The organism is Streptomyces sp. NPDC050549 (genome assembly GCF_040655035.1).
Taxonomy (GTDB): domain Bacteria; phylum Actinomycetota; class Actinomycetes; order Streptomycetales; family Streptomycetaceae; genus Streptomyces.
In genome coordinates this window covers 57224-110530 of record NZ_JBFAJD010000033.1, presented here as the reverse complement: position 1 = coordinate 110530, position 53307 = coordinate 57224, and the positions used below count along the sequence as shown (strand labels likewise).

Below are 53307 nucleotides of genomic sequence, written 5' to 3'. Positions count from 1 at the left end.
TTTCCCTTTCCGGCGACTCCGACTCTATCAGATCCTTTCGGGCCTGACTCCCAGTCAGAAGGGGCTGCCATCCCGGCCGCTGGGCCGTTCCGACGAGTGAGACTTTAGCGGATTCCTGAGTCCCGAGCGAATCGGGGGGTGCGTCCTTTCGAACGCGGATTCCTCATTTCGCAAATACGCATGGCAATACACGCGACGACGGATCGTCGATTGTTTGTAGGTACTTGCGGAATGGTTGTCCGGGGACCGACCGGAGTCGGCGCTCACGTCGGACAACTCGGAGAACACTACGTAGGCGGTCGGGGCGTGTCAACTCCGCTCCGGAGAGCCTCGTAGAGGCGTACGCTGTGTGACGTGACTACACATACGTGCACCCAGCAGTGGTGGGCCGCCTGACGGCGGCCGTACACACGTATGTACTCAACGGCCGCCGCCTCGGCGGCCGTTCTTGTTTCTCCCTCCAGGGGGTCGGCCGGCCGGCGCGGCGGTCTCGACCAGGAGGTGGAGAGATGACACGGGTCTTCAGTGGGGTCAAGCCGACCGGGCACCTGACGCTGGGGAACTACCTGGGCGCCGTGCGGCGCTGGGTCGACGTGGATCAGCGGCAGGGCGACGCCCTGTTCTGCGTGGTCGATCTGCACGCGCTGACCGTGGACCACGATCCGGCGCGGGTCCGGAGGCTGACGCGGCAGGCGGCGACGCTGTTGCTGGCGGCGGGGCTGGATCCCGGGCTGTGCACCGTGTTCGTACAGAGTCATGTGGACGAGCACACGCGGCTGTCGTACGTCATGGAGTGTGTGGCCACCGACGGTGAGATGCGGCGGATGATCCAGTACAGGGAGAAGGCCGCGCGTGAGCGGGAGCGGGGCGGGAGTGTGCGGCTGTCGTTGTTGACGTATCCCGTTCTGATGGCGGCGGACATCCTGGCGTACGGGACGGACGAGGTGCCGGTCGGGGACGACCAGACGCAGCATGTGGAGCTGGCCCGGGATCTGGCGGTCAGGTTCAACCAGCGGTACGGCCATACGTTCGTGGTGCCCCGGGCGACTCGGCCGGGGGTGGCGGCGCGGGTGATGAACCTGCAGGAGCCGACTTCGAAGATGGGGAAGTCGGACGACTCCGGGCCGGGGATCGTCTATCTGCTGGACGAGCCGGACGTCGTACGGAAGAAGGTCATGCGGGCCGTGACCGACAGCGGGGCGGGGGTCGTCTACGACCGGGAGGAGCGGCCCGGGGTCGCCAATCTGCTGGAGATCCTGGCCGCTTGCGAAGGTGGGAACCCCGAGGACTTGAGCGGTGTATATGAGTCGTACGGAGCGTTGAAGAAGGACACCGCGGAGGCTGTGGTCGAGCTGCTCAGGCCTGTGCAGGAGCGGCACAAGGCATTGTGCGCGGATCCCGCTTATGTGGAAGGGGTGTTGCGGGATGGGGCGGAGAAGGCGAGAAAGATGGCGAAGCCGATGGTCGATACCGCGTATCGGGCCATCGGGCTTCTGCCTGCGTAGCTAGCCGGACAGGCGGCTAGCCGATCGACAGGCTTGCCGCCTGTCGATCGGCTAGCTGTTTCCTGAGGCCAGTTCGCGGCTGCGGTCGCGGGCTGCCTCCAGGGCGGCGATGAGTGCGGCGCGTACGCCGTGGTTCTCCAGTTCGCGGATGGCGTTGATCGTCGTGCCTGCGGGCGAGGTGACGTTCTCGCGGAGCTTGACCGGGTGTTCGCCGCTGTCGCGGAGCATGACGGCGGCGCCGATCGCGGACTGGACGATGAGGTCATGAGCCTTGTCGCGGGGCAGGCCGAGCAGGATGCCGGCGTCCGTCATGGCTTCGACCAGGTAGAAGAAGTACGCCGGGCCGGAGCCGGAGAGGGCGGTGCAGGCGTCCTGCTGGGACTCGGGGACGCGGAGCGTCTTGCCCACGGCGCCGAAGATCTCCTCGGCGTGCGCGAGATGGGCTTCGGTGGCGTGGCTGCCGGCGGAGATGACGGACATCGCCTCGTCGACGAGGGCGGGGGTGTTCGTCATGACACGGACGACCGGGGTGCCCGCGGCCAGGCGCTCCTCGAAGAAGGAGGTGGGGATGCCAGCCGCGCCGCTGATGACCAGGCGGTCGGCGGGGAGGTGCGGGGCGAGTTCGTCGAGGAGGGTGCCCATGTCCTGCGGCTTGACCGTGAGGATCAGGGTGTCGGCGCTCTTCGCGGCCTCGGGGTTGGTGACCGGGGTGACTCCGTGGCGGGTGCGGAGTTCCTCGGCGCGCTCGGGGCGGCGGGCGGTGACCAGGAGGTCGGCCGGGGCCCAGCCCGCTCGGATCATTCCGCTGAGCAGGGCTTCGCCGATCTTGCCGGTGCCGAGGACTGCGACTTTCTGGGTCATGGGGTCATCCTCGCACCGGCGGTGGGGAGGGAGTGGGGGCTGTCCGGCTGGCGGAACAGCACCTGTCTGCGGAGTGTGGCTCTATGCCGTACGCCTCCGCAGTGTGGCCGCGCCAAGGCACAGGACGAACAGGGCGCAGCCGGCCACGATCAGGACGTCCCTGACGAAGGTCGCGGTCATGTCCGTGTGCTTGAGGACCTCGTTCATGCCGTCGACGGCGTACGACATGGGGAGGACGTCGGAGATGGTCTCCAGGACGGGGTGCATCTCGGAGCGCGGGGTGAAGAGGCCGCAGAGGAGGAGTTGGGGGAAGATCACCGCCGGCATGAACTGGACGGCCTGGAACTCCGAGGCGGCGAAGGCCGAGACGAAGAGGCCGAGCGCGGTGCCGAGGAGGGCGTCGAGGAGGGCCACCAGGAGCAGGAGCCAGGGGCTGCCTGTGACGTCGAGGCCCAGGAACCAGACGGCGAGGCCGGTGGCCAGGGCGGACTGGATGATCGCGAGGAAGCCGAAGGCCAGGGCGTAGCCGGCGATCAGGTCGCCCTTGCCCAGAGGCATCGCGAGGAGGCGTTCGAGGGTGCCGGAGGTGCGTTCGCGCAGGGTGGCGATCGACGTGACCAGGAACATCGTGATGAGCGGGAAGATGCCGAGGAGTGAGGCGCCGATGTTGTCGAAGGTGCGCGGGCTGCCGTCGAAGACGTAGCGCAGCAGGACGAGCATCAGGCACGGGATGAGCATCAGCAGCACGATCGTGCGGGGGTCGTGGCGGAGCTGGCGCAGGACGCGAGCCGCGGTGGCGGTGGTGCGGGAGACGCTGAGAGCGGTGGCGCGCGCGGTGGTTGTCGTAGCGGCTGTGGTGGTTGGCGTGCTCATCGGGTCGTCTCCTTCTGGCCGCCGGCGGCCACGGCCTCGTCGACCAGGTGCAGGAAGGCGGCTTCGACCGTGTCGGAGCCGGTGCGGGTGCGGAGGGCGTCGGGGGTGTCGTCCGCGAGGACCTCGCCCTCGCGCATCAGGAGGAGGCGGTGGCAGCGCTCGGCCTCGTCCATGACGTGGGAGGAGATGAGGAGGGTGGCGCCGCGGGAGGCGGCGATGTCGTGGAAGAGGGCCCACAGGTCGCGGCGGAGGACGGGGTCCAGGCCGACGGTGGGTTCGTCGAGGACGAGGAGTTCGGGGGTGCCGAGGAGCGCGACCGCCAAGGAGACGCGGCTGCTCTGGCCGCCGGAGAGGTTGCCGGCGAGGGCGTCGGTGTGGCTGGTGAGGTCGACGTCGGTGAGAACGCGGTCGACTTCGTGGCGGCGAGTGGCGGCGGAGCGGCCGGGGTCGAGGATCGCGGCGAAGTAGTCAAGGTTCTGACGGACCGTCAAGTCGTTGTAGACGGAGGCGGCTTGGGTGACGTAGCCGATGCGGGTGCGGAGGGTGGGGTGGCCTGCGGGGCGGCCGAGGACGTTCAGGGTGCCGGCGACCTTGGCCTGGGTGCCGACGATCGAGCGCATGAGGGTCGACTTGCCACAGCCGGAGGGGCCGAGCAGGCCGGTGATCTGGCCGCGCGGGACGGTGAAGTCGATGCCTCGCAGGACGGTCCGGGGACCCCGGACGACGGTGAGGGCTTCGGCCTGGACGGCGGGGGCGGGGGCCTCGCCGGGTGGATCGGCAATATAATTCATCATGTGATGAATAATGCTCTCGCGGGGCGGAGTCGTCAAGGCGGTTCGGCGGTGCCGTCGCATGGGTGCGCGGGACGGCGCAGGCGCGCGGCGGCGTGATCGGAGTGGGGGGATCCGGTCTGGGCGCCTCCGCGTTCACGGGGTGGTCACATGAATCCGGTGCGCGATCAACTCCCGTTCCCGACAATGGATTTCAGTTCGCCGTGCCCTCCCCCGGTACGGCGCCCACGCATCTCCCATCCGGCTTTGTCCTGTCTTCGGAGGTGCCGTTGTCATGCGTGGTACGGGTGTCATGGGTGTCATGCGCTGTGGTGTGAGCAGGGCAGATCTGTTCGCTTCGCTGGTCGTCTTTCTCGTCGCGCTCCCGCTGTGCGTGGGCGTGGCGATCGCCTCCGGGGTGCCGGCCGAACTGGGGCTGGTCACCGGGATCGTCGGCGGGCTGGTGGTCGGGGCGCTACCAGGCAGCAGCCTTCAGGTGAGCGGTCCGGCCGCAGGGCTGACCGTACTCGTCTACGAGGCCGTGCGGGCCTACGGGATCGAGGCGCTCGGGGTGCTCGTGTTCGCGGCCGGGTTGGTGCAGTTGGGGCTCGGGGTGCTGCGGCTCGGGCGGTGGTTCCGGGCTGTGTCTGCGGCCGTGGTGCAGGGCATGCTCGCCGGGATCGGGCTCGTGCTGATCGCCGGGCAGGTGTACGCGCTCGGCGATGTGGCCGCGCCGGCGGACGGTCTCGGGAAGCTCGCGGGGCTGGTGTGGCTGCCGGGGCTGGTGGATCCGGTGGCGTTGTCAGTGGGCGGTGCCACCATTGCCGTACTGGTGCTCTGGCCCCGGTGGCGGCGCGGGGCTCGGCTGGTGCCGGCGCCGTTGGTGGCGGTGGGGCTGGCCGCGGCGGTGACCGGGGTGTTCGACCTGGCGGTGCGGCGGGTTGAGGTGCGGGGGCTGGTCGGTGCCGTGCGGGTGCCGGAGTGGGGGGATTTCGGGCGGCTTACGGAAGTGGGGGTGATCGGGACGGTCGTCGCGTTCGCGTTGATCGCGTCGGCGGAGTCGTTGTTCAGCGCAGCGGCGGTGGACCGGCTGCACCGGGGTCCGCGGACGGATTACGACCGGGAGTTGATCGCGCAGGGCGCGGGGAACGCGGTGTGCGGGGTGCTCGGGGCGTTGCCGATGACCGCGGTGATCGTGCGGAGCGCGGCGAATGTGCAGGCGGGGGCCAGGACCAAGGCGTCGCGGGTGCTGCACGGCGGGTGGCTGTTGCTGTTCACGGCGCTGCTGCCCGGAGTGCTGGGCCTGGTGCCGGTGGCGGCGCTGGCGGGGCTGCTCGTGCACGCCGGCTGCAAGCTCGTACCGGTGCGGCAGGTGCGGGGGCTGTGGGCCGGACATCGCGGTGAGGTGGTCGTGCTCGGGGTGACCGCGGTGGCGATCGTGGTGGGGAATCTGTTCGAGGGGGTGTTGGTCGGCCTGGCGTTGGCGGTGGCGAAGACGGCGTGGGACATCAGCCATGTCCACGTGGAGACGGAGGACCTCGGCGCCGCGGGAATCGTCGTACGAGTGCTGGGGCATGCGACGTTTCTGCGCCTGCCGAAGCTGCTGGACGCGTTGGAGGCGTTGCCGCACGACCGCGAAGTGCGCCTGGAGCTGGGCGGGTTGCGGCACATGGACCACGCGTGCGCGGCGGCCCTGGAGGGATGGGCCACCGCGCGGGAAGGGACGGCCGACAGCCCTGCCGCCGAGGTGGTCACGGGGTCATGACGCGAGGGCTACGACGAGTTCCACGACGTAGGTCTCCTCCACGGTGCCGTCCGGAAACGCGGTGAGCAGGTGGTTTCGCTCCTCGGTGAGGAAGGCGTTGGTGCCTTCCTCACCCTGGACCAGGAAGACCGAGTGGCTGCTGATGTTGGCCAGGTGGGTGTCGACCGGGACGCGGCGGCTCCATCGGACCCTTCGGTGGGCGAAGTCGAGCCTGCCGGTGGGGTCGGCGAGCGCGGTGTGCAGGCCGCTGCCGTTCTGCTTCACGACGCGGTCGATGCCGAAGTGGATCCGGATGCGTTCCGACTGCGCGGCGATCCACGGGACGTCGACGGCGCTGGTGTTCCACCACAGGGCGAGCGCACCGCCCGGGCGCAGTACGCGCAGGGCCTCCGGGACCGACTTGGCGGTGTCGGTCCAGTGCCAGGCCTGGGCGTAGGTGAGGAAGTCGACGGAGTCGTCGGTCAGGGGAATCGCGTCGCCGGTGCCCCGGACGAGCGGGACCTCGGGGAGGGCACGGCGGAACTGGGCTGCCATGCCGGCGCCGGGTTCGATCGCGATCACGTCGGCGCCACGGGCGTGCAGGAGGGCGGTCGCGATACCGGTACCGGCTCCCACGTCCGCGACGCGGGCGCCGGCGAGGGGATGGCCGGCCAGTTCCTCGATGGCGTCGAAGAGGGCGGGTGGGTAGGAGGGGCGATTCTCGGCGTACTGGGCCGCGGCGGTGTTGAAGGAGTGGGCTCGGGCAGTGTGCGAGGGCGGCTTCGACGAAGTGGTCATACGGCCATGGTTACCGGGATGGGTGCAGGGTGCAGGTGAATTTTGGGGAGAAGGGGGGCGGTGCGGTGCGGGGAGGGGCGGTGCGGGGAGGGGCGGTGCGGGGAGGGGCGGTACGGGAGCGCAGAGGGGCGAGGCGGGGGCGCGGCTCGGTCGGCCGGGGTGTGGGCCCTGCGCGGGCCGGTCTGCCGGGGTGCGGGCCCTGCGCGGTCGGGATACAGGCCCTGCGCAGCCGAGGGGGCGGGCGTGACCGGCCCGGAAGCGAAGCCGTAGGGCACAAGCTGCGAGTCGCAGACCGCAGGCCGGAAACCACAGGCCGGAAGGCGGAAGCTGCGAGCCGCAGGCGGCGTGACGCAAGCCGCGAGCCGCTGTCCGCCCCCAGCCCCAGACCGGAAACCGGAAGCCACGGGCCGGAATCCACAGGCCGCAGGCCGGAAGCCGCGTGACGCGAGCCGCGAGTCGCAGGCCTCAGGGCCTCAGGGCCTCAGGGCCTCAGGGCCTCAGGGCCTCAGGACCGTAGACCGGAAACCACAGGCCACAAGCTGCGAGCCCCTGTCCGCAACCCCCAGCCGCGAGCCGTAGGCCGCGAGCCGCCCCGAACGCGTGCCCGTCCCGGTCAGGACCGGCGGCGCTTCTTCGAAGGGTTGCCGGTGCGGCGAGTTGTGCGCTTCTCGTGCTGGGCCACGGCCGTCTCGTACTCCTCGCGGTGGAGTTTCTCGCCGGGGGCCTCGGTGAGGGAGCGGAAGAAGTAGGCGAGGAGAGAGCCGACGAAGCCGATGCCCAGGAGACCGCGGAGGGAGGCCTGGCGTTCGGGGTCGGGGCGCTTTTTGAAGCTCTCCCAGGTGTGGCCGAAGGCAAGGGCGCTGCAGACCGCGAACATCACGATGACGAGGAGGGTGACAAAGCTGCCGACGTCCGCGATCTGGAGGCCCTGGTAGGCGAAGCGGAGGACCAGGCAGGAGACGACGGCGACGGCGATGGAGCCGGCGGCCGCGGCGACGCGGCGGGGGGTGTAGCCGTTGTCGTGGTTCACCCAGGTGGTGCCGAAGAAGCGGAGGGGCTCGGGGCGGGGACCCGTGCCCGTACCTGCGTCTGCGCCTGGGGAGCCCGCGGGGGTGTCCTGGGTGCCGGTCTCGTCGTTCACGGGACGATTATGGCTCCGAGGGTGGGCGCGGGCTCCCGTTGGGGGCTCAGGAGCAGCGGGAGGCTATGTAGCCGTCGCTGCCCGTGTTCACGTACGTGTCCGAGATGAACTCGCCGTTGCTGATGTTGTCCCAGATGTTCGAGGTGCCGTAGGTGCCCGTGACCGTCGTCCCAGGCGTCTGGCAGTAGATCGGCACCTTGGAACCCCCGGGCAGGGTGCCGACGATGCTGTAGTTCGTGCCGGGGCCGCTGCGAATGTTGACGGTGACATTGGCCGTCGTGTAGGTCTGCACCGCGCTGGCGGTGACCGGTGAACCCATCACGAGAAGAAGGGCTCCGGCCGTGCCCGCGAGGAGGACGGATGCGCGTCTTCGGAAGGTCACGAGTATCCCCTGGTTTGTGGTGGAGTCAGGAGCAGCGCGGGCGGACGTAGCCGTCGCTGCCGGTGTTCACATAGGCGTCGGAGATGTACTCGCCGTCGTCGATGTTGTCCCAGATGTTCGTCGTGCCGTAGTAGCCCGTCACCGTGGTGCCCGGCGTCTGGCAGTAGATCGGGACCTGGGAGCCCTCGGCGAGAACGCGGACGATGGTGTAACCGGTGCCCGGTCCGCTGCGGACGTTGACGCGGGTGTTGGGCGCGATCGAGTAGTAGTGCAGAGCCGCTGCCGTCGCGGTGACCTCGGCCTCGCCGCCCGGGACTTCTGGTGCGCGGTCAACAGACATGAAAAACCTCCCCCGTTGGACCCCATGACTGCCATGGGGCCCCGATGATTCCCCTGAAACACGCCATGAAACACATGTGCGCAACTCGCACTCGGAAGCCAGCAAGCCGTCTCTGTCCCGTACGGGTCATCGACTAGGCTCCGTGCGTCGCGCGCGCGAACGATCAGCACGGGGGTGGTTCCATGGCGCCACAGCACGACACCGGAGCGGGCGCGGAAGCGGAACTTCCCGAGTACGCCGGTCACTACCGCCTGGAGTCATGCCTGGGCTCCGGCGGCATGGGCGTGGTGCATCTCGCTCAGAGCACCTCCGGGATGAAGGTCGCCGTGAAGGTCGTCCACGCGGAGTTCGCGCAGGATCCCGAGTTCAGGGGGCGGTTCCGGCAGGAGGTGGCGGCGGCTCGACGGGTGAGCGGGGCCTTCACCGCGCCGGTGGTGGATGCCGACCCGGAAGCCGAACGGCCTTGGATGGCAACGTCGTTCATCCCCGGGCCGACCCTGTCCGAACACGTGAAGCGGAATGGCCCGATGATGCCCGGCGAGTTGCGCCGGCTGATGGCTGGACTGGCCGAGGCGCTTCGCGACATCCATCGGGTCGGCGTCGTGCACCGGGACCTGAAACCCAGCAACGTGCTGCTCGCCGAGGACGGGCCGAAGGTCATCGACTTCGGTATTTCTCGGCCAAAGGACAGCGAACTGCGCACCGAGACCGGAAAGTTGATCGGGACGCCGCCCTTCATGGCACCGGAGCAGTTCCGGCGACCCCGGGAGGTCGGGCCTGCTGCCGACATCTTCGCGCTCGGGTCCGTACTGGTGCACGCGGCGACGGGGCGCGGCCCTTTCGACTCCGACAGTCCGTACGTCGTCGCCTACCAAGTCGTCCATGACGAGCCGGACTTGACGGGACTGCCGGAGAACCTCGCGCCGCTGGTGCTGCGTTGCCTGGCCAAGGAGCCCGAAGACCGGCCCACGCCCGACGAGTTGATGCGTGAACTGCGGTCGGTGTCGGCCTCGTACGACACGCAGGCCTACATACCGGCACAGCGGGCCGGTACCACGCCGGTGCCGGAGCCCCGTACGAAAGAGCCCGAGCAGTCCGGACTGCGGCGCGGGCGGCGCCTCGGCAAGCGGATGGCTCTCGGTGCGGGCGCACTCGGCCTGGCCGCGATCGGCACACTGACCGCGCTCCAGTTGTCGGACGACAGCACCTCGGCAACGAAGAGTTCCACCCCCAGCACCACGCCCAGCGCCGCGTTCGGCGGGTGGAAGACGAGACCGGTCTCCAAGAAGAGCACCCCCCAATGCTCTTACGGGGCGGGGAAGTTGCTGTGCGCGCAGCCCGGGGTGGTGTTCGCCCTGGACCCGTCCGACGGCAGCCTGTTGTGGCGGCACGCCGTCGCCACGACGCAGCGGAGCGGGCCGCCTGTGCTGTCAGGTGGCCTCGTGCAGCCCTCGTTGGACAACGGCCGACGGCTGGAGGCGCTCGATCCCGCCTCGGGCAGAGTGCGTTGGCAGCGGACCGTCCCCTCGTACACGGGACTGGCGGACGTCGGCGGCATGCTCCTGCTCACCCATGCGGACGGGACGGTCACGGGCGTGGACGCTGCTACGGGCGCCACGAGGTGGAGACACACGATCGCGGGCCAACAGCAGCCGTACTTCGCCTCGTTCACCGGGGACGCGTCGGCGTACGCGACGAACACGTCGCACGACGGTACGCACACGCGCGTGACGGCGATAGACCCGGACACGGGTGCGGTGCGCTGGGAAGTGCGGCTGAACGGGACGTTGAAGCCCGTCGGCGCGGTCGGCGGATCCGTGTACCTCCTCTCCGTCGACACGGTCTACGGGGCCGCGAAGGCCGTGGTCCGCTACACCCCGGACACCGGCGCCTCCCAGCGCGTGACACTGCCCGTGGCGCTCGACCAGGGCCACGGGACCGTGCACGGGAACGTCGTATACGTCATGGGGGCGGGCGGATCGCTGGTGGCCGTGGACATGGACGCGCGGAAGCAGGTGTGGAGCCTGGAGACGGCCCTGCTGCGGGGTTCCGCGCCGGTCGCGGACGGACATCAGGTGTATGTCACCGCCGCAGACGGGCGCTTGCTCGCCGTGGATGCCCGCGCGGGGCGGCTCGTCGGGCAGACACCCGCGCGCCTCGACTCCAACTCGGACCGGATCAGCGCGGCGCTCCCCGAACCCGTCGTAGCAGACAACCGTGTCTACGCCGCCGCCCCCGACGGCACGGTCTTCGCGGTCAACTCCCGTACACCCGGGGCCTGGTAGCCGTAGCGATGCCAACTCCCTTATGTCCGGCGCCTGGTAGCTGTGGCGATGCCAACTTCCCTACACCCGGGGCCTGGTAGCCGTAGCAAGGCAGCAAAAGGGCCGCCCCCGTCGGAACGGAGGCGGCCCCAGGGAGCAGTTGTGCCTCAGCCGAGCTTGCTTACGTCCCGCACGGCGCCGCGGTCCGCGCTGGTGGCCATCGCGGCGTAGGCGCGCAGGGCGGCCGAGACCTTGCGCTCGCGGTTCTTCGGGGCGTAGCGGCCCTCCAGCGCGGCCTCGCGGCGGGCCAACTCGGCGTCGTCGACGAGGAGTTCGATGGAGCGGTTCGGGATGTCGATGCGGATGCGGTCGCCGTTCTCGACGAGGGCGATGGTGCCGCCGGAGGCCGCCTCGGGGGACGCGTGACCGATCGAGAGACCCGAAGTGCCGCCGGAGAAGCGGCCGTCGGTGATCAGGGCGCAGGTCTTGCCGAGGCCGCGGCCCTTGAGGAAGGACGTCGGGTAGAGCATCTCCTGCATGCCCGGGCCGCCCTTGGGGCCCTCGTAGCGGATGACGACGACGTCGCCGTGCGTCACCTGCTTGTTGAGGATCTTCTCGACGGCTTCTTCCTGCGACTCGCAGACGACCGCCGGGCCCTCGAAGGTCCAGATGGACTCGTCGACGCCGGCCGTCTTCACGACGCAGCCGTCGACGGCGAGGTTGCCCTTGAGGACCGCCAGGCCGCCGTCCTTGGAGTAGGCGTGCTCGGCGGAGCGGATGCAGCCCTCGGCCGCGTCCTCGTCCAGCGCCTCCCAGCGCTCGGACTGGGAGAAGGCCTCGGCGGAGCGGACGCAGCCGGGGGCCGCGTGCCAGAGTTCCACGGCCTCCGGGGAAGGCGATCCGCCGCGCACGTCCCACGTCTTCAGCCAGTCCGCGAGGGACGGGCTGTGGACGGAGTGGACGTCCTCGTTGAGCAGGCCCGCGCGGTGCAGCTCGCCGAGCAGGGCGGGGATGCCGCCTGCGCGGTGCACGTCCTCCATGTAGTACGTGCGGTTCTTCGCGACGTTCGGGGCGACCTTCGCGAGGCACGGGACCCGGCGCGAGACCTCGTTGATCTCCTCCAGGCCGAACGCGACGCCCGCCTCCTGCGCCGCCGCGAGGAGGTGCAGGATCGTGTTGGTGGAGCCGCCCATCGCGATATCGAGGGCCATGGCGTTCTCGAAGGCCGCGAAGGTGGCGACGTTGCGCGGCAGGACCGTCTCGTCGTCCTGCTCGTAGTAGCGGCGGGTGATGTCCATCACCGTGCGGGCCGCGTCCTGGTACAGGCCCTTGCGGGCGGTGTGCGTGGCGAGGACCGAGCCGTTGCCCGGCAGCGACAGGCCGATGGCCTCGGTCAGGCAGTTCATCGAGTTGGCGGTGAACATGCCGGAACAGGAGCCGCAGGTCGGACAGGCGTTCTCCTCGATGTTGAGGACGTCCGCGTCCGAGACGCTGTCGTTGGCGGCCTCGACCATCGCGTCGATCAGGTCCAGCGTGCGGACGGTGCCGTCCTGCAGCGTGGCGCGCCCGGCCTCCATGGGACCGCCGGAGACGAAGACCGTCGGGATGTTCAGGCGGAGTGCCGCCATGAGCATGCCGGGCGTGATCTTGTCGCAGTTGGAGATGCAGATCAGGGCGTCGGCACAGTGCGCCTCGACCATGTACTCCACGCTGTCCGCGATCAGGTCACGGGACGGGAGGCTGTAGAGCATGCCGCCGTGGCCCATCGCGATGCCGTCGTCGACCGCGATCGTGTTGAACTCGCGCGGGATGCCGCCGGCCGCGGTGATCGCCTCGCTGACGATCCGGCCGACCGGCTGCAGGTGGGTGTGGCCGGGCACGAACTCGGTGAAGCTGTTCGCCACCGCGATGATCGGCTTCCGGCCGATGTCCGCACCGGGTACACCGGAGGCGCGCATAAGGGCGCGGGCGCCCGCCATGTTGCGTCCGTGGGTGACTGTGCGGGACCTCAGCTCGGGCATCGTCGCTCGCTCCTTCAGACAGATAGGGCTGATATTGAGCGTACGCCGGTCATCCAGGGGGCGGACACGGTGTCCGCATCGCGGGACGAATGTCTCACCACGAAGACAGGACCCGGGACAGGACCCACGACAGGACCCGTGACAGGACCGAAGACAGGACCGAAGACAGGACCGAAGACAGCGCTACGGCCCCGTCAGATGCTCCTGCACCACCGGCGCGACGCGCGCGATGATCTGCTCCGGGTCGGCCGAGGCCACCGGTTCGATCTTGATGACGTACCGCATCATCGCGACCCCGACGATCTGCGCCGCGGCGAGTTCGGCGCGCAGTTCCGGGTCCGGTACGTCGAGCTGGCCCGAGATGCGGCGCAGCAGCTGGCCGGAGATCAGGCGGCGGAAGACGGCCGCCGCGGCCTCGTTGTTCACGGCCGACCGGACGATGGCGAGCAGCGGGGTCCGGGTCACCGGGTTCTCCCAGAGCCCGAAGATCATGCGGGTCAGACGCTCGCCGATATCGTCGAGCGAGCCGTCGAGGAGCGTGTCCCGGGACCGCAGCACCGGTGCGAACGCCACCTCCACGGCCGACTCGAAGACCTGTTCCTTGGCACCGAAGTAGTGGTGGACGAGCGCCGCGTCGACCCCGGCCGCCTTGGCGATGGCGCGCACGGACGTCTTCTCGTACCCCCGTTCGGAGAATTCCTCCCGGGCCGCGGCCAGGATGCGGTCCCGGGTGTCGGCGGACTCCGTACGAGGGGGTCGGCCCCGGCGCTTGGCGGTGGCGTCGGTCACCGCCGGGGCACCTTCACTGCCGAGGCCAGATGCAGCCGCGTGAAGGCGAGCGCCTCCGCGAGATCGGCCTCGCGTTCGGCGCCGGACATCGCGCGCCGGGTGTTGACCTCGATGACGACATGGCCGTCGAAGCCGGTCAGGGCGAGCCGTTCCAGCAGTTCGGCGCAGGGCTGGGTGCCGCGGCCGGGGACCAGGTGCTCGTCCTTGTTGGAGCCGTTGCCGTCGGCGAGGTGGACATGGCCGAGACGGTCGCCCATGCGCTCGATCATCTCGGTCGCGTCGGTGCGGGCGGTCGCGGTGTGGCTGAGGTCGATCGTGAAGTGCCGGTAGTCCTCGTGCGTCACGTCCCAGTCGGGGGCGTAGGCGAGCATCTCGCGGTCGCGGTAGCGCCACGGGTACATGTTCTCCACGGCGAACCGCACATCCGTCTCGTTCGCCATCCGCCAGATCCCGCTGACGAAGTCGCGCGCGTACTGGCGCTGCCAGCGGAACGGCGGGTGCACCACGACCGTGCTCGCCCCGAGCTTCTCGGCGGCCGCCTGGGCGCGCTGGAGCTTGATCCACGGGTCGGTGGACCACACCCGCTGCGTGATGAGCAGGCACGGCGCGTGCACGGCGAGGATCGGGACCTGGTGGTAGTCGCTGAGTCTGCGCAGCGCCTCGATGTCCTGACTGACCGGGTCGGTCCACACCATGACCTCGACGCCGTCGTAACCGAGGCGCGCGGCGATCTCGAAGGCCGTCGCCGTCGACTCCGGATACACGGACGCCGTGGACAGCGCGACCTTCGCATCCGGGATGCGCACGACTGGTTCTGCCACGGAGGACAGACTACGGGGCGGCGCTTTGCGCGGGGGAGCCGGTTGCTGCGCCCGCCCTGTGCGGGGTACGGCAACCGGCCATCTCCGGCGCGGGGCCGCGTTGTGGCGATACTTCATGCGGGTCTGATACGTCGGGTGCCGGGTGGGCGTTCAGCATGGGCGGGCGCGGGAGGAGTTGGGCGGGGGCGCGGGCCATGGGTGGGCGTGCGGGCGTTCGCCAGCACTGGGCGTGTACGCCGGCAGCGACTGCGCGCGTGCACTGCGGGCGGGGGTGCGAGCGCCATGGGCTGGCGGGCGGGGGCGCGGGCGCCCTGGCCGGGCGGAGGCGCGACCAGTCCTGGCGGACAGCCATGCGCGTACGTCACGACCACCACGCGTGTACGTCAAGACCACCACGCGCGTGCGGCACGGAGAGGCACGCGCGCGTGCGTCGCAGTCGCGGCCGAGTCGGCGGGAGTACGGCCGACCCCGGGCGCCGTCCGAACCGGCAGCCGCGGGGACGTGCACAGGCACGCGCGCGTGCATCGCGGCCAAACCAACGGGCGTACGGCCCACCCCCGGGGCGCCGTCCAGACCGGCGACCACGCGGGAACACAACAGCCACGCGCACGTGCATCGCAGTCGAACCGGCGAGGGTACGGCCGACCCCGGGCGCGACCGACCAGCAGCAACCACGCGGGAACACAACAGCCACGCGCACGTGCACCACGCCCCCACCCGTGCCCCGCACCCCCCGCCCCGCCTACGCCCACGACAGCCGGTACAGCCAACACAGCGGGTGCAGCCACCGCAGCCCCTACGCCGAAGGCATCTGATCCAACCGTCGCAAAATCACGCCCTCGCGCAGCGCCCACGGGCAGACCTCCAGCGTCTCCACCCCGAAGAGATCCATCGCGCCCTCGGCGACCATCGCGCCGGCCAGGAGCTGTTCGGCGCGGCCCTCGGAGACGCCGGGGAGGACGGCGCGCTGGGCGGTGGTCATGCCGCCGAGGCGGGGGACCCACGCCTCCAGGGACTCGCGCTTCAGCTCGCGCTGGACGTAGAGGCCGTCGGCGGAGCGGGCGGCGCCGGCGAGGCGGGCGAGCTGCTTGAAGGTCTTCGACGTGGCGACGACGTGGTCGGGGGCGCCAAAACGGCTGAACTCCCCCACCGTACGGGCGATCTGCGCGCGCACATGGCGGCGCAGGGCCCTTATCGCGTCCGGTTCCGGCGGGTCCCCGGGCAGCCAGCCCGCGGTGAGGCGGCCCGCGCCGAGCGGCAGTGACACGACCGCGTCGGGCTCCTCGTCGATGCCGAACGCGATCTCCAGGGAGCCGCCGCCGATGTCGAGGACGAGGAGCTTGCCGGCGGACCAGCCGAACCAGCGGCGGACGGCGAGGAAGGTCAGCCGGGCCTCCTCGGCGCCGGTGAGGACCTGGAGCTCTACGCCGGTCTCGGTCTGCACGCGCGCGAGGACCTCGTCCGCGTTGCTGGCCTCGCGGACGGCGGAGGTGGCGAACGGCAGGAGTTCCTCGACGCCCTTGTCCTCGGCGGCCTGCAGCGCCTCGTGGACGACGCCGATGAGTTTGTCGACCCCTTCGGGGCCGATGGCGCCGTCCTCGTCGAGGAGTTGGGCAAGGCGGAGTTCCACCTTGTGCGAGTGCGCGGGCAAGGGGCGCGCGCCCGGGTGTGCGTCCACCACCAGCAGATGCACCGTGTTCGATCCCACGTCGAGGACACCGAGTCTCATATACGGAACGCTACTGCCACCTGCGCCGATCTCCGTCTTCGGTACGGTTTCTGGGGCCGCCCCGGGCGACTTACCCTGGACACGTGCCAAAGACGAAAAAGGCGAAGAACGACAAGGCGGCCAAATCACCCGGCGATTCTTCGCCGGTGACGTCGGCCAAGCCCCCGAAGACGTCGACAATGTCGAAGAAGGCCCTGAAAGCCGACGAGAAGGGGCTCGACTTCGCGCGCGCGTGGGTGGAGTTCCCGGATCCGGCGGACGAGGAGCAGCTCTTCCGCTGCGATCTGACATGGCTGACCTCCCGCTGGAACTGCATCTTCGGAAGCGGCTGCCAGGGCATCCAGGCGGGCCGCGCGGACGACGGGTGCTGCACCCTGGGCGCGCACTTCTCCGACGAGGACGACGAGAAACGGGTCGCCGGGCATGTGGCGAGGCTCACCCCGGACATCTGGCAGCACCACGACGAGGGCGCGAAGAACGGCTGGACCTCGGAGGACGAGGACGGCGACCGCCAGACCCGCCCCTACAAGGGCTCGTGCATCTTCCAGAACCGCCCCGGTTTCGCGGGCGGCGCGGGCTGCTCGCTGCACATCCTCGCCGTGAAGGAGGGCCGCGAGCCCCTGGAGACCAAGCCGGACGTCTGCTGGCAGCTGCCCGTGCGGCGGACGTACGAGTGGATCGACCGGCCGGACGACACACGGGTGCTCCAGGTGTCGATCGGCGAGTACGACCGCAGGGGCTGGGGTCCCGGCGGCCACGACCTGCACTGGTGGTGCACGTCGGCGACCTCGGCGCACGGCGCGGGCGACCCGGTCTACGTGTCCTACCGCCCGGAGCTGACCGAACTGATGGGCAAGGCCGGCTACGACCGCCTGGTCGAGCTGTGCGAGGAGCGCCTGGCCTCGCAACTCCCGCTGCTGGCACCGCATCCGGCGGACCCGGTCGGCTGACCGCTCAGGACGGGCCCGGCTCGCCGCCGTCGCCCGACGGCGGCACCGAGCCCCCGGGGTCGCCGGTGGACGAGTCCGTCGGGGTCGGAGTCGGATCGGCGGACGAGGACGGCGGACCACTCGGCGTGGGATCACTCGGAGCCGCGGGCGTCGGGTCCGGCCCGGACGAGGGCGGGCCGCCGGGATCAGGATGCGAGGGATACGACGGCTCGCCCGGCTCGCCCGGCTCGGTCGGTGCGGGCGCGCTGCCGTAGCCCTCGATGGAGACGACGGCGCCGGCGGGTGAGACGGCCACGCGCGCGGTCCAGTGGCCGGAGGGCTCGCGCAGATGGTCGACGTACACCTTGATCGTCAACGATTCGCCCGGGGCGAGGGTTCCCGAGGACTGGCTGAGGTAGAGCCAGGGTGCCGTGGTGGTCGCGGACCAGCGGACCGGGGCCGCGCCGGACGCCGTGAGGGTGACGAGCGTGGTGTCGGCGCTGTTGGCGGCCGAGACGGCGAGGCGCCCTGCCCCCTTCCCGCCGGTGCCGGCGACGCTGATGACCTCCACGGAGACGTCGTTCTTGCCACCCTTGCCGACCCGCGCGCGGGGCCCGGCACTGGCGTCACCGGTGTTCTCGTAGCCACCGCTCGCAACCTCGCCCTCCAGGCTGCCGGGCCCGTCGTGCTGCTCGCTCGCGGAGGAGGCCCTGCCGTCGGTGCCCTCGCCGGTCGGTGTGGACCGGTAGGCGGCCCACAGGGCGAGGACGGGTGCCGCGATGACGGTGGCGACGACGGTCGTCGTGACGGCACGCGCGCGTAGCCGGTCCCTGCGGGCCGCGCGGTCCTTGGGGTCCAGCGGGAAACCGCGCCGGTCGAAGCGCGGCGCCGCGGCCCCACGCGCGCGCGGGAGATGCGCCATGGCGACATGCAGGGCCGCGCGGGGCGCCTCCAGGACGGGCAGTTCGGCGGGCGTGACAGCGGCACCGGGCCAGGTGCCGGGCACCGCGCGCTCGGCGGTACGGCGGCAGCGCGGGCAGTCGTCGACGTGCCGGACCAGTTCGCGGCGCAGCGCGCTGCTGAGCACGAGCTGGTGGTCGCCGGTGAGCCGGGCGACGCTCGGGCAGCTCCCGGTCTCCACGACGGCGAGGGCGGCACGCGTGCGTTCCACCTCGCAGGCGGCGGAGGCCAGCAGCTCGCGGGCGGTGGCGAGGTCCATCCCGAGGACGGCGGCGACCTCGTGGGCGGCGAGCCGGTGGCGCACGGCGAGTTCGAGCGCCTCGCGCTGCTCCGGGGTGGTCCCGGCGGCCTCCGGCCAGGCCAGCAGGGCGAGTTCGCGCCGCCGCTGCTCACGCAGTTCCTCGGGCACGACGGGTTCCTCGGCCTCGGCACGGCCCACCGCGTGGGTGCCCTGACGTTTCTGCTTGGCCTCGGCCAGCTTGCGCAGGCACGCCCAGCGGGCCAGCGCGTACAGCCAGGCCCTGCGGTCCCCGGCTGTCTCCGGCAGGCGCGCGCCCCGGCGTTCGGCCAGCGCGAGCACGTCCCCCAGGGCCGCCGTAGCCGCGTCGTGGTCGCACAGCACGGACAGGCAGTACGTGAACAGGCCGTCCAGATAAGGCTCGTAGCGCGCGGGCGGGAACTGCGCCAGCGTGCGCGCCGCAGCGCGGTCGCGCGCCTCCCGGTGCGCCCGGTGCGCGCCGGTGGTGCGGGTCGAGGTCTCCGGGCTGCTGCTCATCACCCGTGCGACCGTAGGCGGCGGGCGATGCCCCCTTCCGCCCCCTTGAGCTCTTTTAATCCGTACGGGTGAAACGATCCCTCAATAGGGGACAGGAACCCCCCCTCCCCTGGCTCGATCCCGACGCCCGTGGCCGGATTCCTCACGACCCCCCTCCATCCCCCGACCGCGTTGTCAGTGGCTACGACTACGGTTCACGCATGGCTGCCCGTACGAAGACCACCAAGGACCGTCCGTCCTACCGCTGCACCGAGTGCGGCTGGCAGACGGCCAAGTGGCTCGGCCGCTGCTCCGAGTGCCAGGCCTGGGGGACGGTCGAGGAGTACGGCGCGCCCGCCGTCCGTACGACGGCCCCGGGCCGCGTCACCACCTCCGCGCTGCCCATCGGCCAGGTCGACGGCCGCCAGGCCACCGCCCGCTCGACCGGTGTCCCCGAGCTGGACCGGGTGCTCGGCGGCGGTCTGGTGCCCGGAGCGGTCGTCCTGGTCGCGGGCGAGCCAGGCGTCGGCAAGTCGACCCTCCTCCTGGACGTGGCGGCCAAGGCGGCGAGCGACGAGCACCGCACGCTCTACATCACCGGCGAGGAGTCGGCCAGCCAGGTCCGGCTGCGCGCCGACCGCATCAAGGCGATCGACGACCACCTGTATCTCGCCGCCGAGACCGATCTGGCCACGATCCTCGGCCACTTGGACGCGGTGAAGCCCTCGCTCCTGATCCTGGACTCCGTCCAGACGGTGGCCTCCCCGGAGATCGACGGCGCCCCCGGCGGCATGGCCCAGGTCCGCGAGGTCGCCGGCGCCCTGATCCGCGCCTCCAAGGAGCGCGCCATGTCCACCCTTCTGGTGGGCCACGTCACCAAGGACGGCGCGATCGCGGGCCCCCGCCTCCTGGAACACCTCGTGGACGTCGTCCTGTCCTTCGAGGGCGACCGCCACGCCCGCCTGCGCCTCGTACGGGGCGTCAAGAACCGCTACGGCACGACCGACGAGGTCGGCTGCTTCGAGCTGCACGACGAGGGCATCACGGGCCTGGCCGACCCGAGCGGCCTGTTCCTGACCCGCCGCGCCGAAGCGGTCCCCGGCACCTGCCTGACCGTCACCCTGGAGGGCCGCCGCCCCCTTGTGGCCGAAGTCCAGGCGCTCACGGTCGACTCCCAGATCCCCTCCCCCCGCCGCACCACGTCCGGCCTGGAGACATCCCGGGTCTCGATGATGCTCGCGGTCCTGGAACAACGCGGCAGAATCAGCGCACTGGGCAAAAGGGACATCTACTCCGCAACCGTAGGCGGCGTAAAACTCTCCGAACCGGCCGCAGATCTGGCCATCGCCCTGGCCCTGGCCTCCGCGGCGAGCGACACCCCCCTCCCCAAGAACCTGGTCGCGATCGGCGAAGTGGGCCTCGCGGGCGAGGTCAGAAGGGTCACCGGCGTCCAGCGCAGACTCTCCGAGGCACACCGCCTGGGCTTCACCCACGCCCTCGTTCCGAGCGACCCGGGCAAGATCCCGCCCGGCATGAAGGTCCTCGAAGTGGCCGACATAGGAGACGCCCTCCAGGTCCTTCCACGCTCCCGTAAACGAGACGCCCCACGGGACGGCGAGGACCGCCGGTAGACTTTGCCCTGGTCTCGCCCGTCCGTACGAACCAACTGTGCGAAACGGCGGCGCCTGAAGAACCTGCGACCCGAGGAGTGCAGTGGCAGCCAACGACCGGGCGTCAGCTCCCGGAAAGTCCGGCGGGAGCTCCGGTGCCGACGGGCTGATGCGCGCCTCACTGAGCGCCGTGGCACCCGGCACGGCGCTGCGCGACGGCCTGGAGCGAATCCTCCGCGGCAACACGGGCGGACTCATCGTGCTCGGCTCCGACAAGACCGTCGAAGCCATGTGCACCGGCGGTTTCATCCTGGACGTGGAGTTCACGGCCACCCGTCTACGAGAACTCTGCAAGCTGGACGGCGGCATCGTGGTGTCGTCCGACCTATCCAAGATCCTCAGAGCGGGCGTCCAGTTGGTCCCCGACCCCACGATCCCCACAGAAGAGACCGGCACCCGCCACCGCACAGCGGACCGGGTCAGCAAGCAGGTCGGCTTCCCAGTTGTCTCCGTCTCCCAGTCCATGCGCCTGATCGCCCTCTACGTGGACGGTCAGCGCCGCGTCCTGGAGGACTCGGCGGCGATCCTGTCCCGCGCGAACCAGGCACTGGCCACCCTGGAGCGCTACAAGCTCCGTCTGGACGAAGTGGCGGGAACCCTCTCCGCCCTGGAGATCGAAGACCTGGTAACGGTCAGAGACGTCTCCGCAGTGGTCCAACGCCTCGAAATGGTCCGCCTGATCGCCAACGAAATCGCGGAGTACGTACTGGAACTCGGCACGGACGGCCGCCTGCTCTCCCTCCAACTCGAAGAGCTGATCGCGGGCGTGGACCCGGAACGCGAACTGGTGGTCCGCGACTACGTCCCCGAACCCACGGCCAAACGCTCCCGCACGGTGGACGAAGCACTGGCGGAACTGGACGCGCTCTCCCACGCGGAACTCCTCGAACTCCCCACCGTGGCCCGCGCCTTGGGCTACACCGGCTCCCCCGAGGCCCTCGACTCGGCGGTCTCCCCCCGAGGCTTCCGCCTCCTGGCCAAGGTCCCGCGCCTCCCCGGCGCGATCATCGACCGCCTGGTGGAACACTTCGGCGGCCTCCAAAAGCTCCTGGCAGCAAGCGTCGACGACCTTCAAACAGTCGACGGCGTGGGCGAGGCAAGGGCAAGAAGCGTACGAGAGGGCCTCTCCCGCCTGGCGGAATCCTCAATCCTGGAACGCTACGTCTAGAAAGACGAACCGACCTCAGTCACTGGCCAGAACAAACGAGGTCTGCGCCTTGGCGAACCCGGAAGCAGCCGCCTCCACCAGATAGGTCCCCGGACCGGCCGAACCGGCCGGAGGCGTCGCACACTCGGGCGCACTGGGCTTCCGGTCCCACTTCAGGGTGTACGCGACACTGCTCCCGGCGGACACCCGGTAGTAGACACTTCCGGAACTCTTCGGACAGTCGGCGGAGGACCAGTAGTCGGCGGCACCCCCCGCCTCAGTAATCGTCAACACGGCGCTCTTGGGCCCGAGATCGACCTTGCAGTCACTGCTGGACGAGTTCTTGGCGGTCAGCACAAAAGTGGGCGTCTGATCCGGCGAGTAGGAGTTGTGCAGACTCCGCAGACTCAACTGCACAGCACTGGCAGTGCAGTTGGGCAGAGTCGAATCGGCAGGAACCGTAGTCCCTGTACTACTCCCCCCGTTGGACCCCCCAATACCGCCACCGTCCCCGGACCCCCCGGCGGAGCCACTGTCACCCGAGGACCCGGCACTGGAACCGACCCCACTAGCTCCACCACTCGCCCCACCGCTCGCACCGCTGCTCGACTCATCGCGTCCGCCGGGGTGTTGACTGATGGCGGGCCCGGTGCCGGACGGACCGGCGGTGATCGTGGGCGCGGGAGTCCTGCCGTTCTTCGACCCGTCCGCACCGTTCTTGCCGCCCCCGCCGCCCGAGGTGACGATCCAGGTGATCAGCAGCGCCAACAGGGCGACCACGGACACCATGAGGACCCTCCGTCGCCAATAGATGGAGGAGGGAAGCGGCCCGACCGGATTGCGCAGAGATCCCACGGCTCAAACCTTACGAGACAACGGGGAGTTACCTCGCCCCACCCGCCGCGCCGGCCCCAACTTTTCCGGATCATCATCCCGGCAAGGGAGTTGAACGGTGGCACCGCGTGGCCCGTCGCCGCGTACGGCGCGAAGGTGCCGTGTCGGGGGGGTGTCCGCCCGCAGCGGTTGGCGCGTCAACACCGCCACGATCTTGAGCGACCGATTCCGCGCCGTTCCGAGGACGGACACCCCCCGGCGCGGCACCGACCCACACCAAACGGAAGGCGACCCACTCACGCACCCGCAGGGGAAAACACCGCAACCACCCACGCCCATGGCAGGATCGAAACGCCATGACTGCGCCCACGAACCCCCCGCACACCACGTCCACCAACGGCGAGCACCTCCACGCTCCCGTCATCGACTGGTTCGAAGACAACGCCCGCGACCTCCCCTGGCGCCACCCCGACGCCGGCCCCTGGGGCGTAATGGTCAGCGAGTTCATGCTCCAGCAGACCCCGGTCGCCCGCGTCCTCCCGGTCTACGAACAGTGGCTGGCCCGCTGGCCCCGCCCCGCCGACCTCGCCCAGGACGCCCCCGGCGAAGCCGTCCGCGCCTGGGGCCGCCTCGGCTACCCCCGCCGCGCCCTCCGCCTGCACGGCGCGGCGACTGCCATAACGGAACGGCACGGCGGCGACGTCCCCACCGACCACGCCCAGCTCCTCGCCCTCCCCGGCATCGGCGAGTACACGGCCGCCGCCGTCGCCTCCTTCGCCTACGGCCAGCGTCACGCCGTACTCGACACCAACGTCCGCCGGGTGTTCGCCCGCGCCGTCACCGGCGTCCAGTACCCCCCGAACGCCACCACCGCCGCCGAACGCAAACTCGCCCGCGCCCTGCTCCCGCCGGACGAGCAGACCGCCGCCCGCTGGGCCGCCGCCTCCATGGAACTGGGCGCACTGGTCTGCACGGCGAAGAACGAGACATGCCACCGCTGCCCCATCTCAGCGCAGTGCGCCTGGAACCTGGCCGGAAAGCCGGACCACGAGGGCCCGGCCCGCCGCGGCCAGACCTACGCCGGCACGGACCGCCAGGTCCGCGGCAAACTCCTGGCCGTACTCCGCGAAGCCGCACCCGGCACTCCCGTCCCGCAATCCGCACTCGACCGCGTATGGCACGAGCCGGTACAGCGGGCCAGAGCACTGGACGGCCTGGTCGCCGACGGCCTCGTAGAACCCCTCCCGCAGGGGCTGTACCAACTCCCCGCGACCCGCACCTGACACACGGTCAATTCACAGCCGCCCGGCTCACCCCGGGCCACATCACAGCCAACACCCAGCCCTCGCCACACTCCGGCAACGCCCAAACCACCCCATACCCACACCAACGCTCCCGCCGCCTTACCCCGAACCTACTTCCGTTACACAACCGACGGACAGCCGAGCGCTCCCCGCAGGCTGCTCCGCACAGTGCCGTGACAACCCCTCCGTAGCTTCATTCCTGTGCCGCAGACCGGCGGGACGCAGCAAAGGACAACCGGCAGCAGGCGGGCCGGAAACGGGGATGGAGGCGGTTGATCATGGCGCAGGGCGAGGTGCTCGAATTCGAGGAGTACGTCCGCACCCGACAGGACGCGCTGCTGCGCAGCGCCCGTCGGCTGGTGCCCGACCCTGTCGACGCCCAGGACCTGCTGCAGACCGCGCTGGTTCGGACGTACGGCCGCTGGGAGACCATCGAGGACAAGCGCCTCGCGGACGCCTATCTGCGCCGCGTCATGATCAACACCCGCACCGAGTGGTGGCGGGCCCGCAAGCTCGAAGAGGTCCCCACCGAGCAGCTCCCGGACGCGAGCGTCGATGACGCGACCGAACAGCACGCGGATCGGGCGCTTCTTATGGACATCATGAAAGTTCTCGCTCCGAAACAGCGCAGTGTTGTCGTCCTGCGACACTGGGAGCAGATGTCCACGGAGGAGACGGCCGCTGCCCTCGGCATGTCGGCCGGTACGGTCAAGAGCACGCTGCACCGGGCGCTCGCCCGGCTCCGGGAGGAGCTGGAAGCCCGCGATCTGGACGCACGCGCGCTGGAGCGTGAGGAGCGGGAGCGTTGCGCGGCCTGAGCGACACCCCAGGACCCAGCAGGGTCCGCGGCGGCTTCGAGGCGGCGGTCACGGCGATGGCCGTGCTCGCCGCCCTCGCCCTGTTGGTGTCCGGCTGCGCCACGGGCGGCACCGGCGCCCGTGACGAGGGCCCGGCGCACTCCGACTCGGTGGGCGTCGCCGAGGTGCCCTCCTCCACCCCCTCCGCGACCGCCGACGACCATGTGGACGCGGTGAAACTCGTCCAGGACGACCCGCAGGTCTCGGCGGCGGTCAAGCACGAGCTGAAGCCGTGCGTCGCCGACGAGTACGCGGTCGACGTGTCCTACGGCGAGCTGACCGGCGGCACCGCCAACGACGTCGTCGTCAACGTGATGACCTGCGGTGACGCGGTCGGCATCGGTTCGTACGTGTACCGCGCGACGGGTGGGACGTACGAGAATGTCTTCAAGGCCGAGGAACCCCCGGTCTACGCGGAGATCGACCGCGGCGATCTGGTCGTGACCAAGCAGGTGTACGAGAAGGGCGACCCGGTGTCGAGTCCCTCCGGTGAGAACGTGATCACGTACCGCTGGACGTCGGGCCGTTTCGTCCAGAAGTACAGCACCCACAACGAGTACAGCAACGCGGTCGGGGGCGACGCCTCGCCCGCGCCGAGCGGAAACTGAACCGAACAGATCCGAGCGACCCCGAACCAAAAACGAACGGAATCCGAGCGGGGGCGAACCGATCGGCCCCTCTGATCCGATCCTTCAGTGAACGCGGACACCCCTTCGGGCGTCCCATGCTTGAGAACGACCCACACGAGGACTGAGAGCACCGGGATGGCAGACCAGACCCACGTCCTGTTCGTCGAGGACGACGACGTCATCCGTGAGGCCACCCAACTCGCCCTGGAGCGGGACGGCTTCGCGGTCACGGCGATGCCCGACGGGCTGTCCGGCCTGGAGGCGTTCCGGGCGAACCGCCCCGACATCGCGCTCCTCGACGTCATGGTCCCCGGCCTGGACGGCGTCAGCCTCTGCCGCCGGATCCGCGACGACTCGACCGTGCCGGTGATCATGCTGTCGGCGCGCGCCGACTCGATCGACGTGGTCCTGGGCCTGGAGGCCGGCGCCGACGACTACGTGACGAAGCCCTTCGACGGCGCCGTCCTGGTCGCCCGGATCCGCGCGGTGCTGCGCCGCTTCGGGCACGCGAGCGGCGGCGACCGTACGGACGCGGACACGGCTCCGGTCGACGGCGGGGTGCTCACCTTCGGTGATCTGGAGATCGACACCGAGGGCATGGAGGTGCGCAGGGCGGGGCAGCCGGTGGCACTGACGCCGACCGAGATGCGGCTGCTCCTGGAGTTCTCCTCGGCACCGGGTACGGTCCTGTCCCGCGACAAGCTGCTGGAGCGGGTGTGGGACTACGGCTGGGGCGGTGACACCCGGGTCGTGGACGTCCATGTGCAGCGGCTGCGCACGAAGATCGGCCAGGACCGGATCGAGACGGTCCGCGGCTTCGGCTACAAGTTGAAGGCCTGAGCAGGGGTATGCGGGGGAATTCACGGCGCAGGGTCCCGTCGTTCATGGACAGAGCGGGCATCCGTACCGGCCTGAGATGGAAGCTCAGCGCGGCCATCGCGCTGGTCGGCACGCTGGTCGCGATCGCGCTCAGCCTGGTCGTGCACAACGCGGCCCGGGTCTCGATGCTGGACAACGCGCGCGACCTCGCCGACGAACGTGTCCAGATCGCCCAGCGCAACTACGAGCTGTCCGGGCGGCCCAACTTCCCCAGCATCAAGATCGACGACCCGAACCTGCCGCCGGCGCTCCGCCAGAAGGTCGGGGAGGGCCGCAGGGCCACGTACGTCACGGACCGGCCGCACGGCATCCCGGACATCTGGGCGGCCGTGCCGCTCAAGGACGGCCATGTGATGTCGCTGCACACCGGGTTCACCGACCGCAGCACGGACATCCTCAAGGATCTCGACCAGGCCCTGGTGATCGGTTCGATCGCGGCCGTGCTCGGCGGCAGCGCACTCGGTGTGCTGATCGGCGGCCAGCTCTCGCGCCGGCTGCGCAAGGCAGCCGTCGCGGCGAACCAGGTCGCCAAGGGCGAGACGGACGTACGGGTACGGGACGCCATCGGCGGAGTCGTGCGGGACGAGACCGACGACCTCGCGCGCGCGGTGGACGCCATGACGGACGCGCTGCAGCAACGCCTTGAGGCGGAACGCCGGGTCACCGCCGACATCGCGCACGAACTGCGCACCCCGGTGACGGGCCTGCTGACCGCGGCCGAACTACTGCCGCCGGGCCGCCCCACGGAACTGGTCCTGGACCGTGCCAAGGCGATGCGCACCCTCGTCGAGGACGTCCTGGAGGTGGCCCGTCTCGACGGGGCCTCCGAGCGCGCCGAGCTGCAGGACATCATGCTGGGCGACTTCGTGAGCCGCCGGGTGATCGCGAAGGACCCGGACGCGGTGGTGCACGTCGTCCACGAGTCGGCCGTCACCACCGACCCGCGCCGCCTGGAGCGCGTGCTGTTCAACCTGCTGGCCAACGCGGCCCGGCACGGCAAGCCGCCGATCGAGGTCTCGGTCGAGGGCCGGGTCATCCGGGTCCGCGACCACGGCCCCGGCTTCCCCGAGGAGCTCCTCGCGGAGGGCCCGAGCCGCTTCCGCACCGGCAGCAAGGACCGCGCGGGCCACGGCCACGGCCTGGGTCTGACCATCGCGGCCGGCCAGGCCCGGGTCCTCGGCGCCCGCCTGACCTTCCGCAACGTCCGCCCCGCGGGCGCGCCGGACCACATCCCGGCGGAGGGCGCGGTCGCGGTGCTGTGGCTGCCGGAACACGCACCGACGAGCACCGGCAGCTATCCGATGCTGCCGTAGGCCCGTCCGGGCAGGAGCCGTCGCACTCGCTCAGGTGCTTGCCACCATCACCTCCTCCCCCCGGGACGGCCCCACCCCGTCCGTCCTCCCCCCGAAGTACCGCTCGGCAAGATCCGCGGCCGACACATACCGCACTTCCCGGAACCCGCACTCCCGCCCCAGGGCCAGCACCTGCTCCGGCGTGAAGAAGCTCAGGAAGGGCGTGCCCGCGGCGCGAGCGCCCGCCACCGCAACCTCCAACTGCGCGCGCTGCTCCGGCTCCACGTCGTCGACCGGCCGCAGGAAGGTCGTCACCAGGGTGGAACCGGGGGCGAGTTGGGCGACCCGGCGGAACATGGTGGTGATCGCGTCATGCGTGAGATACATGGTGACGCCGGTCGCGGCCACCACGGCTGGCCGCCCGGTGTCGAGCCCGGCGGCGGCCAGCTGCCCCCACCAGTCGCCCTCGAAGTCCACCGGCACGAACCGCAGCCAGTCCGGCTCCTCGTACCCGAGCTCCGCCAGCCGCCGCCGCTTCCAGGCCTGTGTACCGGGCCGTTCGACCTCGAACACCCTCAGTCTCGCGCCCAGTTCGGGCCGCCGCTGGGCGAAGGTGTCCAGACCGGCGCCGAGCACGACGTACTGGTCCACGCCCTTCTCGGCCCGCTCCACCACCACGTCCTCGACGAAGCGGGCCCGCGCCACGATCGACGCGCGGATCCGGCGCGTGGCCTCCACGTCCATGTCGGGACGCTCCCCCCAGTCGTCCCCGGGATCCACGAGCCGCAGCCCGACCTCGTCCTCGACGACATGCGGCGCAGCGTCCGCCCGGACGTGCAGGGCCCGCCACAGGGCGACCCGCACCGCCGTGTGATCCGGCTCGACCTCCGCCACCCGCTCCCCGCTCATCCGAAGTCCTTGGAGAAGTCGAGCTCCTCGCTGCGCTCGGTCAGCGAGTACCAGTTGCCGCTGTCATCGCGGAAGATCGCCTCGACGCCGTACGGCCGCTCCTTGGGCTCTTGGATGAACTCGACACCGCGCGCCTTGAAGGTCGCGTAGTCACCGCGGCAGTCGTCCGTACGGAACGCACCCGCTCCCAGCACCCCTTTGCCGACCAGCTTCTTCAGCGCCTCGGCGGACTCGGGGTCGAGGCCCGGGCCGTCCAGGCTCATCAGCGCGAGCTCGACGCCCGGCTGGTTCTTGGCGCCCACGGTGACCCACTTCATGTCGCCCATGGAGATGTCGTCCCGGACCTCGAAGTCCAGCTTCTCGGTGAAGAAGGCCTTGGTGCGCTGCTGGTCGAAGGTCCACACGGTGGTGATGGCCAGCCCTTGGATCATGGCTCCGCTCTCCTGTCGGACGAGGTGGGGATCGAGGTGGCTTCCTCTTCCTCTTCCTCACCGTAGGCAGGGCGGGCGGCGGCACGCTTCTTCAAAGTTGCGGAGGGGAAACCGCCGGCCCAGAGCATCGCGTAGCACCCGGGGATGAGGGCGGCCCCGCGCCCCACGTGCTCCCTCCGGTACTCACTCGGGGTCAGCCCGGTCCGTGCCTTGAACCGGGCCGAGAAGGTCCCGAGGCTGCTGAAGCCGACGAGATGGCAGATCTCCGTGACCGAGAGGTCGGCGCTGCGGAGCATCTCCTCGGCCCGCTCGATACGGCGATGGGTCAGATACTGGCCCGGCGTCTCGCCGTAGGCCTCCTTGAAGGCCCGGATGAAGTGGTACCGCGAATATCCGGCATGCGCGGCCACCACGCCCAGGTCGAGCTCCGGCTCGGCCCAGTCGCGGTCCATGGCGTCCTTGGCCAGTCGCAACTGCCGCATTTTGTCCATGCGCCCGATGGTGACACGGCCCACTGACAACGGCCCCGGCCAACCGCACTCAGCCGCTCCGGGACTTGGCGACGCAGGCCGGCATCCATCAGCCCGTCCGGCACTTGTGCACCGGCCGCACTCACCAACCCGCCCGGCCGTTCGGGAACTGTCGCCCCCGGCCGACACCTCCAGCCCGTCCGGCGTTGGAGGACGAGGCCGTCCAAGCCGAAGCAGGGACCTGGGGGCGGCAGCCCCCAGTGACGGACGGGCAGGGGCGGCGGGGGCGGGAAAACAACGAGAAACCAAGAAGAAGGCCCCCCGGGGCGGACACCGACCGGGGGGACCTTCAGCTCACTGCCGGCGAATCAGACGGCCTCGACGATCGGCAGCTTCTCCGCCACGCCCTCGCCCGACCCCTCGGCCTTCGGCCCCGCGCCCTTCAGCGGAACCTCCTTCACGAACACCGCCGCCACCAGCGCCAGCACCGTCACCACGGCCCCCAGCAGGAACGCGGAGTGGATACCGGCCGACACCGCGTGCTGGTATGCCTCACGCGCCACCGCCGGCAGCTTCGCCAGACTCTTCGCGTCCAGCTGCGCGGACTGCTCGGTCACCTTGGCCCCCAACGCCCCGGCCTTCTGGCTCATGACGTCCTGGACCCGGTTGTTGAACAGCGCGCCCATGATGGCGACACCGAACGAGGAACCGAGCGTCCGGGACAGCGTGCTCGTGGAGGACGCGACACCCATGTCCTTCATCTCGACGCTGTTCTGCGCGACCAGCATGGTGATCTGCATCAGACAGCCCATGCCGAGACCGACGACGGCCATGTACACACCGGACATGAACCGGGTCGTGTCGACGTCCATCGTGGAGAGCAGGTACAGGCCGACGCCCATCAGGATGCTGCCGGCGACCGGGAACACCTTGTACCTGCCGGTGTTGGTGGTCACCCGTCCCGCGACCATGGAGGTCACGAGCATCGCGCCGAGCATCGGCAGGAGCAGCAGACCGGAGTTGGTCGCGGACGCGCCCTGAACGGACTGCTGGTACAGCGGCAGGAACAGGGTGGCGCCGAACATCACGAAGCCGGTGATGAAGCCGATGACCGCCATCAGGCTGAAGTTGCGGCTGCGGAAGATGTGCAGCGGTACGACCGGCTCGACGGCCTTGGTCTGCCAGAACACGAACCCGACGAGCGCGGCCACACCGAGCGCGATCAGCTCCATGATCCGCACGGAGGTCCAGGCGTACTGCGAACCGCCCCACGTGGTGACGAGCACGATGGAGGTGATGCCGACGGTGAGCAGCCCGGCACCGAGGTAGTCGATGCGCGCCTGCGAGCGCTTCTTCGGCAGGTGCAGTACGGCGCTGATCGCGGTGAGCGCGATGACGCCGAGCGGGAGGTTGATGTAGAAGGACCAGCGCCAGCCCCAGTTGTCGGTGATGGTGCCGCCGACCAGCGGTCCGCCGATCATCGCGAGCGCCATGACGCCGGCCATCATGCCCTGGTACTTGCCCCGCTCACGCGGCGGGATGAGGTCGCCGATGATCGCCATGACGCCGACCATCAGACCGCCGGCACCGAGACCCTGGATGGCCCGGAAGCCGATCAGCTGGCCCATGTTCTGCGCCATGCCGCTGAGCGCGGAACCGACCAGGAAGATCACGATCGACGTCATGAAGGCGCCCTTGCGCCCGTACATGTCGCCGAGCTTGCCCCACAGGGGAGTCGAACTGGCGGTGGCGAGCGTGTAGGCCGTGACGACCCACGACAGATGCTCGAGCCCGCCCAGCTCACCGACGATCGTCGGCATAGCCGTACCCACGATCATGTTGTCGAGCATCGCGAGCATCATGGTGATCATCAGGGCGAGCAGGACGACCCGCACGCTCCTGGGCTGTTTCTCGGTTTCCTCCGGCCCGGTGTCGACCGTCTGCGTGTCCGCCATCTTTCCCACTCCCCTAAGTACCGCCACCGTCCGGCTACTTACTTGCCGCCCGGCTAGTTGACTACACTCAGGGAAAGTAGACCCGCAACTAGCCGGGCGTCAAGTAAGTTTGCTGGAGCATGAAACGGATGGGCGACACCATGGACGGCATCAAGCGGCAACGTCGCGGAGACACCCGCCAGCGCATCCAGGACGTCGCGCTCGAACTCTTCGCCGAGCAGGGCTACGAGAAGACCTCGCTGCGCGAGATCGCCGAGCATCTGGACGTCACGAAGGCAGCGCTCTACTACCACTTCAAGACCAAGGAAGAGATCCTGGTCAGCATCTTCGAGGACCTCACGAAGCCGATCGAGGACCTGATCGAGTGGGGCCGCGACCAGCCGCACACCCTGGAGACCAAGCGGGAGATCGTACGGCGCTACGCCGACGCGCTCGACGGCGCGACCCCGCTGTTCCGCTTCATGCAGGAGAACCAGGCACAGGTACGGGACCTGCGCATCGGCGAGCGCTTCAAGGACCGTATGCGCGGCCTGCGGGAGATCGTCATCGACCCGGACGCCTCCCTGGTCGACCAGGTCCGCTCGCTCAGCGCGATCTTCACGCTGCACGCCGGCATGTTCGCCGTACAGGACCTCGAAGGCGACCCCGAGGACAAGCGCAGGGCCGTCCTGGAGGTCGCCACCGGCATGATCACCCAGGCCCACGCGGGCACGAAGCCCGCCGGGGGCGGGTCCTAGACGGTCACGCCCTTGCCACGCAGGAACGCGACCGGGTCTATGGCCGAGCCGTAGTTGGCGGTCGTACGGATCTCGAAGTGCAGGTGGGGGCCGCTGGAGTTGCCGGTGTTGCCGGACAGGGCGATGTGCTGGCCGGTGCTGACGACCTGGCCGACCTTCACGTCGATGCGCGAGAGGTGGGCGTACTGCGAGTAGGTGCCGTTGCCGTGCTTGATGACGATGGCGTTGCCGTACGCGGCACCGTCGCCCGCGCCGTTGCCGCCGGCCTTGACGACGGTCCCGCCGTGCGCGGCGACGACGTTGGTGCCGCTGGCCACGGCGAAGTCCTGCCCGCTGTGGGTGGACTGCCACATGCTGCCGGCCTGGGCGAAGCTCGCGGAGAGCGTGTACTTCTTCACCGGGTCGACCCAGGAGGCGGCGGTCTTCGCACTGACCGCCTTCGGCGCCACGCCCACGGTGGCGGCGCTCGCGACCCCGGTGCCCAGCACGGCGGTGGCTCCCAGCCCGACGGCCAGGACGGCCACCCGGGTGCGGAGCGGAGTCGTACGGGAAGAGCGGGACGTGGAGCGCTGGAACATCGAAACCTCACGGGGACGGGGACAGAAAGACCACCCGGCACACAAGCGGCCGCCGGATGGCACGTCCATTGGTAACCCGAGCCCCCACGGCCCCCCAAACAGCTCTTCTACGACGGAAGCTAGTACTTCACCGCAAAACTTCCGACTCCTTGACAGAGCACTCGTTAGCCATAAACCGCCCCCCTGACGGCAAAACCTCCCTTTCGACTCCAAGTGATAAGTCCTTTTTGCCCCGAACGAGGCTTACGACTACCCGCCCTAGTAGGGGCCGAATCGCCTGTGCGGCTTGTCACCGGGCGAGGCGATCGCCGACCGCGGGAATGTGGCGCAGACCTCTATGCACCTACCGTTCAGTAACCTTATGGTTCCCCTCCCGCCACTCCCGCCCACGATCATGTGCCTTCCGCACCGGCAGACGTGAGAGGAACCCCCACCCCCATGACGAGACGACGCCCCTGGGCCCGCCGTACCGCCACCGTCGCCGTGACCGCGATCGCCCTCGCGGCGCTGACCGTCCCCGCAGAGGCCGCGACGGCGAGCACGACCACCGCGGCCGCCACGGTGGACTACGCGACCTGGCAGACGGACTGCCAGACGGTCATGAACCAGGCCCTGCCCTACCTGAAGCAGCGCATCACGGCGACCAAGCCCGGTGAGAAGCAGGCGATCGTCTTCGACATAGACAACACCACCCTGGAGACCGACTTCGGCTTCAGCTGGCCGCAGCCGGCCAACAAGCCGGTACTCGCGGTCGCCAAGTACGCCCAGGAGCACGGCGTTTCACTGTTCTTCGTCACGGCCCGCCCCGGCATCATCTACCTGCCGACCGAGTACAACCTCGAACACGACGGCTACGACGTCGACGGCCTCTACGTCCGCGGCCTCTTCGACCTCTTCAAGGACGTCGCCGCCTACAAGACCGCCCAGCGCGCCGACATCGAGTCCAAGGGCTACACGATCATCGCGAACATCGGCAACAGCGCCACCGACCTGTCCGGCGGCCACGCCGAGAAGACCTTCAAACTGCCGGACTACGACGGCCAGTTGTCGTAACGGAACGGGCGTCTCTGCTGGGGCGGTTGCTGGCCCGGAACATTCCCCGGCTGACACTGCTGGCGCTGGCCTGCCTGGAGCACGCGGCGGCGCTGGATCCCGCGGTCCGGGCCGAGGTGGAGCGGCGGGCGGCCGAGCTGATTCCCCCGCGGTCTCCGGAAGAGGCGCGTGAGCTGGTGAAGGCGGGGCCGCTGGTTCTGGAACTGCTGCCCGGGCCGGAGGGGCTGAGCGACAGCGACGCGTGGGGTGTCACGGTGACCGCGTCCCTCCTGGGGGCGGAGGAACCCGAGGGTGCGCTGGCGGTACTGCTCCGGTTCCGAGACCATCCGTCCCTGCGCGTGCGGCGTCAACTCGTAGGCACCTGGGGTCGGTTCGACAGCGAGCGCTACGCGACAGAGGTACTCGACCACCTGGACCGCGACGATCTCCACATCACCTGCGAGACTCCCGAGCAACGGGCGACCCTGTCCCTCATGCGCCCCTGGCACAAGGTGTCCTTCATCGGGTCGGTACCGGTCCCCGATATGGTCCGCGCCCTCGACCCCGGCCGGGTCGAAACCCTGAGCCTGGAAGCGAACGACAGCGTGGGGGACCTGAGCCGGCTACTGGTCTTCTCCTCGCTGAAGAGCCTCTGGCTCCAGCGTTGCCCTCATGTCTCGGGACTCGCCACCCTCTGCCTGGCCGCCCCCGACGACCCCCTCACTGCGGCCGACTGGCAGCAGGTGGCAGCCCTTCCGGCCCTGAGGGCCCTGGTCATGTACGCCCCCTTCTCGGTTTCGACGTACGCCCTCGACGTCATGCCGGAGCTCCCCGCCGTGGCGGAGCTGCGGATCCCCGGCAACATCAGGGGGCACTCCCTGGCCACGCTGGCCGCCCGGTTGCCGAGCGTGCGCAAAGTGACCGTGAAGGCATACGGAGTGACCCTCGACCTCACCGAATACACGAGGCATTTCCCCGATGCCGACATCGGCGACGACCTGGGCTGACCCCACGCACGACAAAGGGGCCGGTGCCCAAAAGGCACCGACCCCTTTCCCAGCCGTAAAGCCCTGGAGCCTTACGCCTCCTTGCTCAAATTCGGACCGGCCCCGCCGGCCGCCTGCTCGATCGGCGGGACATCCGGGAGTGCCGACTTCTCCTCACCCCGGAAGGTGAAGGTCTTGGCCTCGCCCTCGCCCTCCGTGTCGACGACCACGATGTGACCGGGGCGCAGCTCGCCGAAGAGGATCTTCTCGGAGAGCGTGTCCTCGATCTCGCGCTGGATCGTGCGACGCAGGGGACGCGCGCCCAGCACCGGGTCGTAGCCCTTCTTGGAGAGGAGCTCCTTGGCGGCCGGGGAGAGCTCGATGCCCATGTCCCGGTCCTTGAGGCGCTCGTCCACCTTGCCGATCATCAGGTCGACGATCTGGAGGATGTCCTCCTGGGTGAGCTGCGGGAAGACGACGACGTCGTCCACGCGGTTGAGGAACTCGGGGCGGAAGTGCTGCTTGAGCTCGTCCGAGACCTTGTTCTTCATGCGCTCGTAGTTGGACTTCGTGTCACCCGTGGCCGCGAAGCCCAGGTTGAAGCCCTTGGAGATGTCCCGCGTGCCGAGGTTGGTCGTCATGATGATGACCGTGTTCTTGAAGTCCACGACCCGGCCCTGGGAGTCGGTCAGGCGACCGTCCTCCAGGATCTGCAGCAGCGAGTTGAAGATGTCCGGGTGGGCCTTCTCGACCTCGTCGAAGAGGACGACCGAGAACGGCTTGCGGCGGACCTTCTCCGTCAGCTGGCCGCCCTCTTCGTAGCCCACGTATCCGGGGGGCGAACCGAAGAGACGCGAGACCGTGTGCTTCTCGCTGAACTCCGACATGTCGAGGGAGATCAGCGCGTCCTCGTCACCGAAGAGGAACTCCGCCAGAGCCTTCGACAGCTCCGTCTTACCGACACCGGACGGGCCCGCGAAGATGAACGAACCACCGGGACGCTTCGGGTCCTTGAGGCCCGCACGCGTACGACGGATCGCCTTCGAGAGCGCCTTGACGGCGTCCTTCTGGCCGATGACCCGCTTGTGGAGCTCGTCCTCCATGCGCAGCAGACGCGAGGACTCCTCCTCGGTCAGCTTGAAGACCGGGATGCCGGTGGCGGTCGCGAGGACCTCGGCGATCAGCTCGCCGTCGACCTCGGCGACGACGTCCATGTCGCCGGCCTTCCACTCCTTCTCCCGCTTGGCCTTGGCGGCCAGGAGCTGCTTCTCCTTGTCGCGGAGGGAGGCGGCCTTCTCGAAGTCCTGCGAGTCGATCGCGGACTCCTTGTCGCGGCGGACGCCGGCGATCTTCTCGTCGAACTCGCGCAGGTCCGGCGGCGCGGTCATCCGGCGGATGCGCATCCGGGAACCGGCCTCGTCGATCAGGTCGATCGCCTTGTCCGGCAGGAAGCGGTCCGAGATGTACCGGTCGGCCAGCGTGGCGGCCTGCACGAGCGCCTCGTCCGTGATGGAGACACGGTGGTGGGCCTCGTAGCGGTCGCGCAGACCCTTGAGGATCTCGATGGTGTGCGGCAGGGACGGCTCCGCGACCTGGATGGGCTGGAAGCGGCGCTCGAGGGCCGCGTCCTTCTCCAGGTGCTTGCGGTACTCGTCCAGGGTGGTGGCGCCGATGGTCTGGAGCTCACCGCGGGCCAGCATCGGCTTCAGGATCGAAGCGGCGTCGATGGCGCCCTCGGCGGCACCCGCACCGACCAGCGTGTGCAGCTCGTCGATGAACAGGATGATGTCGCCGCGGGTGCGGATCTCCTTGAGGACCTTCTTCAGGCGCTCCTCGAAGTCACCGCGGTAGCGGGAGCCGGCGACCAGCGCGCCGAGGTCCAGGGTGTAGAGGTGCTTGTCCTTGAGGGTCTCGGGCACCTCGCCCTTGACGATGGCCTGGGCGAGGCCCTCGACGACGGCGGTCTTGCCGACGCCGGGCTCACCGATCAGGACCGGGTTGTTCTTCGTACGGCGGGACAGCACCTGCATGACCCGCTCGATCTCCTTCTCGCGCCCGATGACCGGGTCGAGCTTGGACTCACGAGCGGCCTGGGTGAGGTTCCGGCCGAACTGGTCGAGGACCAGGGACGTCGAGGGGGTGCCCTCCGCAGGGCCGCCGGCGGTGGCGGTCTCCTTGCCCTGGTAACCGGAGAGCAGCTGGATCACCTGCTGCCGCACACGGTTGAGATCAGCGCCCAGCTTGACCAGGACCTGGGCGGCGACGCCCTCGCCCTCACGGATCAGGCCGAGCAGGATGTGCTCCGTGCCGATGTAGTTGTGGCCCAGCTGAAGAGCCTCGCGGAGCGACAGCTCCAGGACCTTCTTGGCACGGGGAGTGAAGGGGATGTGACCGGACGGCGCCTGCTGGCCCTGTCCGATGATCTCCTCAACCTGCTGGCGGACCGCCTCAAGCGAAATGCCGAGGCTCTCCAGGGCCTTTGCGGCGACACCCTCACCCTCGTGGATGAGACCCAGGAGGATGTGCTCGGTGCCGATGTAGTTGTGGTTGAGCATCCGGGCTTCTTCCTGAGCCAGGACGACAACCCGCCGCGCGCGGTCGGTGAACCTCTCGAACATCGTTAATCGCTCCTCAGAGCGGTCAGGCAGTAAGGGGACGCTCCCCTCCCTGTCCTTCCGCAGCTTAGTCCCGCAAGCGGGGACCGCTCATTCCAACTGCCGACACCGGACCGAGAACCAACACTGCCTCCTGAACCCGAACGCCGACATCTGCTCCAACCTGATGGTGCGAGACGATGTTCCCGCAGGCCAGGCAGTTACCCTCACCATGAGTACGCCGATGGCGAACGTGAGACGCCCTTTTCTGCGTGTCGCCCCCTCCCACTAGGGATTGTCTTACCCGTACGGACTGACACTCCATGCCGAGCGCACCGGTTCCCTCCGCTACGGGCGAACAACCTTGCGCGGTCCGACACCCCCGAACGCCCCTTTTCCCGGCACCCTGCGCAATCACCTGGCCACCCAGCGTAACCCCGGGGTCGGTTCGACGGTTGCACTTGGCATGGTTGGCACAGTTCCCCCGGTCACCACGGTCCCCTCCCCCCGTCGCCCGCTCGATCCGGACGACCGGCGGCGGTACTGGTACGAGAACGAACTCGGGTGGCGGACGGTGCCCGGAGAGCCGCTCCGGCTCGTCACGGGGCTGCGGTTCGACGTCCTGGACGTGCCGGTCGAGGCCGGTGTCGCGGCGCTGTGGCGGCTGGGGCCCGACTCTCCGGTGGCCGTACGGGGCGACCGGATGCGGCTGCTGGTGGCCGCGGGCAGCGCGGAGGAGCTGCCCGGGCTGCTGGACTGGCTGGAGTGGGGCGCGCTGGCGCCGGCGCTGGATCTGGTGGCGCTCGGCGAGGGCGGGCACATGGAGGCGCCGCCGGTCCCCGGGGCGGGGCCCGTAAAAGTGCCACCGCTCTCTGGCGCGGGGCCCGCGAAGGGGCACCCTGGGCAGCCGCTTCCCGCGGGTCTCCCGGGTCCCGCGCAGGGGGCCGCCGTATGGCTGCGGCCCCCCGAGCCGGGCTGCGAGGTCGAGGCCTCGCTGCCGACACTGTCGGCCGTGGGGGGCGTTGGGGGCGCCCCTGATCTCGTACGACTGGTGGACACGGTGGCCACACAGTGCCACCGGGTCCGGCTGCGGCGCTCGTGCGCTCAGCCGTTCGCCTTCTCGTAGGCCTCGCGAATGGACGCCGGAACACGGCCGCGGTCGTTGACCTCGTAGCCGTTCTCCTTGGCCCACGCGCGGATCTGCGCGGTGTCCTGGCTGCCACCGGTAGCGGCGCGCGCCTTTCCACGGCCACCCGAAGCACGGCCACCGGTACGGCGTCCGCCCTTCACGTAAGCGTCGAGAAGACCACGGAGCTTGTCCGCATTCGCGGTGGTGAGATCGATCTCGTACGTCTTGCCGTCCAGTGCGAACGTCACCGTCTCGTCCGCCTCGCCGCCGTCGAGGTCGTCGACAAGAAGGACCTGAACCTTCTGTGCCACCGGATTTCCTTTCATCGATAACTTGCGGGCCTGGGGTCTGCGGCGTCCGCCGTTTCGCCGTCCCCTGTTATATGCAGTACTGCAGTACGTCGGAAAGCAAACCGCTTTTGCTGGAAAAACACAAACCCCTGGGAGAGACCGAGCGACCTCCCCGGTCCGGAAAGATGCGCGTTTCGGACATAGGGAACCTGGGCAGGGCGTCCGGGCCGAATTGAGCGCAGCGATCACAGATGCAGAAGCATCCGGCTGTTGCCCAAGGTGTTCGGTTTCACTCGTTCGAGACCCAGGAACTCCGCCACGCCCTCGTCATAGGAACGCAACAGCTCCGCGTAGACATCGGTGTCGACGGGTGTCTCACCGATCTCCACGAAGCCGTGCTTGGAGAAGAAGTCCACTTCGAAGGTGAGACAGAAAACGCGACGAACACCTAGCCAACGGGCCGTGTGCAGCAACTTCTCCAGCAACTGATGACCTACACCGGCGCCCTTCAACCCGGGCTTCACTGCGAGAGTGCGGACTTCCGCGAGGTCTTCCCACATGACGTGCAGTGCGCCGCAGCCGACGACCTCGGCGTTGTCGTCGCGTTCGGCGACCCAGAACTCCTGTATGTCCTCGTAAAGAGTCACGGTCGCTTTGTCGAGCAGGATGCGACCTCGAACGTAGGCGTCAAGGAGTCGGCGCACCGCCGGGACATCCCCGGTCCGGGCCCGCCGGACGGTGATGGCTTTCGCGGTGACTTCTGGGTGCTCTGCTGACATGAGCGGACGCTATCGCCCGCCGCCGGAGGACGGGGAGCCGGGGTTCTCGACGCCATCCGCGGGTTCGGGTGTTTCCGGTCCCTGGACGATGCGTACGGCGCTGCGGAGGGCCTCACGCTGTTCGTCGCTCATCATCCCGAAGAAGGCGACGAGAGCGGCCGCGGGGTTGTCGCTCTGGGACCAGGCGTCGTTCATCAGGGCAGCGGAGTAGGCGGCCCGTGTGGAGACGGCCTCATATCGATACGCCCGGCCTTCCGCCTCGCGACGCACCCAGCCCTTCTGATGGAGATTGTCCAAAACGGTCATCACCGTGGTGTACGCGATCGACCGTTCCTGCTGAAGGTCTTCCAGGACTTCTCGAACGGTCACCGGGCGGTTCCACTTCCACACCCGCGTCATGACCGAGTCTTCGAGTTCTCCCAATGGGCGAGGCACAGCTCAGAACCATAGTGGAAAAGGCACAAAAAGGGCGTACGACTCGGAAAGCACGCCCACGCGTGCGGGAGTCGTACGCCCTTGAAGGCGCCGCCGAAAGGCGGGCGGTCAGGCTTCGGTGGTCGAGGATGCCTGGCGGGCGCCCTCCGCGCGCGCGATGGCGGCGTCGACGGCCGCGTCCTCCTTGGCCTTCATGGCCCCGCCCTGGGTCTTCACGATGACCCGGATCAGTCCGATGAAGAACACGGCCATGACGACCGGGGGCACGAGCGCGGAGACATAGTCCATGCCCTCCAGAGTAGCCACGGGCCCGGGAGCGGACGGGGCGGGGTCGGTTCAGCCGGCGGCGAGCTGCTGCGGCGGGTTCGCGGGGGGTGGCGCCGGTTTGCGCCGGGGGAAGACCTCGCCCGGGGTGGGGATCGGCCGCGACGGCTTCGGGGCGGCGGGCGCGGGTGAGGGCGCCGGCCGCTCCACGGGCTTGCGTACGGGCTCCTTGGCGTCCTCCCCGGCCAGTTCCCCGACGGTCGCGGAAACGTCGCCCGAGCGGCCTCCTGGGAGCGCCAGGAGGCGGGTGCGGGACGCGGGAACGGCCGGGGCGGGGCGGGCGGTCGTACGGCGGGCCAGGCGCGCGCGTACGTCCTGTTCGGCGAGCGTGAGGCAGCGGTCGAGGAGGGCTGCGGCGGCCGGGTTTCCGCGCAGCGCACGCAGCGCGGAGAGGTCGTCGACGTCCGGGCGGTACCCGGCGCCGAGCGCCTCCTCCAGCAGCGTGAGGTAGCCGGCGGTGGTGCCGGGCAGGGCGGCGCGGTACCGGGCGAGGTCGGCGACCAGGAAGGCGCGCAGCCGGACCCCCTCGCGTACCGCTTCGTCGAGGGATTCGGCGAGCCGGAGACAGTCCTTGACGTCCTCGGCGGAGGCGGTTCGGGGCTGGAGGGCGAGAGCGAGGGCGCGACGGAGCACACGCAGCTCCTCCGCACCGAACGCCATGCCGCCGCGGGATCCGTATGGCGTGGGCATGCGGCGACGATACGCGCTAATCAGACAAATTCGACATAACGGGGCGGGTGTGGCGCGGAGGTTTCCGCCCGCGGCGGGCAGCGGCTGCTTCTGCGCGCACCCGGCAGCCCCGGCGTGGCCGGTGCCACGGCTCGGCCGCAGCCGTCGGGCGGCGGCACTCCCCGGGCGCGCGGCGGCGGCACCTCATGGGCGCGGAGCAACCCCGTTCGCGCCGGGACCGACGCCGGACGACACCTTGCGGACGCGTCTGGGTACCCCCGGCCGGGCCGGGGCGCCGCCCCGCGCCCAGGAGGTCCCGTCCCGGCACGGGGCACCTCGTCACATCCGCGACACGTTCCGCTCGTAGACCAGCCGCAGGCCGATCAGCGTCAGCCAGGGCTCGTGCTCGTCGATCACGGAGGCCTCGCCCAGGACCATCGGGGCGAGGCCTCCGGTCGCGATGACCGTCACGTCCTCCGGGTCGTCGGCCAGCTCCTTGGCCATCCGGGTGACGACTCCGTCGACCTGGCCGGCGAACCCGTAGACGATGCCCGACTGCATCGCCTCGACGGTGTTCTTGCCGATCACGCTGCGCGGCCGGGCCACCTCGATCTTGCGCAGCTGGGCGCCCTTGACACCGAGCGCCTCGACCGAGATCTCGATCCCGGGGGCGATGACACCGCCGACGTACTCCCCGCGCGCGGAGACCGCGTCGAACGTGGTCGCCGTGCCGAAGTCGACGACGATCGCGGGGCCGCCGTAGAGCTCGACCGCGGCGACCGCGTTGATGATGCGGTCCGCGCCGACCTCCTTGGGGTTGTCGGTCAGGATCGGCACGCCCGTCTTGACGCCCGGCTCGACGAGGACGGCGGGGACGTCTCCGTAGTAGCGGCGGGTCACCTCGCGCAGTTCGTGCAGGACGGACGGCACGGTGGCGCAGATCGCAATGCCGTCGATGCCGTCGCCCAGCTCCTCCCCGAGGAGCGGGTGCATGCCCATGAGGCCCTGGAGGAGGACGGCGAGTTCGTCGGCGGTGCGGCGCGCGTCGGTGGAGATGCGCCAGTGCTCGATGATCTCTTCGCCGTCGAACAGGCCGAGGACGGTGTGCGTGTTGCCCACGTCGATCGTGAGGAGCATGACTACTGCGCCTCACGGAGGTCGAGGCCGATGTCCAGGATCGGCGCGGAGTGGGTCAGGGCTCCTACGGCGAGGTAGTCCACCCCGGTGTCGGCGTACGCCTTGGCGTTGTCCAGGGTGAGCCGTCCCGAGGCCTCCAGGGCGGCGCGGCCGTGGACGATGCCGACGGCCTCCGCGCACTCGCCGGGCGTGAAGTTGTCCAGCAGGATCAGGTCGGCGCCCGCGTCCAGGACCTCGCGGAGCTGGTGCAGGGTGTCGACCTCGACCTCGATCGCCACCTCCGGGAAGGCCTCCCGTACGGCCTTGAAGGCCTGGGCGACACCGCCCGCGGCGACCACGTGGTTGTCCTTGACGAGGGCCGCGTCCGAGAGGGACATGCGGTGGTTGACGCCGCCGCCGCAGCGGACCGCGTACTTCTCCAGGGAACGCAGGCCCGGTGTCGTCTTGCGGGTGTCGCGGACCTTCGTCCTCGTGCCGTCCAGGGCGTCCGCCCACGCGCGCGTGGCGGTCGCGATGCCGGAGAGGCGGCACAGGAGGTTGAGCGCGCTGCGCTCGGCGGTCAGCAGGTCACGCGTGCGCGTGGTGACCGACAGGAGCTTCTGCCCGGCCTCCACACGGTCACCGTCCTCCGCATGCCGCTCGACCTCGAACTCGTCGGTGCAGACCACCGAGACCACCGCTTCGGCGACCCTCAGGCCCGCCACGACACCGGCCTCGCGCGCGGTGAAGTCGGCGGTGGCGACGGCCTCTTCGGGGATGGTCGCCACGGTCGTCACGTCGACGCCGCCGTCGAGGTCCTCCTGGACGGCGACATTGGCGATGTCCTCGACCTCGACGGGGTCGAGACCCGCGGCGGCCAGGAGCTCGGCGAGCGCGGGGTCCAGACCGCACTCCAGGTACTCCGCGTCGGCGCCCGCGCCACAGGCACAGCCGTCGCCGCAGCCGCCGCTGTCGGCGAGGGGAAGGTCGTCGGTGCTCACTTCTGTCACTGCTCCTGGGGACGGTGCTGCCGGGTCGGGGGGAAGTCTGCGGTGTCCGTGGTGCGCACGGCCAGCGTGCGATCGGGATTCAGCCGTACGACGATGTGGCGGCGCCAGGCGCTGTCGTCGCGCTCGGCGTGGTCCTCGCGCCAGTGGCAGCCCCGGGTCTCCTCGCGCTGCGCGGCGGCGGTGACCAGGACGCGGGCCACGCACAGGAGGTTGGTGGCCTCCCAGGTGTCGACGCCGGGCTCGGCGGTCTTGCCGTTCTCGTCGAGCGCGTCACGGGCGTCGGTGTGCAGCTGCTGGAGCTGTCCGGCGGCCCTGGCGAGGGAGTCGGCGGAGCGCAGGACGCCCGCGCCCTCGGTCATGATCCGCTGAATCGTGAAGCGGGCCTCGGGGGCGAGCAGCGGGTGCGCGGGCTTCTGGGGGTGCGGGACCGGTTCGGGCACGCGCGCGTGGAGGGCGTTTCCGGCCTGGCTCGCGGTGATGTCGGCGACGATGCGCTCGGCGTAGACGAGACCTTCGAGGAGGGAGTTGGAGGCGAGCCGGTTCGCGCCGTGCACACCGGTGCAGGCGACTTCGCCGCACGCGTAGAGGCCGGGGACTGTTGTCCGGCCCCGGGAGTCGGTGCGGACGCCGCCGGAGGCGTAGTGGGCTGCCGGGGCGACCGGGACGGGCTCGGTGACCGGGTCGATGCCGTGGCTGCGGCAGGCGGCGAGGATCGTGGGGAAGCGGTGCTCCCACATGTCGGAGCCGAAGTGCCGGGCGTCGAGGAACATGTGCTCGGCGTCCTGCTCCAGCATGCGCCGCGTGATGCCCTTGGCGACGATGTCCCGGGGTGCGAGCTCGGCCAGTTCGTGCTGGCCCACCATGAAGCGCACACCGTCGGCGTCGACCAGGTGGGCGCCCTCGCCGCGCACCGCCTCGGAGACGAGGGGCTGCTGGCCCTCCGCGTCGGCGCCGAGGAAGAGCACCGTCGGGTGGAACTGCACGAACTCCAGGTCGGAGACCTCGGCCCCCGCGCGGAGTGCGAGCGCGACTCCGTCGCCGGTCGAGACGGACGGGTTGGTGGTGGCCGAGAAGACCTGCCCCATGCCGCCGGTCGCGAGGACCACGGCGGGGGCGTGCACGGCGCCCACACCGTCGTGCTGCCCCTCGCCCATGACATGCAGGCTCACGCCCGCCGTACGCCCCTCGGCGTCCGTCAGGAGGTCCAGCACGAGCGCGTTCTCGATCGTGCGCAGTCCACGCGCGCGTACGGCCTCGACGAGCGCCCGGGAGATCTCGGCACCGGTCGCGTCCCCGCCGGCGTGCGCGATCCGGCGGCGGTGGTGGCCGCCCTCGCGGGCCAGCTCCAGTCCGCCTTCGGCGGACTCGTCGAAGTGGGCGCCGGTCTCGATGAGGCGCCGTACGGCGTCGGGGCCCTCGGTGACGAGGATCCGTACGGCCTCCTCGTCGCACAGGCCCGCACCGGCCACCAGGGTGTCGTCCAGGTGCTGTTCGGGGGTGTCGCCCTCCCCCAGGGCGGCGGCGATGCCCCCCTGGGCCCAGCGGGTGGAGCCGTCGTCGAGGCGGGCCTTGGTGACGACGACCGCCCGCAGGCCCGCCGCCTCGCAGCGCAGGGCCGCGGTCAGACCGGCCACTCCGGAGCCGACGACCACCACGTCCGCGGCGATGGACCACCCGGGGGCGGGCGCGTGCAGTCGTATGCCTGTGCTGGTCACGAGGCGGCTCCGAGGGTTCCGAAAGCGAGTGGGATGTTGTCGATCAGCCGGGTCGTCCCGACCCGGGCGGCGACGGCGAGGACGGCCTCGCCGGTGAAGTCCTCGTCCACGTCCGTGAAGTCGGACGGGTCGACCAGGGCGAGGTAGTCCAGGGCGAGAGGCGGGTCGAGGCGGGCCGCGTCGTCGAGGACCAGGCCGGCGGCGGCGCGGATGGACGCCGGGCCGCCGGGGCCGGGGGCGGCCTTGGCGACGGCGTGCGCGTCGGCCGCCGCGCGGGACTCGCCTATGGCGCTGAGCGCCTCGGCACGCGCGTGCGTGGCGGGCACCTCGCGGGCCCGGGCGCGCAGCGCCTCCTGGGCGGCGTGCCGGTCGCGGCCGGCGAACAGGGCCTGGGAGAGGGCGAGTGCGGTGCGCCGCTCCTGGGGGGAGAGATAGCGGTTGCGGCTGGAGAGGGCCAGGCCGTCGGCCTCACGCACGGTCGGCACGCCGACGATCTCGGTGCCGAAGTTCAGGTCGCGCACCATGCGGCGGATCAGGGCGAGTTGCTGGGCGTCCTTCTGGCCGAACAGGGCGGTGTCGGGGCGGGTCAGGTGCAGCAGTTTGGCGACGACGGTGAGCATGCCGTCGAAGTGCCCGGGGCGGACCGCGCCCTCCAGGCGTTCGCCCATGGGGCCCGCGGAGACGCGCACCTGGGGTTCGCCGCCCGGGTAGACCTCGTCCACGGAAGGGGCGAACACGACGTCGGCGCCCGCCTGTTCGGCGATCTTGAGGTCGGCGTCCAGGGTGCGCGGGTAGCGGTCGAGGTCCTCGCCCTTGCCGAACTGCAGCGGGTTCACGAAGACGGTGACCACGACCTCGCCGTCCGGTCCGGCGAGCTCGCGCGCGGTGCGGACCAGGGTGGCGTGGCCCTCGTGCAGGGCGCCCATCGTCATGACGACGACGCGACGGCCCGCACGCGCGCGTGCGTGCAGTTCGTCGGCGGTGCGCAACAGGGTGGTGGTCATCCGGCATCTCCCTCGGTGCCGTTGGCGAGGACCCCGAGGAGGTCCTCGGCGAGTTCCGGCTTGAGCAGCCCGTGGGCCAGGGCCCGGTCGGCGGTCGCGCGGGCCATCGCCAGATAGCCGGCGACGGTCTGCGGGGCGTGCTTGCGCAGCTCGGTGACGTGGGCGGCGACAGTGCCGGCGTCCCCGCGCGCGACGGGGCCGGTCAGCGCCGCGTCGCCGGAGCGCAGGGCATTGTCCAGGGCGGCGCCCAGCAGCGGGCCGAGCATCCGGTCGGGGGCCTCGACACCGGCCGTGCGCAGCAGCTCCATGGACTCCGCGACCAGGGTGACCAGGTGGTTGGCGCCCAGCGCGAGGGCCGCGTGGTAGAGCGGGCGGTTCTCCTCGGCGATCCACTCGGGCTCGCCGCCCATCTCGATCACCAGGGCCTCGGCGGCCAGCCGGAGTTCCTCGGGGGCGGTGACCCCGAAGGAGCATCCGGCGAGCCGCTGGACGTCCACGGGGGTGCCCGTGAAGGTCATCGCGGGGTGCAGGGCCAACGGCAGCGCGCCGACGCGCAGGGCGGGGTCCAGGACCTTCGCGCCGTACCGCCCCGAGGTGTGCACGAGGAGCTGGCCGGGGCGTACGGCGCCGGTGTCGGCGAGGCCCTCGACGAGCCCGGGCAGGGCGTCGTCCGGAACGGTGAGCAGCACCAGGTCGGCGCGCTCCAGGACCTGGGCGGGTGTGAGCACCGGCACGTCGGGGAGCATCAGCGCGGCCCGCCGCCTGGAGGCGTCGGAGACCCCGGAGACGGCCACCGGGCGGTGCCCGGCGAGCTGGAGGGACGCGGCCAGTGCGGGGCCCACCCGGCCGGCGCCGACGACACCGACGGCGAGCCGCGCGGGGCGGTCCTTGGGCTCTGGCTGTTGGAATGTACTCACGCGAGTGCGGCCTTCCCGTTCCAGTCCGCTCCGGGTACCGGACGATTTCTCGTCATGTTAACGCGATCGGTTCGAGGGGCGTCCGGTTGTCCACAGGCTGTGGGTTGTCACACAGCCCCCGGCGGACGGGAAAGCCGGTGGAAACCCGGGTGCCCGAACGGACGTGCGCCAGGCATCATCCGGAGCATGAGCGATGCGGCGGAGCAGAGTGACCAAGAGGCAGAGCCGGCGACCGAGGAGGAACGGAACCTGAAGCGCCGCAAACGGCGTACCGCCGCGACCCGGAGCGCCGAGCGTTCCCTCGCGCGCCTCGGGTTCCTGGGCCCGCTCCGGGAGCGGCTCGCCTTCGTGCAGGGGGCGGCCGAACTTCACGACCTGGACGAGGCGTCGGACATGTACGGCACCGAGATCGTCGAGACCCTGGAGAAGCGGGTCGCCGAACTGCTCGGCAAGGAGGCCGCGGCCTTCTTCCCCACGGGCACGATGGCGCAGCAGGTGGCCCTGCGCTGCTGGGCGGGCCGCACCGGGAACCCGGCGGTCGCCCTGCACCCGCTGTCCCACCCCGAAGTGCACGAACGGCACGCCCTCACCCAGGTCAGCGGCTTGCGCCCGGTCCATGTGACGAGCGAGCCCCGGCAGCCGACCGCCGACGAGGTGCACGACTTCCCGGAGCCCTTCGGGACGCTGATGCTCGAACTGCCCCTCCGGGACGCCGGTTTCGTCCTGCCCTCCTGGGAGGAGCTCTCCGCCGTCGTCGACGCCGCGCACGAACGCGACGCGGTGGTCCACTTCGACGGCGCCCGCCTGTGGGAGTCCGCCTCCCACTTCGGCCGCCCGCTCGACGAGATCGCGGGTCTGGCGGACAGCGTCTACGTGTCGTTCTACAAGTCCCTCGACGCCCTCGGCGGCGCCGCGCTCGCCGGCCCGAAGACCTTGATCGACGAGGCGACGACCTGGCGGCACCGCTACGGAGGCATGGTCTTCCAGCAGTTCCCCACCGTGCTGACGGCACTCGCGGGCCTGGACCGGGAGCTGCCCCGGCTGCCCGCGTACGTGGCCCACGCGCGCGTGGTCGCCGAGGCGCTGCGCGAGGGGTTCGCCGCGGCCGGTGTGCCGTGGATTCGCGTCCACCCCGAGCAGCCGCACACGCACGACTTCCAGCTCTGGCTGCCGTACGACCGCGACGCCGTCACGGAGGCCGCGATCCGGCAGGCGGAGGAGACGGGGACTGCTCTGTTCGCCAATCCCTGGGACGCGAAGGGTCCGGGGCTGGCGGTGACGGAGGTCTACGTACGGGCCGCCGCCCTGGAGTGGACGGCCGACGACGTGAAGGCGGCGGTCGCGGACTTCGTGGTCCTCCTGAAGGAGGAGACCGGGGGCTGACGGGTCTAAACCGGTTGGGCGGGGCCGCCACCCGGCGGCGCTCGCGTCGATTGACGGGCGGCGTCAATCGACGGGGGCGTTGTCAGTGGGGAGGTGCACGATGGGGGCATGAGCGTGCACATCGACATCACGGGGCTGCGGCAGGAGCAGGTCGTCTTCGCGCCCTCGCCCCTGGGCGAGCTGTGCATGGCGCTGCACGCGATGTCCGAGCCGGGCCACCATCCCGGCCTCCAGGGCTGGGTGACCGGCGTCACCGCCCGGCTCGACCCGCATCTGGCCGACCGGATGTGCGAGGCCGACTTCCTGTGGCGGTCGACGTTCTCCGACCTGTTCCTGCCGTACGCGGGCATCCCCGGCCGCAGCACGCTCCCCGGGGCGACCCTCGCCGAAGAGCTGGACCTGGTGGACAAGCTGACGGACGAGCAGTTCGTGGACGCGGCGCTGGAGTTCACCACCTGCACCCTCACCTACAGCACCGGCGGACCCGGCCCGCTCTCGGACGCCGCGATCAGGCTGCGCGCCCTGGAGCAGGCCGCGACCCGCGGCCCGCATCAACTGGCGTTCACCGAGCGGCTGCTGGCCGACCCGCCGCGGACCAGGGCCTGGCTCCGGCAGTTCCTGGAGGACTGCGACGAGGCGTTCTTCGCGGAGACCTGGTCCCGGATGCAGCACCAGCTCGCGGCCGACGCCCGCCACAAGACGGACCTCCTTCGGCACAAGGGCCTGGCGGAGGCGCTGACGTCGATGTCCACCGCGGTGACGCTCGACGAGAGCGCCGCCCGCATCACGGTCGACAAACTCGGCGACGGCCGTACGGCGACCCAGGACGGCGGCCTCCTCCTGGTCCCCACCAGCCTGGGCTGGCCGCATCTGACGGTCCTGTACCGCTACGGCTGGCAGCCCGTCGTGCACTACCCCGTGGGGTCGCCCAAGTTCGCCGCACCGACCTCCCTGGAGCAGCTGACCCTGCGGATGACCGCCCTGTCCCACCCGGTCCGCATGCGCCTGTGCCGCAGCCTGGCCCGCACCGCGTTCACCACCAGCGAGCTGACCCAGGTGCACGGCATGACCGCCCCCGAGATATCCCGCCACCTCGGCGTCCTGAAGAAGGCCGGCCTGATCACCACCCGCCGCCGCGGCCGGTACGTCCTGCACCAGCTGGACGTCACGATGGTGGCCCGCCTGGGCAGCGACTTCCTGGAGGGCATCCTCAGGTAGGCGCGGTCACCGTGCCTCAGCCGTGCCCGCCGGCCCGCACCAGCCCCGTCTCGTACGCCAGGACGACCACCTGCACCCGGTCCCGCAGGCCGAGTTTGGTCAGGATGCGGCCGACGTGGGTCTTCACGGTCGCCTCGGACAGCACCAGGCGGGCCGCGATCTCGCCGTTGGACAGCCCCTGGGCGACGAGGATCATGACCTCGCGCTCGCGCTCGGTGAGCCGCTCCAGCTCCTTGTGCTGGGGCTCCTTGCCCGCGGAGGGCAGCATCGGGGCGAAGCGGTCCAGGAGCCGGCGGGTCGTCGAGGGCGCCACCACCGCGTCCCCGCTGTGCACGGAGCGGATCGCGGTGAGGAGTTCACCGGGCGGCACGTCCTTGAGCATGAACCCGGAGGCACCGGCCTTCAGCCCGGAGAAGGCGTACTCGTCGAGGTCGAAGGTGGTCAGGATCAGCACCTTGGGCGGGTTCTCGCCCTGGCAGATGCGGCGGGTGGTCTCCACCCCGTCCAGCTTCGGCATACGGACGTCCATCAGCACCACGTCGACCGCGGTCGCGGCCAGCACCTGAAGGGCCTCGACACCGTCGCCCGCCTCCGCGACGACCTCCATGTCCGGCTGGGCGGCGAGCACCATCCGGAAACCGGTGCGCAGCAGCACCTGGTCGTCGACGAGCATCACGCGGATCGTCATCGGGTCCTCTTCCGTTCCGTCAGCAGGATCGTTCAACAATTCATTCAACAGGTTGAGGCCGCTCAACAGGTCGTCCAACAATTCGTTACAGGTGTCAGTAGTCGACGCACGAAAGATCAGTGCGCGGGTTTCAGCGGCAGCAGGGCGCTGATGCGGAACCCGCCGCCCGGGCGCGGGCCCGCGTCCAGAGTGCCCCCGACCATGCCGACCCGCTCGCGCATACCGATCAGACCATGCCCCTGACCGTCGACGCCGCCCTCCTCGTACAGCTCGTGCGGGGCGCCCTTGCCGTCGTCCTCGACGAGCAGCCCGAGACCGTCGTCGAAGTACACCAGCCGCACACTGGCGCCCGTGTTCGGCCCTCCGTGCTTGCGGGTGTTGGTGAGCGCCTCCTGCACGATCCGGTACGCCGTCAGCTCGACACCGCTGGGCAGCGGACGCGGGGTGCCCTCGACCTTGAAGTCGACGGGCAGCCCGGACGTACGGCACTGCTCGACCAGGTCGTCGATCTGCTCGACGTCCGGCTGCGGAACGTACTCGCCGGCCTCCTTGTGCTCGCCGGTGCGCAGCACGCCCAGCAGGCGGCGCATCTCGGCGAGGGCCTGGCGGCCGGTGGAGGAGATCGTCTCCAGGGCCTTCTTCGCCTGGTCCGGCGCGGAGTCCAGGACGTAGGCGGCACCGTCCGCCTGGACCACCATCACCGACACGTTGTGCGCGACCACGTCGTGCAGCTCACGGGCGATCCGGGCGCGCTCGGCGGCGACCGCGACCTTCGCCTGCGCCTCGCGCTCCTTCTCCAGCCGGGCGGCGCGCTCCTCCAACTGCGCGAAGTACGCGCGCCGGGTGCGCATCGAGTCGCCCAGCACCCAGGCCAGCGCGAACGGCACCGTCTGGAAGACCGCGATCGCGACCAGCCCGGCGGAACCGGTGTGCTCCTGGGGCCAGCGGATCTGCGACAGGGTCGCCGCGGCCAGACCGGTCGCCAGGGCGAAGCGCGAGGCCCAGCGGGCCCCGACCGCGGCGACCGTGTAGACGATCACCAGCATGGCGAAGTCGGCCACCACGGGCTCGATGTCGAGGACCAGCTGCGCGAGCCCCGTCGCCAGGACCACGACGAGCATCTTCTCCGGCCAGCGGCGGCGCAGTGCGATCGCCACACACATGACGGCGGACACCACGAGCGCGCCCATGGCCGTCCCGTGCCGGCCCGACGCGTAGCTGGTACTCGCGATGCTCACGCCGCTCAGCCCCAGCAGGAAGACGGCCCAGAAGGTGTCGACCCATGTCGGGTGTCTGCGGAGGAAGTCGTAGAGGCGCTGCACGTAACCCAGCGTAGGGAAGCGTGAAGTGTGCGGGGGTCAACCGGAGGATCGATCCGTATACGTCCGGCGTACTCCCCAAGGTGGAGGCCCGGTTGTCCTGTGCACTTAATCTGGCACCGTGACGGACGACACTGCGGACCGGTGGCGCGGCTGGCGGGCGGCGGCCGAGGACGCGCTGTACGGGCCCCAGGGGTTCTATCGGAGGCCCGAGGGGCCCGCCGGGCACTTCCGGACGTCCGTGCACGCGTCGGCGCTCTTCGCCGGGGCCGTGGCACGGCTGCTGTGCCGGGTGGACGAGGCGCTGGACCGGCCGGCCGCGCTGGACCTCGTGGACCTGGGCGCGGGCCGCGGCGAGCTGGTGACCGGTGTACTCGACGCGCTGCCCGCTGGGGTGGCGGCACGCGTGCGTGCGTACGGCGTGGAAATCGCCGACCGCCCCGAAGGCCTCGATTCCCGCGTCGAGTGGCGGGCCGACTCCCCGAAGGGGATCACCGGACTGCTGTTCGCCAACGAATGGCTGGACAACGTACCCGTAGAGGTCGCCGAGGTGGACTCCACCGGCCTGCCGCGGCTCGTGCTCGTACGCGAGGACGGGACCGAGCGGCTCGGGGAACCGGTCGCCGGTGCGGACGCCGAGTGGCTCGCGCGGTGGTGGCCGCTGGCGCCCGAGGAGGGGCTGCGCGCCGAGATCGGGCTCCCCAGGGACACGGCCTGGGCAACCGCCGCCGCCACCGTCGACCGGGGGCTCGCGGTCGCCGTCGACTACGCGCACACCCTGGACACCCGCCCCCCGTTCGGCACGCTCACCGGCTTCCGCGAGGGCCGCGAGACGGTACCCGTGCCGGACGGATCCTGCGACATCACCGCACACGTCGCACTGGACGCCTGCGCGACGGCCGCGACTTCAGCGGGCGCTCTCCCCGGCGCACGCCTGCTCAGGCAGCGTGCCGCCCTGCGCGCCCTCGACGTCACAGGCGTGCGCCCCCCGCTCACGCTGGCCTCCACCGACCCGGCGGGGTACGTCCGCGCTCTCGCGGGCGCCGGAGAGGCCGCCGAACTCACCGCACCGGGCGGCCTCGGCGACTTCGGCTGGCTCGTGCAGTCGGTTGGAATTCCGGACCCGCTGGACGAGCGGTGAACGCGCTCTACTTGTCGCCTACTTGTCGCCTACTTGTCGATGTCTCCGACCACGAAGAACAACGACCCCAGAATCGCCACCATGTCCGCCACCAGCGTCCCCGGCAGCAGCACCGCGAGGGCCTGGATGTTGTTGTAGGACGCCGAGCGCAGCTTCAGCCGGTACGGGGTCTTCTCGCCCTTGCTGACGAGGTAGTAGCCGTTGATGCCGAGCGGGTTCTCGGTCCACGCGTACGTGTGCCCCTCGGGCGCCTTCAGGACCTTCGGGAGCCGCTGGTTGATCGGCCCCGGCTCCAGCTCGGCGAGCCGGTCGAGGCAGGCGTCCGCGAGGTCGAGCGCGTTGTGGGTCTGCTCCAGGAGCACTTCGAAGCGGGCGAGACAGTCGCCCTCCTGGCGCGTGACGACCTTGAGGGTGTCCTGGAGCTCGCCGTACGCGAGATACGGCTCGTCGCGCCGCAGGTCGAAGTCGACACCCGAGGCACGCGCGATGGGCCCGCTCACCCCGTAGGCGTGCACGGCCTCCGCTGACAGCACACCGACCCCCCGGGTGCGCCCCCGGAAGATCTCGTTGCCGAGCACCAGGTCGTCGAAGCGGTCCATCCGCGAGCGCACGGCGGCGACGGCTTCCCGCGCGCGGGAAGCCCATCCGGCGGGCAGGTCCTCCTTGAGGCCGCCGACGCGGTTGAACATGTAGTGCATACGCCCGCCGGAGACCTCCTCCATGACGTTCTGGAGGACCTCGCGCTCCCGGAACGCGTAGAACACCGGGGTGATGCCGCCGAGTTCCAGGGGGTATGACCCCAGGAACATCAGGTGGTTGAGCACCCGGTTCAGCTCGGCGAGCAGTGTGCGCGTCCACACCGCGCGCGGGGGCACCTCCATGCCGAGCATGCGCTCCACCGCGAGGACCACGCCCAGCTCGTTCGAGAACGCCGACAGCCAGTCGTGGCGGTTGGCGAGCATGATGATCTGGCGGTAGTCGCGCGCCTCGAAGAGTTTCTCGGCGCCACGGTGCATGTAACCGATCACCGGCTCCGCGTGCCGGATGCGCTCGCCGTCCAGGACGAGCCGCAGCCGCAGCACTCCGTGCGTGGAGGGGTGCTGGGGGCCGATGTTGAGCACCATGTCGGTGCTTTCCGCGGCGCCGCCGATCCCGACCGTGGTCTCCGTCGTGGGAGTCATGGAC

Annotated in this window: 50 protein-coding genes; 18 read left to right on the top strand and 32 right to left on the bottom strand. The window is 70.4% G+C overall.

Going from position 1 to position 53307, the window contains the following annotated elements:
• Positions 1-509 precede the first annotated feature (509 nt).
• Positions 510-1505 carry a tryptophan--tRNA ligase gene (gene trpS / locus AB0I51_RS35910; protein ID WP_362982539.1) on the top strand — a complete coding sequence of 332 codons (996 nt, stop codon included), beginning with the start codon at positions 510-512 and terminating at the stop codon, positions 1503-1505.
• A 51-nt stretch (positions 1506-1556) separates the two neighbouring features.
• On the opposite strand, the gene proC is transcribed toward trpS, so the two are convergent.
• The 3 genes from proC to AB0I51_RS35895 all read right to left on the bottom strand — a co-directional run bounded on the left by proC (position 1557) and on the right by AB0I51_RS35895 (position 4033).
• On the bottom strand, positions 1557-2366 hold the full coding sequence (gene proC, locus AB0I51_RS35905; protein WP_362982537.1) for a pyrroline-5-carboxylate reductase: 810 nt from the start codon (positions 2364-2366) through the stop codon (positions 1557-1559).
• Between the two features lie 81 nt (positions 2367-2447).
• A complete protein-coding gene (locus AB0I51_RS35900) occupies positions 2448-3239 on the bottom strand; it encodes an ABC transporter permease (RefSeq protein ID WP_362982535.1) in 792 nt (263 codons plus the stop codon).
• Positions 3236-4033, bottom strand: a complete 798-nt coding sequence (locus AB0I51_RS35895) for an ABC transporter ATP-binding protein (protein ID WP_362982533.1) — start codon at positions 4031-4033, stop codon at positions 3236-3238. Before AB0I51_RS35895 ends, AB0I51_RS35900 begins: the two co-directional genes overlap by 4 nt.
• Positions 4034-4304: 271 nt before the next feature.
• On the opposite strand from AB0I51_RS35895, the gene AB0I51_RS35890 reads away from it, so the two are divergent.
• A complete protein-coding gene (locus AB0I51_RS35890) occupies positions 4305-5774 on the top strand; it encodes a SulP family inorganic anion transporter (RefSeq protein ID WP_362982532.1) in 1470 nt (489 codons plus the stop codon).
• Here AB0I51_RS35890 and AB0I51_RS35885 read toward each other — a convergent pair.
• The 4 genes from AB0I51_RS35885 to AB0I51_RS35870 form a co-directional block, all read right to left on the bottom strand.
• Positions 5769-6551, bottom strand: coding sequence for a class I SAM-dependent methyltransferase (locus tag AB0I51_RS35885; protein WP_362982530.1), 783 nt, complete (start codon positions 6549-6551; stop codon positions 5769-5771). The two genes, AB0I51_RS35890 and AB0I51_RS35885, sit on opposite strands and share 6 nt — an antisense overlap.
• A 613-nt stretch (positions 6552-7164) precedes the next feature.
• Positions 7165-7692: an EamA/RhaT family transporter gene (locus AB0I51_RS35880; RefSeq protein ID WP_362982528.1), complete on the bottom strand. Its 528-nt coding sequence runs from the start codon at positions 7690-7692 to the stop codon at positions 7165-7167.
• A gap of 46 nt (positions 7693-7738) precedes the next feature.
• On the bottom strand, positions 7739-8011 hold the full coding sequence (locus AB0I51_RS35875; RefSeq protein ID WP_362982553.1) for an SH3 domain-containing protein: 273 nt from the start codon (positions 8009-8011) through the stop codon (positions 7739-7741).
• Positions 8012-8099: 88 nt separating this feature from the next.
• Positions 8100-8414, bottom strand: coding sequence for an SH3 domain-containing protein (locus AB0I51_RS35870; RefSeq protein ID WP_362982526.1), 315 nt, complete (start codon positions 8412-8414; stop codon positions 8100-8102).
• Between the two features lie 182 nt (positions 8415-8596).
• Between AB0I51_RS35870 and AB0I51_RS35865 the strand changes: the two genes are divergently transcribed.
• On the top strand, positions 8597-10699 hold the full coding sequence (locus AB0I51_RS35865; protein WP_362982524.1) for a serine/threonine-protein kinase: 2103 nt from the start codon (positions 8597-8599) through the stop codon (positions 10697-10699).
• Between the two features lie 146 nt (positions 10700-10845).
• Here the strand turns inward: AB0I51_RS35865 and ilvD are convergent, their stop codons facing one another.
• The 4 genes from ilvD to AB0I51_RS35845 form a co-directional block, all read right to left on the bottom strand.
• Positions 10846-12699 carry a dihydroxy-acid dehydratase gene (gene ilvD, locus AB0I51_RS35860; protein WP_362982522.1) on the bottom strand — a complete coding sequence of 618 codons (1854 nt, stop codon included), beginning with the start codon at positions 12697-12699 and terminating at the stop codon, positions 10846-10848.
• Positions 12700-12882: 183 nt separating this feature from the next.
• Positions 12883-13488 (bottom strand): TetR family transcriptional regulator, encoded by a 606-nt coding sequence (locus AB0I51_RS35855; protein WP_362982520.1) that lies wholly within the window; start codon positions 13486-13488, stop codon positions 12883-12885.
• The gene (locus AB0I51_RS35850) at positions 13485-14309 is read right to left on the bottom strand and encodes a sugar phosphate isomerase/epimerase (protein ID WP_362982518.1); all 825 of its coding nucleotides are present in this window, start codon (positions 14307-14309) and stop codon (positions 13485-13487) included. The genes AB0I51_RS35855 and AB0I51_RS35850 overlap by 4 nt, the downstream gene beginning before the upstream one ends.
• 796 nt (positions 14310-15105) lie before the next feature.
• Positions 15106-16038, bottom strand: coding sequence for a Ppx/GppA phosphatase family protein (locus AB0I51_RS35845; protein WP_362982516.1), 933 nt, complete (start codon positions 16036-16038; stop codon positions 15106-15108).
• An 83-nt stretch (positions 16039-16121) separates the two neighbouring features.
• Between AB0I51_RS35845 and AB0I51_RS35840 the strand changes: the two genes are divergently transcribed.
• Complete coding sequence (locus AB0I51_RS35840; RefSeq protein WP_362982514.1) at positions 16122-16988, top strand: hypothetical protein; 867 nt, start codon at positions 16122-16124, stop codon at positions 16986-16988.
• 4 nt (positions 16989-16992) lie between these two features.
• Here AB0I51_RS35840 and AB0I51_RS35835 read toward each other — a convergent pair whose 3' ends face one another.
• On the bottom strand, positions 16993-18705 hold the full coding sequence (locus AB0I51_RS35835; RefSeq protein ID WP_362982512.1) for a hypothetical protein: 1713 nt from the start codon (positions 18703-18705) through the stop codon (positions 16993-16995).
• Positions 18706-18902: 197 nt separating this feature from the next.
• Between AB0I51_RS35835 and radA the strand changes: the two genes are divergently transcribed.
• A complete protein-coding gene (gene radA / locus AB0I51_RS35830) occupies positions 18903-20312 on the top strand; it encodes a DNA repair protein RadA (RefSeq protein WP_362982510.1) in 1410 nt (469 codons plus the stop codon).
• A gap of 82 nt (positions 20313-20394) precedes the next feature.
• Positions 20395-21519, top strand: a complete 1125-nt coding sequence (disA, locus tag AB0I51_RS35825; protein WP_362982508.1) for a DNA integrity scanning diadenylate cyclase DisA — start codon at positions 20395-20397, stop codon at positions 21517-21519.
• Positions 21520-21534: 15 nt separating this feature from the next.
• On the opposite strand, the gene AB0I51_RS35820 is transcribed toward disA, so the two are convergent.
• Positions 21535-22353 carry a hypothetical protein gene (locus AB0I51_RS35820; protein WP_362982506.1) on the bottom strand — a complete coding sequence of 273 codons (819 nt, stop codon included), beginning with the start codon at positions 22351-22353 and terminating at the stop codon, positions 21535-21537.
• A 335-nt stretch (positions 22354-22688) separates the two neighbouring features.
• On the opposite strand from AB0I51_RS35820, the gene AB0I51_RS35815 reads away from it, so the two are divergent.
• The 5 genes from AB0I51_RS35815 (at position 22689) to cseC (ending at position 27314) form a co-directional block, all read left to right on the top strand.
• Positions 22689-23615, top strand: a complete 927-nt coding sequence (locus AB0I51_RS35815; protein WP_362982504.1) for an A/G-specific adenine glycosylase — start codon at positions 22689-22691, stop codon at positions 23613-23615.
• Between the two features lie 299 nt (positions 23616-23914).
• Positions 23915-24454: a SigE family RNA polymerase sigma factor gene (locus tag AB0I51_RS35810; RefSeq protein ID WP_019064956.1), complete on the top strand. Its 540-nt coding sequence runs from the start codon at positions 23915-23917 to the stop codon at positions 24452-24454.
• Between the two features lie 56 nt (positions 24455-24510).
• Complete coding sequence (locus tag AB0I51_RS35805; RefSeq protein ID WP_362982551.1) at positions 24511-25101, top strand: hypothetical protein; 591 nt, start codon at positions 24511-24513, stop codon at positions 25099-25101.
• Between the two features lie 156 nt (positions 25102-25257).
• Positions 25258-25962, top strand: coding sequence for a two-component system response regulator CseB (gene cseB / locus AB0I51_RS35800; protein WP_362982502.1), 705 nt, complete (start codon positions 25258-25260; stop codon positions 25960-25962).
• 8 nt (positions 25963-25970) lie between these two features.
• Positions 25971-27314: a two-component system sensor histidine kinase CseC gene (gene cseC, locus AB0I51_RS35795; RefSeq protein ID WP_362982500.1), complete on the top strand. Its 1344-nt coding sequence runs from the start codon at positions 25971-25973 to the stop codon at positions 27312-27314.
• Positions 27315-27344: 30 nt separating this feature from the next.
• Here cseC and AB0I51_RS35790 read toward each other — a convergent pair whose 3' ends face one another.
• From AB0I51_RS35790 to AB0I51_RS35775, 4 genes are all read right to left on the bottom strand, one after another.
• Positions 27345-28202, bottom strand: a complete 858-nt coding sequence (locus AB0I51_RS35790) for a class I SAM-dependent methyltransferase (protein WP_362982498.1) — start codon at positions 28200-28202, stop codon at positions 27345-27347.
• The gene (locus AB0I51_RS35785) at positions 28199-28633 is read right to left on the bottom strand and encodes a VOC family protein (RefSeq protein WP_362982496.1); all 435 of its coding nucleotides are present in this window, start codon (positions 28631-28633) and stop codon (positions 28199-28201) included. The genes AB0I51_RS35790 and AB0I51_RS35785 overlap by 4 nt, the downstream gene beginning before the upstream one ends.
• Positions 28630-29115, bottom strand: a complete 486-nt coding sequence (locus AB0I51_RS35780; protein ID WP_362982549.1) for a helix-turn-helix transcriptional regulator — start codon at positions 29113-29115, stop codon at positions 28630-28632. The genes AB0I51_RS35785 and AB0I51_RS35780 overlap by 4 nt, the downstream gene beginning before the upstream one ends.
• 356 nt (positions 29116-29471) lie before the next feature.
• Positions 29472-31058 carry an MDR family MFS transporter gene (locus AB0I51_RS35775; protein ID WP_362982494.1) on the bottom strand — a complete coding sequence of 529 codons (1587 nt, stop codon included), beginning with the start codon at positions 31056-31058 and terminating at the stop codon, positions 29472-29474.
• A gap of 128 nt (positions 31059-31186) precedes the next feature.
• Between AB0I51_RS35775 and AB0I51_RS35770 the strand changes: the two genes are divergently transcribed.
• Positions 31187-31795 carry a helix-turn-helix domain-containing protein gene (locus tag AB0I51_RS35770; RefSeq protein WP_362982492.1) on the top strand — a complete coding sequence of 203 codons (609 nt, stop codon included), beginning with the start codon at positions 31187-31189 and terminating at the stop codon, positions 31793-31795.
• Here the strand turns inward: AB0I51_RS35770 and AB0I51_RS35765 are convergent.
• On the bottom strand, positions 31792-32373 hold the full coding sequence (locus AB0I51_RS35765; protein ID WP_362982490.1) for a M23 family metallopeptidase: 582 nt from the start codon (positions 32371-32373) through the stop codon (positions 31792-31794). The genes AB0I51_RS35770 and AB0I51_RS35765 overlap by 4 nt on opposite strands.
• A 438-nt stretch (positions 32374-32811) precedes the next feature.
• On the opposite strand from AB0I51_RS35765, the gene AB0I51_RS35760 reads away from it, so the two are divergent.
• The gene (locus tag AB0I51_RS35760; RefSeq protein ID WP_362982488.1) at positions 32812-33426 is read left to right on the top strand and encodes an HAD family acid phosphatase; all 615 of its coding nucleotides are present in this window, start codon (positions 32812-32814) and stop codon (positions 33424-33426) included.
• A gap of 26 nt (positions 33427-33452) precedes the next feature.
• Complete coding sequence (locus AB0I51_RS35755) at positions 33453-34412, top strand: hypothetical protein (RefSeq protein ID WP_362982486.1); 960 nt, start codon at positions 33453-33455, stop codon at positions 34410-34412.
• 71 nt (positions 34413-34483) lie between these two features.
• On the opposite strand, the gene AB0I51_RS35750 is transcribed toward AB0I51_RS35755, so the two are convergent.
• Positions 34484-37009 (bottom strand): ATP-dependent Clp protease ATP-binding subunit, encoded by a 2526-nt coding sequence (locus AB0I51_RS35750; RefSeq protein WP_362982484.1) that lies wholly within the window; start codon positions 37007-37009, stop codon positions 34484-34486.
• Between the two features lie 442 nt (positions 37010-37451).
• On the opposite strand from AB0I51_RS35750, the gene AB0I51_RS35745 reads away from it, so the two are divergent.
• The gene (locus AB0I51_RS35745; RefSeq protein WP_362982482.1) at positions 37452-38111 is read left to right on the top strand and encodes an SCO3374 family protein; all 660 of its coding nucleotides are present in this window, start codon (positions 37452-37454) and stop codon (positions 38109-38111) included.
• Here the strand turns inward: AB0I51_RS35745 and AB0I51_RS35740 are convergent.
• The 10 genes from AB0I51_RS35740 to AB0I51_RS35695 all read right to left on the bottom strand — a co-directional run bounded on the left by AB0I51_RS35740 (position 38090) and on the right by AB0I51_RS35695 (position 46373).
• Positions 38090-38425: an Lsr2 family protein gene (locus AB0I51_RS35740; protein ID WP_019075461.1), complete on the bottom strand. Its 336-nt coding sequence runs from the start codon at positions 38423-38425 to the stop codon at positions 38090-38092. The two genes, AB0I51_RS35745 and AB0I51_RS35740, sit on opposite strands and share 22 nt — an antisense overlap.
• Before the next feature lie 224 nt (positions 38426-38649).
• Positions 38650-39183, bottom strand: a complete 534-nt coding sequence (locus tag AB0I51_RS35735) for an amino-acid N-acetyltransferase (protein ID WP_200715432.1) — start codon at positions 39181-39183, stop codon at positions 38650-38652.
• Positions 39184-39192: 9 nt separating this feature from the next.
• Entirely contained in the window at positions 39193-39606 is a 414-nt protein-coding gene (locus AB0I51_RS35730; protein WP_362982480.1) for a BlaI/MecI/CopY family transcriptional regulator, read from the bottom strand.
• Positions 39607-39726: 120 nt separating this feature from the next.
• The gene (locus AB0I51_RS35725) at positions 39727-39906 is read right to left on the bottom strand and encodes a hypothetical protein (protein WP_359613949.1); all 180 of its coding nucleotides are present in this window, start codon (positions 39904-39906) and stop codon (positions 39727-39729) included.
• A 48-nt stretch (positions 39907-39954) separates the two neighbouring features.
• Complete coding sequence (locus AB0I51_RS35720; RefSeq protein WP_362982547.1) at positions 39955-40602, bottom strand: hypothetical protein; 648 nt, start codon at positions 40600-40602, stop codon at positions 39955-39957.
• Between the two features lie 348 nt (positions 40603-40950).
• Positions 40951-41748 (bottom strand): type III pantothenate kinase, encoded by a 798-nt coding sequence (locus AB0I51_RS35715; RefSeq protein WP_043685374.1) that lies wholly within the window; start codon positions 41746-41748, stop codon positions 40951-40953.
• A 2-nt stretch (positions 41749-41750) separates the two neighbouring features.
• Positions 41751-42728, bottom strand: a complete 978-nt coding sequence (gene nadC / locus AB0I51_RS35710) for a carboxylating nicotinate-nucleotide diphosphorylase (protein WP_362982475.1) — start codon at positions 42726-42728, stop codon at positions 41751-41753.
• Positions 42729-42733: 5 nt separating this feature from the next.
• Positions 42734-44452: an L-aspartate oxidase gene (locus tag AB0I51_RS35705; protein WP_362982473.1), complete on the bottom strand. Its 1719-nt coding sequence runs from the start codon at positions 44450-44452 to the stop codon at positions 42734-42736.
• The gene (gene panC, locus AB0I51_RS35700; RefSeq protein ID WP_362982471.1) at positions 44449-45456 is read right to left on the bottom strand and encodes a pantoate--beta-alanine ligase; all 1008 of its coding nucleotides are present in this window, start codon (positions 45454-45456) and stop codon (positions 44449-44451) included. The genes AB0I51_RS35705 and panC overlap by 4 nt, the downstream gene beginning before the upstream one ends.
• Positions 45453-46373 (bottom strand): DUF2520 domain-containing protein, encoded by a 921-nt coding sequence (locus AB0I51_RS35695; RefSeq protein ID WP_362982469.1) that lies wholly within the window; start codon positions 46371-46373, stop codon positions 45453-45455. The genes panC and AB0I51_RS35695 overlap by 4 nt, the downstream gene beginning before the upstream one ends.
• A 186-nt stretch (positions 46374-46559) precedes the next feature.
• On the opposite strand from AB0I51_RS35695, the gene AB0I51_RS35690 reads away from it, so the two are divergent.
• Together AB0I51_RS35690 and AB0I51_RS35685 are read left to right on the top strand one after the other, a co-directional pair.
• Complete coding sequence (locus AB0I51_RS35690; protein ID WP_362982467.1) at positions 46560-47756, top strand: beta-eliminating lyase-related protein; 1197 nt, start codon at positions 46560-46562, stop codon at positions 47754-47756.
• 108 nt (positions 47757-47864) lie between these two features.
• Positions 47865-48974 carry a DUF5937 family protein gene (locus AB0I51_RS35685; protein ID WP_362982465.1) on the top strand — a complete coding sequence of 370 codons (1110 nt, stop codon included), beginning with the start codon at positions 47865-47867 and terminating at the stop codon, positions 48972-48974.
• A 16-nt stretch (positions 48975-48990) separates the two neighbouring features.
• On the opposite strand, the gene AB0I51_RS35680 is transcribed toward AB0I51_RS35685, so the two are convergent.
• Both AB0I51_RS35680 and AB0I51_RS35675 read right to left on the bottom strand, forming a co-directional pair.
• Positions 48991-49662, bottom strand: coding sequence for a response regulator transcription factor (locus tag AB0I51_RS35680; RefSeq protein WP_019075449.1), 672 nt, complete (start codon positions 49660-49662; stop codon positions 48991-48993).
• A gap of 116 nt (positions 49663-49778) precedes the next feature.
• Positions 49779-50984, bottom strand: a complete 1206-nt coding sequence (locus AB0I51_RS35675) for a sensor histidine kinase (RefSeq protein WP_362982463.1) — start codon at positions 50982-50984, stop codon at positions 49779-49781.
• Positions 50985-51102: 118 nt separating this feature from the next.
• Here AB0I51_RS35675 and AB0I51_RS35670 point away from each other — a divergent pair, with 118 nt between their 5' ends.
• Complete coding sequence (locus AB0I51_RS35670; protein WP_362982461.1) at positions 51103-52122, top strand: SAM-dependent methyltransferase; 1020 nt, start codon at positions 51103-51105, stop codon at positions 52120-52122.
• Positions 52123-52151: 29 nt separating this feature from the next.
• On the opposite strand, the gene AB0I51_RS35665 is transcribed toward AB0I51_RS35670, so the two are convergent.
• Positions 52152-53303: an NADH-quinone oxidoreductase subunit D gene (locus AB0I51_RS35665; RefSeq protein ID WP_362982459.1), complete on the bottom strand. Its 1152-nt coding sequence runs from the start codon at positions 53301-53303 to the stop codon at positions 52152-52154.
• Positions 53304-53307: the final 4 nt, after the last annotated feature.

Bases quoted from the DNA above. Each gene is read 5' to 3' on its own strand.
- trpS (WP_362982539.1), top strand. From the start codon at position 510: ATGACACGGGTCTTCAGTGGGGTCAAGCCGACCGGGCACCTGACGCTG.
- proC (WP_362982537.1), bottom strand. From the start codon at position 2,366: ATGACCCAGAAAGTCGCAGTCCTCGGCACCGGCAAGATCGGCGAAGCC.
- AB0I51_RS35900 (WP_362982535.1), bottom strand. From the start codon at position 3,239: ATGAGCACGCCAACCACCACAGCCGCTACGACAACCACCGCGCGCGCC.
- AB0I51_RS35895 (WP_362982533.1), bottom strand. From the start codon at position 4,033: ATGATGAATTATATTGCCGATCCACCCGGCGAGGCCCCCGCCCCCGCC.
- AB0I51_RS35890 (WP_362982532.1), top strand. From the start codon at position 4,305: ATGCGTGGTACGGGTGTCATGGGTGTCATGCGCTGTGGTGTGAGCAGG.
- AB0I51_RS35885 (WP_362982530.1), bottom strand. From the start codon at position 6,551: ATGACCACTTCGTCGAAGCCGCCCTCGCACACTGCCCGAGCCCACTCC.
- AB0I51_RS35875 (WP_362982553.1), bottom strand. From the start codon at position 8,011: ATGGGTTCACCGGTCACCGCCAGCGCGGTGCAGACCTACACGACGGCC.
- AB0I51_RS35870 (WP_362982526.1), bottom strand. From the start codon at position 8,414: ATGTCTGTTGACCGCGCACCAGAAGTCCCGGGCGGCGAGGCCGAGGTC.
- AB0I51_RS35865 (WP_362982524.1), top strand. From the start codon at position 8,597: ATGGCGCCACAGCACGACACCGGAGCGGGCGCGGAAGCGGAACTTCCC.
- ilvD (WP_362982522.1), bottom strand. From the start codon at position 12,699: ATGCCCGAGCTGAGGTCCCGCACAGTCACCCACGGACGCAACATGGCG.
- AB0I51_RS35845 (WP_362982516.1), bottom strand. From the start codon at position 16,038: ATGAGACTCGGTGTCCTCGACGTGGGATCGAACACGGTGCATCTGCTG.
- radA (WP_362982510.1), top strand. From the start codon at position 18,903: ATGGCTGCCCGTACGAAGACCACCAAGGACCGTCCGTCCTACCGCTGC.
- AB0I51_RS35815 (WP_362982504.1), top strand. From the start codon at position 22,689: ATGACTGCGCCCACGAACCCCCCGCACACCACGTCCACCAACGGCGAG.
- AB0I51_RS35810 (WP_019064956.1), top strand. From the start codon at position 23,915: ATGGCGCAGGGCGAGGTGCTCGAATTCGAGGAGTACGTCCGCACCCGA.
- AB0I51_RS35805 (WP_362982551.1), top strand. From the start codon at position 24,511: ATGGCCGTGCTCGCCGCCCTCGCCCTGTTGGTGTCCGGCTGCGCCACG.
- cseB (WP_362982502.1), top strand. From the start codon at position 25,258: ATGGCAGACCAGACCCACGTCCTGTTCGTCGAGGACGACGACGTCATC.
- cseC (WP_362982500.1), top strand. From the start codon at position 25,971: ATGCGGGGGAATTCACGGCGCAGGGTCCCGTCGTTCATGGACAGAGCG.
- AB0I51_RS35790 (WP_362982498.1), bottom strand. From the start codon at position 28,202: ATGAGCGGGGAGCGGGTGGCGGAGGTCGAGCCGGATCACACGGCGGTG.
- AB0I51_RS35785 (WP_362982496.1), bottom strand. From the start codon at position 28,633: ATGATCCAAGGGCTGGCCATCACCACCGTGTGGACCTTCGACCAGCAG.
- AB0I51_RS35780 (WP_362982549.1), bottom strand. From the start codon at position 29,115: ATGCGGCAGTTGCGACTGGCCAAGGACGCCATGGACCGCGACTGGGCC.
- AB0I51_RS35775 (WP_362982494.1), bottom strand. From the start codon at position 31,058: ATGGCGGACACGCAGACGGTCGACACCGGGCCGGAGGAAACCGAGAAA.
- AB0I51_RS35770 (WP_362982492.1), top strand. From the start codon at position 31,187: ATGGGCGACACCATGGACGGCATCAAGCGGCAACGTCGCGGAGACACC.
- AB0I51_RS35765 (WP_362982490.1), bottom strand. From the start codon at position 32,373: ATGTTCCAGCGCTCCACGTCCCGCTCTTCCCGTACGACTCCGCTCCGC.
- AB0I51_RS35760 (WP_362982488.1), top strand. From the start codon at position 32,812: ATGACGAGACGACGCCCCTGGGCCCGCCGTACCGCCACCGTCGCCGTG.
- AB0I51_RS35750 (WP_362982484.1), bottom strand. From the start codon at position 37,009: ATGTTCGAGAGGTTCACCGACCGCGCGCGGCGGGTTGTCGTCCTGGCT.
- AB0I51_RS35745 (WP_362982482.1), top strand. From the start codon at position 37,452: ATGGTTGGCACAGTTCCCCCGGTCACCACGGTCCCCTCCCCCCGTCGC.
- AB0I51_RS35735 (WP_200715432.1), bottom strand. From the start codon at position 39,183: ATGTCAGCAGAGCACCCAGAAGTCACCGCGAAAGCCATCACCGTCCGG.
- AB0I51_RS35725 (WP_359613949.1), bottom strand. From the start codon at position 39,906: ATGGACTATGTCTCCGCGCTCGTGCCCCCGGTCGTCATGGCCGTGTTC.
- AB0I51_RS35720 (WP_362982547.1), bottom strand. From the start codon at position 40,602: ATGGCGTTCGGTGCGGAGGAGCTGCGTGTGCTCCGTCGCGCCCTCGCT.
- AB0I51_RS35715 (WP_043685374.1), bottom strand. From the start codon at position 41,748: ATGCTCCTCACGATCGACGTGGGCAACACGCACACCGTCCTCGGCCTG.
- panC (WP_362982471.1), bottom strand. From the start codon at position 45,456: ATGACCACCACCCTGTTGCGCACCGCCGACGAACTGCACGCACGCGCG.
- AB0I51_RS35690 (WP_362982467.1), top strand. From the start codon at position 46,560: ATGAGCGATGCGGCGGAGCAGAGTGACCAAGAGGCAGAGCCGGCGACC.
- AB0I51_RS35685 (WP_362982465.1), top strand. From the start codon at position 47,865: ATGAGCGTGCACATCGACATCACGGGGCTGCGGCAGGAGCAGGTCGTC.
- AB0I51_RS35680 (WP_019075449.1), bottom strand. From the start codon at position 49,662: ATGACGATCCGCGTGATGCTCGTCGACGACCAGGTGCTGCTGCGCACC.
- AB0I51_RS35665 (WP_362982459.1), bottom strand. From the start codon at position 53,303: ATGACTCCCACGACGGAGACCACGGTCGGGATCGGCGGCGCCGCGGAA.